Source organism: Corynebacterium sp. HMSC074C05 (genome assembly GCF_001838325.1).
Taxonomy (GTDB): domain Bacteria; phylum Actinomycetota; class Actinomycetes; order Mycobacteriales; family Mycobacteriaceae; genus Corynebacterium; species Corynebacterium amycolatum.
Genome location: NZ_KV836283.1, coordinates 35,145 through 90,883, shown reverse-complemented (window position 1 = coordinate 90,883; position 55,739 = coordinate 35,145). Strand labels below are relative to the sequence as shown.

The window sequence follows — 55,739 nt, the reverse complement described above, 5'->3', positions numbered from 1 at the left end:
AATCGAGAATTCGTCTGCGAAGCTATAAGTGATTTTTGATAGCATGTACCCGATGAAACAGCGCATCTCGAATCGATTCTCCGTAAAGAGTAATGCGGATTTGTTCGCTCGGCGCAGTGGTGCGTGGATGCTGGATTCGTTCCTTGTAGGAATCTTTGTTGCCATCATTGTGGCACTTGGCAAACTTGCGTGGGAAGCAGCCACGGCGAGCTGGGCTCTGCCGAGCCCGCCAGAGTTCAGAATTTTGTATGGTGCCATTTTCCCAGTTGTCTTTTTCATTGTGCGCGTGGTTGCAGAGGCACGCGGTGAACAGACGTTTGGGAAAAGCTCATTTTTGCTACACGTTGCGCCAGAGTGGAAAGTAGACTCTGGGGCGACTCCGTTCGAAGCCGCTCAGTCAGAGGGAACATCGGAGCTCGAGTCAGGAGACGATTCTTGGCGCGGAGGTTGGCAGGCGGCGATACGTAATTGCTACCTATTGTTGATGATTTTCTTGCTTACGGATTTGGAGCCAATCGTTAGACTGTTTTTTGGTGTCCTGATGATTTGGGTTGCTGTTTGCCGCTGGCACCCATTCGACTGGTTGGCAGGAAAACGCGTCGTTGTTGAAAAAGGACGTAGCGAGCGCTAGCGTTCGAGCAAGCGTTAGGCCCTGGCTTTTTCCTCTTCGGCCTCAACCTCAGCGTTGAATTCTCGTTTAGAGGACTGCCACTGGTCTTCAGTCATGCCGATACGCCAATAGCCAGAGATTGAAACGTCCTTCTTCGGGACCTCAGATTCAACGAAGAGGAAGCGACGCAGTTCCTTAATCATCTCGGCGACACCGTGGATGAACCAGCTAGTTTTCTTACCCTCTGGAATACCCGCCTCGCGCACCGTGCGGGATAGCTCTGTGCCGTGGGTTGCGCCGTTGCGGAGAACCCAATGGATTTTCACGCCTTTTCGGCGCGAATTTGCGCAATATCGAACGGCCAGGAGTAATCAGCTTCCTTTGGCACAAACAGTAACTTGATGTAATGGTCGGTAAACTCCAGCTCCTTGCCCACAAATGCAGGCGAGTTCATGCTCAAACGAACAAGGTCTGGAGAGATCTGGCGACGTCCAATAACTGTTGCCTCGTGTGCCTTACGGGGCTTACGCTTCGGTGCTGCTTTAGCTAGGTCAGCCATAGTTGTCACTGTCCTTCAACAAGTTTTTGGGCTGTTATGTACTGCCGGAAGTCTACACGCCATACGATTAGGTAAGCCTAACACAAGTGTTGCTGGAAATTGTTGGGTGATGCGTTCTCAGGAGAGGGGGGGGCGTAGTGGCCGGGCGTCAGAAAAACAAAGAACCCTCGCGCCCTATAAGTAAAAGGTCACGAGGGTATTTGTGCCCCAGAGAGGAATCGAACCTCCGACACCGGCTTTAGGAGAGCCGTGCTCTATCCACTGAGCTACTAGGGCAGTCATCTTCCGGGAAAGCAGCCGTGAAGACACATTCTCGGCGGCCGGAAAAATTACCTCATAACCTTAACGCATCTGCGAGCTCTAGTGGCAATTGGGTCCTCGGCCAGACGCGCAAACATGCAGGAAGTTTGCCATTACCCCCAAGTGTTTTTGCGCCCGGCGGTGCCGTCGAAAATCCGGCTAACATGGTTTATAACGAGCGACTTTCTTGCGCTTGCGGTCGCAACAGCGCTACTTATTTTCCGGTCGCTGTTTTGGAGGAGGATGACAAAATGATTAAGCCAACTTTCACGGATGTCAACGGTGTCAAGATTAAGTGCTCCATGACCACGGACTCGGACAAGCCGCACCTTCTGGTTTCGCGCATGGAAGATGATGGCTCTTTGACTCCGATTCTGGAGATGAACGTGTACGACTCCAAGTACATGGCCAACGCTTGCGAGATCTACCTGAAGCAGGCCGCTTCGGCTAACCTCCAGGGTTCGATGGCTGGCCTGTCTCCGGATGAGATGGCTGAACAGTTCGGTTACGAGGGAGATCCGACCAATCACTAGTCGAAACGACGCCGCCCGCACTCAGACTGAGAGCCCTGTATACAGCGGGTATGTCGATGTAGACGTCATCGGAATCGGCGCCGGTAGTCCGAGCCACATTACGCTCGAGGCTATCGGCGCTCTTGCTGATGTCGACGTAGTTTTTGCTCTCGACAAGGGCGATGCCAAAGCGGACTTGTTGGCTGCGCGACAGGCGATCGTCGATAAGCATGCGCCGCATGTCGAACTCGTTGCCGTTCCCGACCCGCCACGTGACCGCACGCCCGATAACTACGGCGCAGTCGTCCGTGACTGGCATCAGCGCCGTGCAGAGCTGCTTGCCGACGCCTTCGTCGCTCACCTCGGACGAGAGGGCAAGCGCCGCGGTGCGTTCTTGGTCTGGGGTGACCCCTCCTTGTATGACTCAACGTTGCGGATTCTGCAGCGCGTCCGCGACCTTGGGGTGGACGTGCGCTCGCGAGTTATCCCCAGTGTGACAGCGATTTCCGCGCTGACCGCAGCGCATGGAGAGTGCCTGAACCAGATTGGTAAGCTGGTGTTGATTACCACTGGTCGGCGCCTGGGGGAGCGCGCGCCTGGTACGGATGCGGTGGTAATGCTCGATGGTGGGGCAGCCTGGCTCGAGCACGCGGACCCGGAGGAAGAGATTCTCTGGGGTGCATTCCTGGGAACGGAGCTGGAGACGCTCCGCCGTGGTCGTGTTGGCGATGTCGGCGAAGAGATTGCGGAGCTGAAAAAGGAGCTACGTGCGGAGCACGGTTGGATTATGGATATCTACCTGCTGCGCTCCGGCGCCTAGGACTGAGCAGTCGCAGCCGCGCTAGTTCGGCTAGCTGACTTTCTTACCCAAGAAGCCCTCTGCCCATCGGTGGAGGGCTTTTTCGGCGGCTTCGACGCCGTCGGCGACGGTTACCTTGGTGAGGACCTGATCGTCGTTAGGCAACACGCGTGTGGGGTCGCCTGCAGGGCGAACGGTGATGCTGACATGGTCGGCGTCGATGACCTCGACCGTCGCTAATGCGAGCATCTCGACGTTCGTCTGCTCGGCAACTGCAAAGCGGTAGGCGGTGTCGTTTTCCCACTCGGTGGTGGAGTTGCGAAGGAACTCGGCGACGGAGTCAGGGGCTAATTCTGTAAGTAATTGGGTTGCGACCGGGGCGTCATCGACGCGGGAATCGTGGCGCAGGGGGCGGCAGTAGAAGCGGCCGGCATTTACTTCCATGGGTTCCATACCGTCCACTCTAGACGTCCTGAACAGTGTTTAAGGGCGTCGGGGGAGGGGCTGAAAAGAATCGAGCGGGGCTCGCTGCGAATCCCATCGCAACCAGCCCCGCTTAGAGCTTTAGAACTACTTCAGTTCCATCAGGACATCGCCCTTGCCGACACCCGAGCCAGCCTCGGTAGCCAGACCAGTGACAACGCCGTCCTTGTGAGCCTTGACTGGGTTTTCCATCTTCATGGCCTCAAGGACAACCACGGTGTCACCCTCGGAGACTTCCTGGCCCTCTTCGACGTTGACCTTAATGACGGTGCCCTGCATCGGAGCAACCACAGCGTCACCGGAAGCAGCCTTCTTGGAACCGCCAGCGCGCTTCTTCTTGCTCTTCTTCTTGGCACCAGCGTTGCCGCCACCCAGGGCCAGGTCGCCTGGCAGGGCTACCTCGACGCGGCGGCCGTCAATCTCGACAACAACCTTCTGAGCCGGGACGGTGTCGGTGTCAGCGTCAGAGTCACCGTCGTACGGAGCGATTGGGTTGTCCCATTCCTCTTCAATCCACTTGGTGTAGACGTCGAACTTCTCGCCGTCGCCGACGAAGGCTGGGTTTTCAACAATGTGGCGGTGGAACGGAATGACCGTTGCCAGACCCTCAACCTGGTACTCGGACAGGGCGCGAGCGGAGCGGCGCAGAGCCTCTTCACGGTTCTCGCCCCAGACGATCAGCTTGGCCAGCATGGAGTCGAACTGGCCGCCGATGACATCGCCCTGCTTGATGCCGGTGTCCATGCGGACACCCGGGCCGGACGGTTCGATGTACTTGGTGATGGTGCCCGGAGCCGGCATGAAGTTGCTGCCGGCGTCCTCGCCATTGATGCGGAACTCGAAAGCGTGACCGTGCATCTCCGGGTCTTCCTTGATGGACAGTTCCTTGCCTTCGGCAATGCGGAACTGCTCACGGACCAGATCGAGGCCGGTAATTTCCTCGGTGACCGGGTGCTCCACCTGCAGGCGGGTGTTGACCTCGAGGAAGTTGATCAGGCCGTCAGCGCCGACCAGGTACTCAACGGTGCCAGCACCGTAGTAGCCAGCCTCGCGGCAGATGTCCTTAGCGGACTGGCGCAGGCGCTCATCCTGCTCCGGGGTCAGGAACGGAGCAGGTGCTTCCTCGACGAGCTTCTGGAAACGACGCTGTAGAGAGCAGTCACGGGTGGAGGCGACAACGACGTTGCCGTGCTTATCAGCGAGAACCTGGCACTCGACGTGGCGTGCCTTGTCCAGGTAGCGCTCTACGAAGCACTCACCGCGACCGAAGGCGGCAACGGCCTCGCGAGTAGCGGACTCGTAGAGGTCAGCGACCTCTTCCATCTCGTGTGCGACCTTCATGCCGCGGCCACCGCCACCGAAAGCAGCCTTAATGGCGATTGGCAGACCGTGCTCCTTAGCGAACGCGACGACCTCGTCTGCATCCTTAACCGGTTCCTTGGTGCCTGGAGCCATCGGAGCGTCAGCCTTCAGCGCAATGTGGCGAGCGGTGACCTTGTCGCCCAGGGCGCGGATGGACTCTGGCGACGGGCCGATCCAAATCAGGCCAGCGTTCTCAACAGCCTCAGCAAAGTCGCCGTTCTCCGACAGGAAGCCGTAGCCCGGGTGGATGGCATTAGCGCCGGACTTCTTTGCGGCATCCAGAATCTTATCGAAGACTAGGTAAGACTCAGCGGAATTGGTGCCACCGAGAGCAAAAGCCTCATCCGCCATAGTCACGAATGGAGCGTCCGCATCCGGCTCAGCGTAAACGGCGACGGAAGGAATGCCTGCGTCCTTCGCAGCGCGAATAACGCGAACGGCAATCTCGCCACGGTTGGCGACGAGAACCTTCGTGATTTTTTCAGTGGTCTGCTCGGACACGAAATCCTCCATTTTTCGTGGGCACCCCGAGAATTGGCCCTCGGGGCAAGGTTGCGACAGTCATTTGTAGGAATCACAAGCAGCACTGCAGTTAACTGAGCGGTGAACCGCAATGCGGTTAACCACGCGGTAGCTAACAGCGTGTGACCCAATGCCTCCATTGTGTCACAGGTGCGGTAAGCAACCTCTTTTTGCTCGCTACATAAGGGGGTAGGGATTGTGACCTTGAGCAGCGTTCAAGTGGGTGTGGGGGCAGCTGAAGTGGCTATTTTTCGCCCAAAAATCTAAGTTTGCGGCCAAAATTACCACCTAAGAGTGCAACTGCCGCCCCCTTGATTGGGGGCGGCAGGGGGAATTAATTCTCCGCTGTAGTGCCAGTCGCTGATGCCGGGAAAACGGTGGGGAGAAGTGCCCACCGGTTGCGTCAATCGTCTACAGGCTTCCCGGCTCCGAACCGTGGGCGATGGGCATGCCAATCATGTTTCCCCACTCAACCCACGAGCCGTCGTAGTTGCGAACATTCTCGTGGCCGAGCAGGTGGTGCAGTACAAACCAGGTGTGCGCGGAGCGCTCACCGATGCGGCAGTAGACAATCGCCTCATCTTCGAATTGGACGTGCGAGTAAATCTGCTCAAGCTCTTCGCGGTCGCGGAAACGCGAGTTCGGGTGAACGGACTGATTCCATGGAATGTTTACCGCGGTTGGAATGTGGCCACCTCGCAGGACGCCTTCCTGTGGGTAATCGACCATATGGGTTCGCGCACCGGCATATTCCTCCGGAGTGCGTACGTCGATAATCGGAGCCTTTTCAATGAGCTCACGTGTATCGCTGAAGTAGGCGCGCAGTGTCCTGTCGTCGCGCTCGACGACAGGGTAGTCAGTGCGTGGGTAGTTAGGGACCTCGAAGCTGGTGTCTCGTTCTTCAGTCATCCAGGCGTCGCGGCCACCGTTGAGAAGGCGCACGTCGGGATGTCCAAAAAGCTCGAAGACCCAGAGTGTGTAGGCGGCCCACCAGTTGGACTTGTCGCCGTAGATTACGACGGTGTCGTCGCGCGAGATACCCTTCTCGCGCATGAGCTCGGCAAAGCCTTCAGCGTCGATATAGTCGCGGCGCACGGGGTCGTTGAGGTCGTGATGCCAGTCAATGCGAACCGCGCCCGGAATGTGTCCAATGTCGTAGAGCAGTGAGTCCTCATCGGATTCAACAACGCGCAGACCGGGAGAGCCCAGTCGGGCAGCAAGCCAGGAGCTAGAGACGAGGCGCTCAGGGTGGGCGTACTGCTGGAACTGGGGGTGCGGGTCGTGCGGAACAGCCATCGGATACTCCCTTGGCGCAAGTTGGGTGGGTGGGACTTTCTGACGTTTATCGTCAATTGCATATCTAGTTTACGGGTCGCGTGGCGAACGGCGGAATAGTCCCCGGTGTGAGCGCTTTCCAACGGCAACAATTGCGTCCGCGGCCACCCCCTGGGATACGCCTCACAGTTGGGGGTAAAAGGAGTGTTTTCAGCGCGCTCGGAGTCAAGGTAGTGTCCTAAAATTTAGCTGAGAGTTAGCGCAAAAACTGTGTTGATTCGTATCACTGGAAAATGGGCTGAAATGGGCTATCTGCCTGGGTATTCGCTGCGTTACGGAGACAATTGAGTGCCGGAAGTCCATGTATTTTCTTAAAAGGAGTGCCTGTGCACAAGAACATTGTTGTATTCGAGATCGAGGGCGGCTCGGACAAGTACTTCGACGGACACCGCAAGGACACCATGCCAATCGTCAACGCTATCCGCGAAGCCGGTTGGTCCGCTGAGGTCGTCTACTACCGACCAGAGTGGAAGGACGACCTGTACGACTACGTCTCTCAGAACTTCGACGGCTACATCTCCCGCGTTAACCCGGGCAACATCCCGGGTGGTGAGAGGGGCTACTTCGAGCTTCTGACCAGCCTCTCGGTCGCTGGTTTGGTCGGTATGTCCACCCCGGGCGAGATGATGGCTTACGGCGCAAAGGACGCACTGGTCAAGCTCAAGGATACTGACCTGGTTCCGTCTGACACCGCTGCTTACTACGACGTCGAGGCATTCCACAGCACTTTCCCGACCTCCCTGTCCTACGGCGAGCGCGTCCTCAAGCAGAACCGTGGCTCCACCGGGTCCGGCATCTGGCGTGTGCGCATCGCTGACGAAGAGGTTGCTAAGAACGTTGAGCCGGGCACCCCGCTGCCGCTGGACACCAAGCTGAAGTGCACCGAGGCCGTGGACAACCACACCGAGACTCGCGAGCTTGGCGAGTTCATGGATTTCTGTGACCAGTACATCATCGGCGATAACGGCATGCTCGTGGACATGCGCTTCATGCCGCGCATCACCGAAGGCGAAATTCGCATTCTGCTGGTCGGTCCGCACCCGGTCTTCGTGGTTCACAAGAAGCCGGCCGAGGGCGGCGACGCTTTCTCCGCAACCTTGTTCTCTGGCGCGAAGTACACCTACAACAAGCCGGAAGAATGGCAGGACCTCATCGATATGTTTGCTGAGGCTCGCCCGGTCATTGCCGAGAACCTCGGTGGCGACAATATCCCGCTGATCTGGACAGCTGATTTCATGCTGGCAGACGGCGAGGACGGCGAGGACACTTACGTTCTCGGCGAGATCAACTGTTCCTGTGTTGGCTTCACCTCCGAGCTGGATATGGGTATCCAGGAGCTCGTTGCTCAGGAGGCCATCAAGCGCGTCGAGGCTGCTAACAAGTAGTCTCCACAGCTAAGAAAGCCGCACCAATTTGGTGCGGTTTTTGCTTTACGACGTCCTTGCGATGCTTACCTATTCCAGAACTGGGAGACCGAATAGCCGTAGCGATACAGAGCTCGGCGCACGACAGGCAGCGACAGTCCGATCACACTGGATGAGTCGCCATTGATGCCATCGACAAACCAGCCGCCTAGAGCTTCCAAGGTAAACGCGCCAGCGCACTTCAGTGGCTCGCCCGTCGCAGCGTAGGCACGGATGTCCTCTTCTGGGACTTCAGCGAAGTCGAGGGAAGTAATCGCCACCTCAAGGTGCTCGCCCTTTGGCGTCACGACACAGTGACCAGTAATCAGCTCAGCCGTCCGGCCGCTCTGTTGGTGCCAGCGCTCAATGGTCTTTTCTTCCGTGTGGGGCTTGCCCTGCAACTTTCCGTCGAGAAGCAGCATTGAATCCCCGCCAATGACAATGTCATTGGAGTAGGCCGGAGAGACAGCGTGTGCCTTGGCCTGTGCGAGTTCCTCGACGATGCGTACCGGCGATGCGTCCGGAAGGGCTGTAATCACGGCATCCTCGTCGACGTTGGGCGCTACTGTGATGGGCTCGATGCCTGCAGAGCGCAGAATGTGCAGTCGCGAAGGGGAAGTGGAAGCCAAGACGATTCGGGGGCTGCTCATAGTTAGTGATTTTAGTGAGGGCGGAATCGTAAAGCCTAATTTTTGTGACAAACATGCGTGGCTGGTGGGGCACTATCGGAATCGTGGGGATTCATGGCTGGCGCGGTGGTAGGTGCTGCCATCGGTCTGGCGTTTGTGTATTTCCTGTTCAAGGTGGTGTGGCCGGTAGTTCGCAACCGTGATCAGCGCCGGCTGGACCGGGAGCTCGATGATGAGTTTGATAGTGAGTCGCTGGGGGAGCAGCGCCAGTAACAAGCAGTGGCCAAGACCAAGGCAGTAACAAAAACCAAAGCGCCACTACCGAGAAAACTCGATAATGGCGCTTCGTGCTAGCGAATCGGCGCAGCTAGCATGCGGTAACGACTACGCGGTAAACGGTAGCTGTACTAGTAGAAATGGACGTTGCGGAACGTACCCGGTACGTGCTGGTGCGGCTGGTGGAACCCCTCTTCCAGCCGGCCCCAGTCGTTACGCGGGCCGCGGTCCTCTGGGGCACCGCCAGCTGCTGCCATACCCGCGAACAAAAGCGCGAGCGTGGCAGTTTCAGCGTCAGACGGGTTGCCCTTGAGGATGGACATGAACGGTGCAGCCGGGACCGCAGCGGCGTCCTTGTCTTCGGTTGCTGGGGTGTTTTTGGAATCGGTCACAGCGGAATGTTCCCATGCTTCTTGGCGGGTACGTTAACAACCTTGCGATCCAGTAGACGCAGACCCTCAATGATCTGGCCGCGGGTCTCGCTCGGCGGGATAACGGCATCGATGAAGCCGCGCTCAGCAGCCATGTACGGGTTGACCAGGGTGGCCTCGTACTCTGCCTCGTACTCCTTCTGCAGTGCGACGACATCCTTGCCCTCGGCCGCAGCAGCCTTGAGCTCCTTGCGGTAGATGAAGCCGACAGCACCGGAAGCACCCATGACCGCAATCTGAGCGGTCGGCCATGCCAGGTTGATGTCAGCGCCCATGTCCTTGGAGCCCATCACACAGTAAGCTCCGCCGTAAGCCTTACGGGTGATGACGGTAATCTTCGGAACGGTGGCCTCAGCGTACGCGTACAGCAGCTTGGCGCCACGGCGGATGATGCCGTCGAACTCTTGGTTGGTGCCCGGCAGGAAGCCTGGAACGTCAACCAGCATGATGATCGGAATGTTGAAGGCGTCACAGGTGCGGACGAAGCGAGCCGCCTTCTCGGATGCCTTGATGTCGAGGCAGCCAGCGAACTGAATCGGCTGGTTGGCAACGAAACCTACCGAGCGCCCCTCCACGCGACCGAAGCCGATGACCACGTTCTGTGCGTAGTCCTCCTGAATCTCCAGGAAGTCCTCGTCGTCGACCAGGCGGGTGATGACGTCCTTGATGTCGTACGGCTGGTTCGGGGAGTCCGGAATCAGGGTGTCGAGCTCGAGGTCAGTCTCAGTGATGTTGTCAGCGATGGAGCCCTCGAACGGCTCAGCCTCCATGCGAGGAGCCTCAGCGCGGTTGTTGGACGGCAGGTAGCTGACCAATTCCTGAACGAATGTCAGAGCGTCTTCGTCATCAGCAGCGGTGTAGTGCGAAGTACCGGAGGTGCTCATGTGAGTGCCAGCGCCACCCAGCTCGTCCTGTGTGACCTCTTCGCCAGTGACGGTCTTAATAACGTCCGGGCCGGTGATGAACATCTTGGAAGTGCCATCGACCATGACAATGAAGTCGGTCAGAGCCGGGGAGTAGACGTGTCCACCAGCGCAGGCACCCATGATCAGGGAAATCTGTGGGATAACACCCGATGCCTGGGTGTTCCGGAAGAAGATCTGGGAGTAGAGGCCGAGGGAAACAACGCCCTCCTGGATGCGGGCACCAGCACCCTCGTTGATGCCGATAATTGGGACACCGGTCTTGATGGCCAGATCCATGATCTTGACAATCTTTTCACCGTAGACTTCACCGAGCGCGCCACCGAAGATGGCGCCGTCCTGCGAGAAGACACAGACCTGGCGGCCATCGATGGTGCCGTAACCGGTCACAACGCCATCAGTGACAGGGCGCTTGGCATCGAGGCCGAAGTTCTTGGAGCGGTGACGTGCGAGAGCGTCAACCTCCACGAACGAGCCTTCGTCCAAGAGGAACTCGATACGCTCACGAGCGGTCATCTTGCCCTTGTCGTGGACGCGGTCAATACCGGCCTGGCCCATTGGGGCCTGGGTCTCTGCGAGACGGGCTCGCAGATCGGCCAGTTTTCCAGCAGTAGTGGTCAAATCCGGGGTTTCACCGGTTGATGTATTTGCGGCAGTCGTCATGCCAACTAGTTTACGTTTCGAAAACGGGGGGAGGTAGTTGGGGGGCAATCGCTGTTAACAAAAGTAGGGGTAATGACTAGCTCGTTGTTCAGCAAAAAGCCTGCTCTTACAGTGGAATATTGCCGTGCTTGCGCGCAGGCCACGGTACTTTCTTTGAAGTTAGAAGGCGCAGATTTTTTATCACCCGAGTTCGTGTCTCGGAGGGGAGGATGACTTCATCAATTAACCCCCGTTCGGCGGCGCGATAAGGCGTGAGCATGTGTTGCTCGTATCCCTTTTCCAGTTCAGCAATGAGTTCTTTCACACTCTCGGGAGTGCCAAATCTATCGGCCGCTGGGTCTGTTGCGAGAGCTGCTTCGGTGGCGGTTCGAATCTCGGCACGATGGAGGAAGCGTACTGCGCCAGAGGCACCCATCACGGCGATCTGTGCCGTCGGCCAAGCCAGATTTACATCCGCGCCGAGCCCCTTTGATCCCATCACGCAATACGCGCCGCCGTAGGCTTTGCGCATGGTGACGGTGATTTTAGGAACGGTTGCTTCTGCATACGCATAGAGCAATTTAGCGCCACGGCGCAGAATTCCCTGGTGTTCTTGATTCGAGCCGGGGAGAAAGCCTGGTACATCCACGAGAAAGACGAGTGGAATGTTGAAACAATCGCAGGTTCGGACGAATCGCGCGGCCTTCTCCGCTGCATCGATATCTAGGCAGCCCGCAAATTCCATGGGCTGATTAGCGACAAACCCAACGGATTGACCGTTGAGACGGCCAAGGCCAATTACGACATTGGCTGCCCGGTTTTCCTGGATTTCCAGGAACTCCGCATCGTCGCAAAGCGCGTAGATGACTTCATGCACGTCGTACGGCGTGGAAGGGCTGTCGGGAATGAGACTGTCAAGGGTGCGGTCGGTGTCGGTGATTTCGTCACTGGCGTCGGAGTCCCACCTGGGCGCGGGGGAGGTTGTGTTGTTGGGGAGGTAGTCGAGCAAATCGCAGACCCAGTCGAGTCCATCTTGTTCGCTAGTGGCGGTGTAGTGGGAGTTTCCGGCGACTTCCATATGTGTGTCGGCGCCGCCAAGCTCGTGCTGGCTGATTTTTTCGCCGGTGACTGTTTCAATTACGTCAGGGCCGGTGACAAACATGCGGGAGTTTTCCTCCACCATGACAACGAAGTCCGTCAGCGCTGGGGAGTAGGCATTTCCACCTGCGCAGGCACCAAAAATGACTGAAATCTGCGGAATGACGCCGCTGGCACGAACGTTGTGGTGGAACGTCTGGGCAATAAAATCCAGTGAGACTGCGCCATCTTGGATGCGGGCGCCGGCACCTTCGTACATGCCAATAAGGGGACGGCCGGTAGTGATGGCAAGGTCCTGAATCTTGACCATCTTTTCGCCGTAGACCTCTCCGAGTGCACCACCGAAGATTGTGCCGTCCTGGGAAAAGATGCAGACCTCGCGGCCGTCTATGGTTCCCCAACCGGTGATAATTCCGTCCGTCACGGGACGTTTGGCTTCCATTCCAAATGCGGTAGTGCGGTGGCGTGCTAGCGCATCGAATTCGACAAAAGACCCTTCGTCCAGCAGGTAGTCAATGCGCTCGCGGGCATTCATGCGCTCAGTCAGTTTGAGCTTGTCGTAGCCTCGCGACCCCATCGGAGTCAGTGCAGCAGTGCGTCGGCGTAGAAGGTCTTCATTGAGAAAAGCGGTGGTGTGTTGCTCCGCCGCCAAACGTGAGGAAATAGTCATGTTATGGAATGTAGTGTTTGAGAAGGAAAATAGTAAAGCAGGTGAGCTGTGATGATTCTCACGCTGTCGTCCCCTTGAGAAAGGCCTCGACGCGCTGAATCCGGCCATAGCGCTAGACTGCTGTGCATGACCGACCCCCGAATTGTTGCTTCCCGCAAGCCTCTCGATGCCGCGCGTGTGCGCGCAGCCGCGCCGGGCTGGAGTTCCATTGAGGTTGTCGAAACCACTGGTTCGACCAATGCCGATCTTCGGAAACAGGCGGCACTGGGGCAGGTGGCAGATCTCAGTGCGCTCATCGCCTCGGAGCAGACCGCAGGTCGCGGTCGGCTGAGCCGTAGTTGGACAGCTCCGGAAGGTGCATCCATTGCGCTCAGCACACTGCTGCGCCCGCAAGGGCTCGCACCGGAGCAGCTGGGGCTCTTGCCCTTAGTCGCAGGTCTCGCAGTCGTCGATGCTGTCGTAGAGGTCGTGGGTCTGGTGCCTGAGCGCGTATCCCTGAAGTGGCCGAACGATGTCCTGGTTGACGGTCGTAAGCTCTGCGGAATTCTGGTGGAGGCTGCTTCGCTGACACCACCAGCGCTCATTCCGGGGATTGGCATCAACGTTTCCCTGCAGGAAGATGAGTTGCCTGTGCCACACGCCATTTCGCTATACCTGGCGGGAGCGGAAAACCTCGACCGCGATGACATCTCCGCTGGTGTGCTGCGTGCGCTGGGACGTCGTCAAGCACAGTGGCGAAAGGGCGATGCTGAGTTGCTGCGGGACTACGAGGCGGTGTGCGCGACCATCGGCTCGAACGTGCGCGTGGAGTTGCCAGGCGATCGCGTGCTCGTGGGCAAGGCGGTTGGTGTGCGTGCCGACGGCGAATTGATTGTCACCGACGAAGCTGGCACGAGCCACTTTGTTGCGGCCGGTGACGTGTTCCATGTTCGTGCCACTGATGGCGGCTATGCATCCCCGCAGACTGACTCGGACCGGAGGTAGTGCTGTATGGCCTTTCCCGATGATGAGTTGGACACGCGCGAGGCAATTCTGCTGGACACCAATCCAACTTTTGGTCGGCTGGTGTGGCCGCTCTTGGAGCTCATGGTTATCACTGGCGTCTGCTGGTTGCTGATTGGCTTTATCGACGGCCCTGCGATTGCTCCGGGAGATTTACAGGGTGTGCGTCAGCTGCTGCTGTTTGCGTGGCTGGGACTTATTCTCTGGCGCGTTGTTCGTCCGGTACTAAGTTGGCTGGGGGAGCGGTTTGTGCTGACTGATAGGCGGATTATTTTGCGCCGCGGCATTGTACGTCCGCAGGTGGTCTCGATTGATCTGCGTTCGGTGCGTGCGGTCAATCGCAAAGGCGGAGTGTTGTATCTGCACACGCGAAGCTTCGGCCCGCCGCTCGCTGTGGAAGATATTCCCAGCTCCCGCAAGGTGGCTAAGTTGGTCTCCCGGTTGACTTAGAATTTTGGGTCATAACCTACAATCAGGGGTGTGATTGCTTCGGATACCCCTGAAAACTCCACTAATTCCGCTTCTGATTCCGCTGCAGCGCTAACTGTTGCGCAGCACCCCGCGCATGCTGATGGCGTGCCGGTTGTGGCGGTGATTGGTGACGGTCAGCTGGCTCGCATGATGCAGACTGAGGCCATTGAACTGGGACAGTCCATCCGTTTGCTTGCCGGTTCGCCGGATTCTTCCGCAGCGCAGGTGTGTGCGGACGTTATCATCGGCGACTACCACGTCTGGGAGGACGTTGAACGCACTGTCGCTGGTGCGCAGGCCGTGACCTTCGACCATGAGCACGTTCCCACCGAATTCCTCAACAAGCTGACCGAGATGGGCTACTCGGTTCAGCCTCAGCCTTCAGCGTTGCTGTACGCGCAGGATAAGCTGCTGATGCGCCAGCGCCTGGAGGAACTGGGTGCTCCGGTACCTGCCTACGCTGCTATCGAGTCCGTCCAGGATGCCGAGGTCTTCTTCGACCGCGTTGACGGCGCCGTCTGCCTGAAGGCCCGCCGTGGCGGCTACGACGGTCACGGCGTGTGGTTCCCGAAGGACCGCGAGGATCTGCGCACGCTTGTCGACGAACTGTTGGGCAAGGACGTTCCTCTGATGGCCGAGCGGAAGGTCGCGCTGGTTCGCGAGCTGTCGGCCATGTGTGCGCGCACGCCGTCGGGTGAGGTCAAGGCCTGGCCAGTCCTCGAGTCTGTGCAGCGTGACGGCATCTGTGTTGAGGCAATCTGCCCGGCGCCGGGGCTTTCCGACGAGCTTGCGAGCGCGGCCGAAAGACTCAGTGTGACCATCGCTTCCGAGTTGGGAGTAACCGGTGCGCTGGCAGTTGAGCTGTTCGAGACCGTCGATGCCGATGGCAATCCGGAGATCTACGTCAACGAGTTGGCGATGCGCCCGCACAACACTGGCCACTGGTCGCAGGACGGCTGTGAGACCAGCCAGTTTGAGCAGCACCTGCGTGCAGTTGCTGACATGCCACTGGGTTCCACTCGCCCGACTGCGCCGGTGACGGTGATGGTCAATACGCTCGGTGGTGATGAGGCCTCGGATGTGCCGATTGCGCAGCGCTTTGCTGAGGTTTGGCGCCGCTTCCCATCGGTGAAGATTCACTGGTACGGCAAGGATTGGCGCCCAGGACGTAAGCTGGGTCACGTCAATCTGTGTGGTTATGACGCAAGCGCGGAGGGCATTGCCGAGACCCGTCGAATTGCCAACCTAGCTGCTGGTTACGTAGTCGATGGAGTATGGGCAGACGGCTACACGGCATGAAGCTAGCGCCGATTAAAGCTAGCGCTTTTAAAAATTAGATTGCTATCTCAAGGAGACAACATTGGCTGAAGCAAACCAGGTGGCAAGCCCGAAACTGGCCAACGCAACCGGTCCGCTGGTCGGTCTGATTATGGGGTCGGACTCAGATTGGCCGACCATGGAGCCGGCAGCTGAGGTGCTGGCCGAGTTCGGAATTCCGTTTGAGGTAGGCGTGGTCTCTGCGCACCGTACCCCGGAACGCATGATTGATTACGCAAAGTCTGCCGCTGACAAAGGCTTGCGCTGCATTATCGCTGGCGCCGGTGGTGCTGCGCACCTGCCGGGCATGGTTGCGTCTGCCACTCCGTTGCCGGTTATCGGCGTGCCACGCCCGCTGGAGAACCTGGAGGGCATCGACTCCCTGCTGTCGATTGTTCAGATGCCAGGCGGCGTTCCTGTGGCAACTGTCGGTGTGGGAGGCGCTAAGAACGCTGGCCTGCTGGCTGTGCGTATTCTCTCGGCTGGTTACCCGGAGCTCATTGTGGCAATGGAGAACTACCAGGCCAACATGCGTGATGAAGTCCTGGAAAAGGACGAGCGCCTGCGCAAGAAGCTGATGGGTGAGTAGGGCGTCCAGCCAGCCCCCCCCACGCTACCCGCGCATATGAACTGCGGGGTAGTGGAACGTGTCTGGGTCGGCGGTCTCCCAGGCTTCGGCCCAGTTGTGGAAGCGAGTTCCGCTCAGCAGCTCGCCTGGCTGCAGCCAGTTGTAGAGCTCCGCGTAGGTCTCACCGACCTGCTCATTGGTGCGGCGCAGCAGGTGGGATGGCCCCAGCTCAGAGAAGCTATTCAGGCCCATCGATGCCAATAGGCTAGCTGCTTCCGCGACCGTGGCATTGTGATAGTTGGCCACACGCTGACCCTTGTCGTCGACATCGAGGGCCTTCCACAAGCTCGAATCCTGGGTAGCCACACCCACCGGGCAGGTGTTTGTGTGACATAGCTGAGATTGAATACAGCCGGTGGCCATCATCATGCCGCGAGCCGAGTTCACAAAGTCAGCGCCGATGCACATGCGCTTCACAATGTCGAAGCCAGTAATGACCTTGCCGGACGCACCGAGCTTAATGCGATCTCTCAGACCGGCACCTACGAGCGCGTTATGGACGAGAATCAGGCCGTCCGTAAGCGGTAGGCCAACGCGGTCGGAGTATTCCAGTGGTGCAGCGCCGGTGCCGCCTTCAGCGCCGTCGACGATGATGAAGTCCGGGGTGATGTTCTCTTCCAGCATGGCCTTGCACACGGCGAGGAACTCAAGCTGGGAGCCAACACACAGCTTGAAACCGACCGGCTTGCCCCCGTTGAGCTCGCGCATGGTGCCCATAAACCGAACAAGTTCACGCGGGGTGGAGTAGACGCGGTGGTACGGCGGGCTCATCACACCCTTGCCAACTGGTACGTGGCGAGTAGCCGCGATCTCTTCATTGACCTTGTGCCCTGGCAGCATGCCGCCGAGTCCCGGCTTTGCACCCTGGCTAACTTTCAGATAGGTTGCCTTGACCTGCGGAGTCTTAGCCTTTTCGCGGAAGAGCTCCGGGTCGAAGTCGCCATCCTCAGTGCGTGCACCGAAGTAACCGGACCCCAGTTGCCAATAAAGGTCGGCACCATACTTCAAGTGGTAAGGGCTGATAGCGCCCTCGCCAGTGTCCTGTACGAAGTTGCCCAGCTTCGCGCCCTTATTCATTGCCATGACAGCGTTAGGAGACAGAGAGCCGAAACTCATGGCTGAGATGTTGAAGATAGACGCTGAGTACGGCTGGGTGCAGTCCGGGCCACCGATATCTACGCGCGGATCCTTGATGACGTGTTGGCTCGGCGCCATCGAGTGGCGGACGTACTCGTAACCGGGCGCGTTAATCTTTCGCTCAGTACCGAAGGACTTCTTTGAGGACAGCCCCTTCGCACGCTCGTAGACCACGGTACGAGTATCGCGGTCGAACGGAGCGCCATCGAAATTTCGCTCGATGAAGTACTGCTGCATTTCAGGGCGAATGGTCTCACCCATGTAGCGCAGATGGCCGATGACCGGGAAGTTCCGCAAGATGGAGTGCTTCCGCTGAAGCATGTCATAGATAGCCACAACATCCAGGAAGAGGATGAAGGCCATCAGAATCCACCACCACGGGCTCAAACCCCATACAGCCAGTGCGCCCAAGACGTTGATGAGGGCGAGAATCGCAAGAATATATGGTCGGGTAATCACGGTTTCCAGGTTATCGCGACTGCCGAAAGCGCCTCTCGTCGGAGGGGACGTGATTAAATCACACGGGCTTTTTCGGCCGTAGAAATAGCAGCGACACGCTCGTTATCGCCACCGCGCACGACGACGGCAGCACCTCCACGAACCCAAGCGGACAGCACATTACGTGCCCATTTATCCGCGCTGACCTGTGGAGAATCAGGTTCCAGCCAGCCGTCGGAAACAATGCGAGAACCGGGCGTGAGCTGCATTTCATCCGCGTAGTCTCCAGCCGACGAAAGCAGATTAGCAGCAGAATTCTCCCCAATAACGGGGGTTTGGCCGGAGTCCGGGCCTGCGCCTAGATACGCGTCTGGGTGGAAACGAACTTCCGGACCGAAGTCAATGACTCCCGGTGGAATATCATCACCGCATTCCACGACACCGCGGCCAAAGGAATCGTCAGTAAGCACGGCGATATAGGCGTCCGGGAACTTCTCTTCCCATGAACTGACGTTAGCGGTAGTGGTGAAAACAACCAGCGGCTCTTCATCGCTAACGGTGACACCAGCGCGCTCACAGCCGAGGATGATGCAGGCGGACTGCCAAATCAGCGGCAGGTCAATCCACGCCTGATCTCCAGCGACAAGGTCGAACTCATCGTGCAGCATGTTGGCGATCTTGCTGGCCCAGTTGTCCAGGGTTTGGGCCGACAAATCGGTACGACCGCCGGTAGTTTCGTCATAACAGGTCAAACGAGGCACGGACGGGTCGGCCTCGAGAAGTGTCTTCAGAATCTCCACGCCTCCAAGGGTAACGAGATTCTCTCCAAGCCGTCGGGAAGAGTCGCCTAACTCAACAGCAGGGTGAACAAAAGGACCGTCGGCAAGCAGGCGATTGTCGTAATCACGCCACAATCGCGCGCCTGTTCAAGGTTCCGGCCGAAACGGGAGGCGAAGGTGTAGACGTTCTGGGCTGTCGGCAGGCCGGCGATAATCACAGCTGCCAGCAGCGCATGCCCGCTGAGACCAAAGACAAAATGGCCGAACAGGAGAGCCAGCGCGGGGTGCAGGAAAAGCTTCAGCGTAGACGCCACCACGACGGCGCGACGAGGGGAGCGGCCGGCTTCCATAAACGGCATGCCATGCAAACTAATACCGAAGGCCAAAAGTGCCATTGGCACCGCGGCCTGCCCCAATAGCCCCACTGGATGCGCTACGAACTGAGGTACTTTGATAGCAAACGCATTAACCGCAAGTCCCACCATCGCCGCCAGAAAGATCGGGTTCTTCAGCGGTGCCATGATGACATTGCGCGGTCGGAAATGACCGCGGTTAGTGAGGATTTCCAGCACGGTCATGGAAGCGGGCGCATAGAAGGCAATCTGAAAGATAAGGGCTGGGACGACGGCGGTAGCGTCGTGAAGCACTGCGACAGCGATGGGCACGCCGAGATTAGCGACGTTGTTGTAACTCGACGACATCGCGCCGACCACAGCATCGGCGCCGCGCTGTTTGAACATGGGTGCCACAAAGATCCGGTAAAACGCCGCCGTGCCAAGCGCCGACAGTGCCGCGACGCCAAACGCCGAACCGAAGATGCTCGCCGAATCCGCCGTCGCGAGCGTGTGCGCGAGCATGCACGGCATCGCAATCCAGAACACGACCATATTCAGGGTAAAAGATGCCCGCTTATCGACGATCTCACTGCGCCCAAACAACCAGCCAACAATGATCAGTACTGCGACGGAACCAAAGCCGGTGAATATTTCGGTGAGAGCGGGCATAAGTGCAATAAAAAACGGACCCAATCCAATCCCCTTGGTGGGGAAGGACTGAGTCCGTTTTACGCTGTTATCGCATGTATCGTCATGCGGCCAGCGCGTAAATAAGGCCTTTCGGCGGGTATTCGAATGATCGGCTCCCGCCGACCAGCCATCTTTAGCGGCTGGTGAACGGCAGGAGTGCCATCTCGCGGGCGTTCTTCACAGCGGTAGCGACCTGGCGCTGCTGCTGCGGAGTCAGACCGGTGACGCGGCGGGAACGAATCTTGCCACGGTCAGAGATGAACTGGCGGAGCAGGTTAATGTCCTTGTAATCAACCTTCTCAACGCCTGCGGCCTTGAGCGGGTTCTTCTTCGGGCGGCGGGACTGCTCCATCCGCGCCTTCTTGTTAGAGTGATTGCGCTTCATTGGTGCTCCTCGACTTACCAGCTGGACTTACGGACGCCCGGGAGTTCGCCACGGTGGGCCATCTCACGAACGCGGACACGGGACAGACCGAACTTGCGGAGGTAGCCGCGCGGGCGACCATCTGCAGCATCACGGTTGCGGACGCGAATCGGGGACGCGTCACGCGGCTGACGGTTTAGCTCGTACTGTGCGTCCATGCGCTCTTCGTCAGTGGAGTGCGGGGACTTGATGATGCGCTTCAGTTCAGCGCGACGTTCTGCATAACGAGCGACGATTTCCTTGCGCTGCTCGTTCTTGGCAATCTTGGACTTCTTAGCCATGAATTAGCGCTCCTCGCGGAATTCGACGTGCTTGCGGACAACCGGATCGTACTTCTTAATGGTGATACGGTCCGGGGTATTGCGCTTGTTCTTACGGGTCACGTAGGTGTAACCGGTGCCCGCAGTGGACTTCAGCTTGATGATTGGACGAATGTCATTACGTGCCATTTTTTAGATCTTCTCCCCACGTGCACGAATCTGAGCAACAACAGCCTCGATACCGTACTTGTCGATGGTCTTCAGACCCTTCGGGGACACATTCAGAGTGATGTGACGCCCCTCAGAGGCGAGGTAGAACTTCTTACGCTGCACGTTGGGGTTCCAACGGCGCGACGTGCGCCGGTGGGAGTGGGACACGGTCTTGCCGAAAGACGGCTTGCGTCCCGTAACCTGGCAAATCGCCGACATAGGGATTCCTTTGCTTCCTTGCCGCCCAATGCCGAAATCACTGGTGCGCCACACCGGATTATTGAATAACCGAGGAATCCACCTGGCCTTTTCCGGGGCGCTGCCCACTGACACTCGACGCTGAGCGCGTAAACGAATAACTAGACAACAGCGAGAGAACAGTTTACACACGAGTTGCGGGATAACCTAATCGCTGTTCCACTGTGGTTTTCTCGGGGCGACTCTCGAGCGTCGTCATAGAGTTCGTGCTTGTCGACGGGCTTTAGTGTAGGGCCTTTTTTTAATTTTCGGGCTCGAGCCTGTAATATTCCATCGAGTGTCACGTGCCGGTTTGTAGAAATATTGACCTGGTGCGTGTCATTGTAAGTCGTGTTCGTACCCAACTCAGGCACGATTCTCTCACTCTTAGCTGGGGGAAAGCGACCTGAAGTTCAATCCTGAGGGAAACGAGAATTAATGAAGAAGGACATCCATCCTGATTACCACCCGGTGGTTTTCAAGGACGCAGGCACGGGTCACTCTTTCCTTACCCGTTCCACCGCCACCTCCGACCGCACTGTCGAGTGGGAAGACGGTAACGAGTACCCGCTGATCGTCGTTGACGTCACCAGCGAGTCGCACCCGTTCTGGACCGGTGCTCAGCGTGTCATGGACACCGCTGGTCGCGTCGAGAAGTTCCAGCGCCGTTACGGTAACCGCATTCGCCGCGCGAAGAAGAACTAAGAATAGGAGGGGAATAAGAAAATGGCAGTACCAAAGCGTCGCATGTCGCGTGCTAACACCCGCGCTCGCCGTTCCCAGTGGAAGAGCAACAACGTCGCTCTCCAGGAAGTCAAGGTAAACGGCCGCGTCTACAACGTTCCTCGTCGCATCGCCAAGGCTGTTCAGCTCGGCCTGGTTGACGTCGAGAAGTTCTAACGCGCATCTTTTAGGATGCTGACAACGTTCCTCGCTGAACCGCAGAGCGCTTCGCGCGCCCAGAGTGCGTTCAGTGCGTAAGGAACAGTTGATAGAGAGCTTTTAAACCTCACCCCATCGCCTGTACTTGGCGATGGGGTGAGGTTTTTTTGAGTTCTATGGCCAGGTTTTATGCGAGCTCTCTCACGAAGAATCTGTGTCACATTTACACTCGCCTTATATTTTCAAGGCACAATGGGCAGTATGAAGATTTTGGTAGTTGATGACGATCAAGCGGTACGCGAAGCGTTGCGGCGATCGTTGACTTTTAATGGCTACACGGTCGAGCTCGCCGAGGATGGCGCAGAGGCCTTGGAAAAGATTGCCAAGGATCGTCCGGATTTGGCCATTTTGGATGTCATGATGCCGAAGCTCGACGGCCTGGATGTTTGCCGTCGGCTGCGCAGCGAAGGCGATGATCTGCCGGTCATGATGTTGACTGCACGTGATTCGGTCTCCGAGCGCGTAGCTGGTCTTGATGCCGGCGCAGATGACTACCTGCCCAAGCCTTTCGCTTTGGAAGAGCTGCTCGCTCGTGTCCGTTCGCTACTTCGTCGGTCTGCTCTGGAAGTGCCTGCGATGGAAGATGCCGCAACTCTGCAGTTTGAGGATCTCTCGCTGGATCCGGAAACTCGTGAGGTCTTCCGGGGTGAACGCCGCATTAGTCTCACACGTACAGAATTTGCGCTGCTGGAACTGCTGATGAGCAATCCGCGGCGTGTACTCTCCCGTACCGCCATCTTGGAGGATGTCTGGGGTTATGACTTCCCGACGTCCGGCAATGCGCTGGAGGTCTACATTGGCTACCTGCGCCGCAAGACGGAGGCAGAGGGAGAGCCGCGTCTGATTCACACCGTTCGTGGTGTCGGTTATGTGATGCGGGAGACCGCACCGTGATGTTGCGCCGTCGTCGTTCGACCGGCGGTGGCGTGCAATCAAATCAGCGTTCTGCCACGGAGGCCACTCCGGGGCAAGGTACCGTCGGTAAGCAAGAGAAGTCCGCGAATGCTGAGACGATGGCAGGGGAATCGCTTCCCGGCCTGCCGCGGAGTTCGCGTATCCCTTCGCTGCGTTGGCGGCTGACTATTCTGACGGCGCTCATTGTGGCGATGTCGGTGGGGCTGATGACGTTGGCTGCGTTTTTTACTGTGCAGGCAGCGCTGTACCGTGAGGTGGACAGTAACCTCCGTAGCCAGGCGGAAAAGCTGCTTATGTCACCGTACGCTTCGGAGTTTGCCATTGGCCCCTCCTTTGAAGCGGACTCAAATAGGATTCTGAACCCCGATTTGGACGCGGTGTACTTTGCCCACGGCAGTGTGGCGGGTAAGGGCGGTGGCTCAATCTCTATTGGTGGCCCCGAACTGGCCGTGTTGCGGGGGAATCGACAGGAATCGATTCGCACTGATGAGTACAACGGCCGTCGCGTATATGCTGTCCGCGCCGAAGACGGTGCGACGCTGATCCTCTCGCAGGACTTGAGCTCGACGCAGTCGGTCTTGAAAGCGCTCAGTGCAGTGCTGCTGAGTATCTCTGCTATCGGCATCCTCTTCGCAATCGGCTCAGGTATTACGGTGGCAACAACGGGTCTGCGTCCGGTCACTCGGCTGCGCATTGCCGCGGAGCGAGTGACGGAGACTGACGAGCTGCGCCCAATCCCTGTGGAGGGCGACGATGAGCTTGCGCGCTTTACCCGCAGCTTCAATGAGATGTTGGCTGCACTTCAAGCGTCTCGCATTAAGCAGGCGGAGCTGGTTGCAGATGCTGGTCATGAGTTGAAGACTCCGCTGACGTCGTTACGCACAAATATTGAACTGCTGATGATGGCCTCCCGCTCGGGAGCGGTAATCTCGGATGAGGATCGCGCGGATTTGGAAGCTGACGTCATCGCACAGCTGGAAGAGTTGTCGACGTTGGTCGGTGACCTCGTTGATCTGGCACGCGAAGATGGCCCGCAACAGGTTATTGAGCATGTCGATGTCGACGAAATCATTTCCACGTCGCTGGCGCGTGTTGAGCGTCGTCGTCCGGATATTACTTTCGATGTACAGACTGCTCCGTGGTATGTCTACGGGGATTCGGCGGGGCTTGGTCGCGCAGTTTTGAACTTGATGGACAATGCTGCAAAGTGGTCGCCAGAAAATGGCACCGTGCGGGTTCGTCTGACGCCGCTCAGCGAGGTTGTTGCTGAATTCACGGTGGCGGACTCGGGGCCAGGTATCCCGAAGGAAGATCGAGACAAGGTCTTCGAGCGTTTCTACCGTTCCATTCAGTCGCGGTCGATGCCTGGATCCGGCCTGGGCTTGGCCATTGTGAAGTCGGTCATCGTCCGCCACGGGGGCACGATTATTGCCGATGAGTCCGATGATGGCGGTGCCTTGATGCGAGTGACGCTGCCGGGCAGTCCGGACAGCGGAAAAGATGAAGACTCCGATTCCGCTCAAGAGCCTAGCTAGAAACGCATAACCTCACGTCAAAGCTGATGTAATCCTCGCTGCGCGCAGCCTTTTAAGGAAGTGCGTGGCGGGGATTCGGTGTTTCATTCGGGGAATTTTCGGCGAGACTGCAGACTGCTCTCAGCCAATTGTTAGACAGACAGTGCAAGGTATTACGTATGAGCAACTCTTTCAACGATTCCTCGCGAGGAGATGAGCGGGGACACTACTCCTCGCAGTCTCACAACTTCAGCGAGAACCGTGCCATGGGGAATGCTGGTGAGACAAACCAGTTTTCTGCCGACGAGCGCGGCTGGGAGAATTCCCACTACAACACCATCCCGTCTCAGCCGAACGGCGCTTACGGAGGCGGTTCAGAGTGGGATGTTGCGGCCAATCAGCAGAAGACCAAGGGTGCCCAGGGGGCTAAGGGCATGGGGGCGCTGGCAGTCGCTGCCCTGATGCTGTGCTCGGCCGGTATTGGTGGCGGTGTCGGCGCATGGGTAGTTCACAACTCGCAGTCGTCGGCTCCCGCGGACAACGCGCTGGATAAGCCTGCGGAAACCCGTCAGGTAGCAGCAGCTGAGGGGTCCGTGGAGAAGGTCGCGCAGAAGGTCCTTCCCAGTGTCGTCTCCATCACCACTGTCTCGGAGCGGGGCACGGCGTCGGGCTCAGGTTCCATTCTGTCGTCCGACGGCCTGGTGCTGACGAATAATCACGTCGTCGCAGGCGCAGGTCCGGACGCACATATGGAAGTCCTGCTTTCCGACGGCACCACGCACCCGGCAACTCTGGTTGCAGGGGATGCGGCGACTGATATTGCCGTTATTCGAATTGAAGGTGTTAACGGGCTGCGCCCAATCTCTCTGGGTAACTCCTCGCAGGTCCAGGTTGGCCAGGAAGTGGTGGCCGTTGGTTCGCCACTGGGACTGACCTCCACTGTTACGCAGGGCATTGTCTCCGCTAAAAACCGTCCAGTGACCGCCGCTGGTGAAGACGGTCAGTCCTCGGTCATTGATGCAATCCAGACCGATGCGGCGATTAATCCGGGTAACTCCGGCGGAGCGCTAGTGGATATGGAAGGCAACCTCATCGGTGTGCCCAGCGTGATTGCCTCTAACAGTGAGGCATCGGAACAGGCGGGCAGCATTGGCCTTGGTTTCGCAATTCCGGTTAATCAGGCTCGTCGCATAGCGGAAGACCTGATTGATTCCGGTAAGGCGCGGATGCCTGTCATTGGTGCCCAGATTGATTCGCGTCCGATTGCACGTGGTGCACTGGTGCGAGAGGTAACGCCAGACGGCCCAGCTGATAAGGCGGGACTGAAAGATGGTGACCTGATTACCAAGGTTGATGACCGCACACTTGACAACGGCGTTGCACTAATTGCGGCTATTCGGTCGCATCGGATTGGGGATTCTGTCACACTTACAGTTACAGATGAGCGAGGCGGCAACGAGCGAACGGTCGATGTCACCTTGGTAGAAGCCCAGGATTGATAGGCAGCGTGGTGGAGTTAGTACCTCACCATCTGTAGAAGAGTTTTCGAGTGAAACTTCGAGTGAAAAGCTGTGGGAGAAAGCGAGATAGAGCAGATGAGTGAAACCGTGAGTACTGAGCCAAGTGACGTCAACCTCGCTGAGATGGAGCGTCTTATCAACGACGACGGCCAGGTTCGAAATGCGTTTGTTGTCCTCGTGGGCGACCATTTTGAGAACCCGGATGGTGCGGCTTCGCTCATGGTTGAGCTGTTGGAAGAAGACGGCTATTCGGTCGATGCTGTGGTCAGTACGGGTGCAGTGAAGCGTGAGATCCGGAAGGCCCTAGATACCGCTGTTGTCGGTGGCGCAGATTTGGTCGTTACGGTGGGCGGTGTTGGTGTTGGGCCTCGTGCGAAGACCCCGGATGCCACTCGCAAGGTTCTCGATGTGCGACTGCAGGGCATCGAGCAGGCTATTCGTAACTCCGGTATGGGAGCTGGCGCCTTGGATGCCGGTCTGTCCCGCGGTTTGGCCGGTGTGTCCGGTCAGACAGTGATTATCAATCTCGCGGAGTCTCGCGCTGCAGTGCGCGATGGCATGGCGACAATTCTCCCGCTGGTCTCTCATGTGCTTGATGATCTCTGCCGCTGGAGCGTTTAGGAATGGGCGACGCTAAGCAGCCCAATCAGCCCGAGCAAGCTGCGCCGCGCAGTGGAAGCCGTAGGCAGCGCCGCCGCGCAGGTGCACCGGCGAAAAACTTTGCCCAGTCACGCAGTGCGAAAACCGCGCGCACAGTGCACTATCACGATGAATCCCCGGAGGATGCTCGTGATTTTGATGTGGACTATTGGATAAAACAGCGCCCACCCCATTGGGGATGAGCGCTGTGTAAAAGCGTTAGTTCGCTTCTTATCGGAAGCCTGCAACTAGCAGCTAGAGGCTAGTTCAGCTCCGTCTTCGGCTTGCCGTTCTGCTCTGCCAGCAGGTCACGAATCTCAGTCAGCAGGTCAGCCTCGGTGACCTCCGGCTCGGCGGAGGTCTCCAGACGAGCCTCACGCATTTCGTTGAACTTGTTCATCGGAGCAACGATGACGAAGTAGACAACCGCTGCGACCAGCAGGAAGTTGATTACTGCGGTGATGACAGCCGCGAAGTCAAGGTAGGTCGACGGGTTGCCGCTGATGATTTCGAAGCCGAGGCCAGTGACCTCAGCACCACCGATGGTGTTCAACAGCGGCTCGAGCAGGCTGTCGGTGAAAGCGGTGACGATTGCGGTGAACGCAGCACCGATGACAACACCGACCGCCAGGTCGATGACGTTGCCGCGCATGATGAACTCTTTAAAGCCCTTAAGCATAGGAAATTTCCTTCTGTAGAAACGGAACAAACCAAACGAGACCTGTGAGTCATCGCGTTGCTCAGTGCAGGCCCCTACGATTTCAGAGACGGGGCAGTGCGATGTCTGGCAGTGCCACTCTTCTTAGCTCTCATCGTAGTTTTGAATTGCCTGTCCATTGTATCCCTTCGCTAAGTTGTGGGACAAGTCAACTTTCTACAAAAAGCACTGTTCAGGGCCATAAAATCTGGTAATCAATGAGATTTTGGTCACTATCCCGCGAGTAACAGTGTGAGCGGGGACGTTAGCGATGTCGCTGCCACCACCTCCGCGGCGCCGGTGGGCAGTGCAACCAAAACCACCTCATCGTCGACGATGTTGACCACTCTCGCTCCGTGTGCAAGCGGTGCCGCCATCCCGCGCTCATCCGCGGTCGACACAATATCCACGCTGTCACCAGTGCGAAGAGCGGACACGATGCCCACATCAGTCAACGTGATGGCAATAATTTTGCTTTCCGACGTCCCAGTCAACGACTTGGCTAGTGATGGGCCGACCATTCGCTGCTCTGTAAGTATTTCTCCTGGTGACATGCCGGTGGCCAGGGTGCGTCCCCGCACAGCAGCGATGTCCGTTACGGCCCCGCCAGGAACGAGATCCCGGGGAATGTCCTTGAAAGCCACATCTTCTTCTGCCACCGATGCGCCAGCGGCAATGGATTTGGCGCTAATCATGACCCGGATATGGCCGCTGCGAGGTGTCAATGACTCCACCGCCGCCAGTCCGACGGCACATAGGAAAACTGTGACTGCAACTATTCGCCGAAGAGTTGCGGGGCGGGGCTTTCGGAATGGACGCGGAAACCGGGACGAGTGTTTTGGGCTCATATTAAGTTAGGCGCGAAAAACCCGGAATCGGTTCCATTAAACCGGAATCGGTTCCATTAAACCTGTGAAATCCCCGCTGGCGTGATCACATAATCGGCGGGAACGTCGTGCTCATCGTAGACAAGCTCCGTGCGCAACTCGGTGTCGAAAACCGCAACCGCGATGACAGCAGTTCTCGCCCCATCCGTATCACCGTCGCGTCGAGCGAAAACCAAGCTGCGATCGTAATAACCAGCGCCACGCCCTAACCGCATCCCAGTTTGGGGGTCGGCTGCAACTGCCGGCAGAATAATGGCGTCGGCAACACCTAGCTCCTCCGGGCCGGCGGCGCTTTCCATCGAAACGGGTTCCAAGAGTCCAAATCGCCCTTTGCTGAAGCCGTCGGTGTAGTAACCCCAGTGCAGCGGCTGTGGCGGACCGGGCGGGCAGACGGGAAGCAGAATTCGTGCTCCGGGAACCGCGTTGGCCAAAGCCTCCACAAAGCCCTGGCCGGGCTCACCATCAGTCGAACTAGAAACGCTTGCACCGGGCTCGTCGCCAGCGGGGACATAAGCGGCGATGACGGGTTTTGTGAGGTCACCGACGGTATTGGATAACCATTCTTGCAACCGCTGTACCAGTGCTTCGTCGTCAAGCATGCGTTCACGCTGCCCCTTGGCGGCGCGTGCGGCGAGTACCTCGTGCCGTGTGCGGGTCTTGAAATCGGACGTGGTTTCGGGAAGCGGAGCCATACCTGCAAACCTACTCTGTCAGGGAGGGGAGCGACCTCGGTCGTCAGCGCAGGGGAAAATTTCTGATTAACGCGTTGAAAAAAGCGGGGTCAGCCTCCGAGCAAATGGAAGTTATATAGGTATCGTTGCCATTATGGTCTCATCGTCTAAAGAGTCTGGTTCGGACATGACTACTCCGGTTCGAACTGTCATCGTTCCTGCCGCGGGCATGGGTACGCGATTCTTGCCTGCTACCAAGACAGTGCCGAAAGAATTGCTGCCCGTGGTTGATACGCCGGGCATCGAAATGATTGCTGAAGAGGCCGCCGCCACTGGTGCGCAACGCCTGGCTATTGTCACGGCGCCGAGTAAGGATGGCGTACTGGGACACTTCGACCCGCGCCCGGACCTTGAGCAGACTCTCGCCGAGCGTGGCAAGGACAAAATTGCAGCGAAGGTACGCCGCGCCACCGAGGTCATTCGCGTGGAATCCGTTGTCCAAGATCGACCGCTGGGCCTGGGGCATGCGGTGTTGGTCGCAGAGCCGTTGCTCGAAGACGATGAGGACAGCGTTGCTGTCATGCTTCCCGACGATCTCGTGCTCCCAGTGGGCGTGATGGATCGCATGACGGAAGTGCGCGAGCGCTTTGGTGGCTCGGTGCTATGTGCGCTGGAAATTCCTCACGAAGAGGTCTACAACTACGGTGTCTTCGATATTGAGGACGCCACCCCGGCGGAGTCGGGTGAGCTCGGTGAGAACGCGGCTGATGCTGATGCTTGGGACGATGTGAAGCGAGTCAAGGGCATGGTGGAAAAGCCGGACCCTGCGGATGCTCCATCCAACTTCGTGGCAGTCGGACGTTACTTGCTCGATCGTGCCATCTTCGATGCGCTGCGCCGCATCCCGCGCGGTAAGGGCGGCGAATACCAGCTCACCGATGCAATTGAGCTGCTGATTCAAGAGGGACATCCGGTTCATGTGGTCGTCCACAAGGGGTTCCGCCATGACCTGGGAAATCCTGGTGGCTTCATTCGCGCTTGCGTAGACTTTGGACTCAGGCATCCGGACTACGGCGAGGGGCTGCGCGAGTACATGCAGCAGCGTCTGGCGCAGGATGAACAGGCTTAAAGCCTTTATATTGCGGCTTGTACTTATATAGAGGCCTGTACCGAAAAGCTGAATAGCATAAAGCGCACCGCGGGTTGGTGCCGAGGAAGGTAAAACATGCGTTCTGTGGAAGAACAGTTGGCGGCAATCACCGCGCACGCTGTGATGCCTGACCCTGTGCGCGTTGCTATTTCGGAATCCCTCGGCATGCTGTGCGCTGAAGATGTCATCGCAGAGCAGCCGTTGCCGGGATTCGTGCAGTCAGCGATTGATGGTTATGCGGTGCGCGCTGTCGATATCGTCGGCGAATCTGGTTCTTTACCTCCGGATGCGCGTCAGAGTGATGTTGATTTTCGCGAGGTCGAGCTGCCTGTTGTCGGTGAGGTGACAGCCGGCTCTCACCACCCGATGCGGCTCCAGCCGAAGCAGGCCGTGCGCGTACAAACTGGTGCGCCGCTGCCATCGCTTGCCGACGCTGTCGTGCCCCTAAACTGGACCGACCGCGGTGGCCGTCGAGTTAATGTTCTCCATCCGGTCTACTCCGGTGACTTTGTGCGGAAGGTCGGCGACGACGTGCAGCCGGGTGACGTGGCGGTGTCCTTGGACTCGGTAATTTCGCCGTCGCAGGTTGGATTGTTGGCAGCAGTGGGGCGTTCGAAGGTTTTGGTGCACCCCAAGCCGCGTATGTCCGTGATTTCCATTGGTAATGAGTTGGTCGATGTTGACCGCACGCCAGGCCTCGGTCAGGTCTACGACGTCAACTCCTACGCGTTGGCAGCAGCCGGCCGCGATGCTGGGGCCGAGGTGCACCGAGTGGGTATTGCCACCGGTGAGCCCCGTCGCATTCGGGAAATCATCGAGGGCCAGCTCATTCGCAGTGAGCTTTTGGTCATCACGGGGGCTGTCGGCGGTGCCGCGGGTGAGCAGATTCGCCGTGTGCTGGCTGAATTGGGCGAGGTTGATGTCTCCCGCATCGCTATGCATCCTGGCTCGGTCCAGGGCTTTGGTCTGCTGGGAGATGACAAGATTCCAACGTTCCTGCTGCCGTCGAACCCGGTCGGCGCATTGGTCGTTTTTGAGGTTATGGTTCGTCCCCTCATTCGACTGGCGCTGGGTAAGCGCAATCCCCGCCGCCGTGCTGTCACCGCTCGTGCTGTCGGTCCGATTGAGTCGGCGGGGAAGCGTCGTGGCTACATCCGTGGCCAGCTCATGCGTGACCGCGAGACTGGCGAATACATGGTGCAGCCGCTGGGAGGTTCCGGCGGTGCACAAGCCCACCTTTTGGCCGGTATGTCGGAAGCCAACAGCCTCATCGTGATTCCGGAAGACGTGCTGCACGTGCGTCCGGGCGATGTAGTTGACGTGCTGTTCATGGCGCGCCAGGCCTAACCGCACCCAACTACCGCGAGTATCGTTGCCGTGCGTACTTCTCGTCTAGTAACCAGTGGCGGCCGAGTCCGCCTGCGTGTGCCAGAGCGCTCTGATGCCCCTGCATGGCGGGCACTGCGGCTGCGTGACGAGCCCATTTTGCGCCCCGTGGAGCCAACCCTCGCCGACGACTGGGATAATGCCCACAGGGCTTCTGTTTTTCGCCGTAACCTGCGCAGTTGGCGTCGTTCAGAGGCTGCAGGAGACATGATTGTCTCCACCATTGAGGTAGATGGCCAGTTCGCCGGCATGCTCACACTCGGCGGTATTACGCCTTTCCCCGTCGCTCACGCCTGGATCGGTTATTGGGTAGGCAGCGGCTTTACATGTGGAGGAGTCGCCACTGCTGCAGTGGCGTTGGCATCGGATTATGCCAAGAGAGTTGGCGTCCACCGAATTGAAGCGACTGTGTTGGATAGCAATGTCCCGTCGATACGCGTACTGGAAAACTGTGGGTTCGAGTACGAAGGCGTGGCGCGGGAAGCCTTCCATATGGATGGTGCGTGGCGCGATCATCTGACCTATGCGCGGGTGGGGGAGGACAGTGCAGTGGATCTCATCGTGGCGAGTGGTCGTGCGCAATATGAAGAGGCGGAGAAATACCCACCGCAACGGCGCGCCTGAGTAGTCTGAGTAACGCACGCCGATAGGGTGATGACAACTCTACTATTGGGCGAATTCGCTCTAGATACGCTGACTGCCTTCGCAAATGCCTCTGTGGAAGGGCATGTGGGCGGCGTATGTGGGCCGGGGAGAGACGGCGAAACCCCGGGCGAAATCGCAAGGAGACGCAAAATATGTCAACTTCACTGTTGCTGATACTCATCGTTGTACTGTGGCTGTTTGTGTTGGCCCCGCTGGTGGTCAATACGCGCAAGCCGATTCGTCGTACCTCTGATGCGCTTGGTAAGACCCGCGTGCTGCATCGTGGTGGCGAGGAGTTGGCCACGACGCGCCGTCGTCCGTCTTTTAAGGAGTCGGACGTGCGCGTGACCGAGGAAGTTGACGATTCTCTCGAAACCGTTGACGCGCAGGTTGACGATGACTTTGATGTTAGCGACGTGCTTATCGACGACACCGTGGACGAGGCGGCCGACCCGGCCGTCGTCGACGGCGATATCGTCTACGAGCTGGAAGCGGCAGATGCAGAGGAGGAGACCCCGCAGGCGGATGATTCCGCTACCGAGGAAGCCACTGCTGAGTCTTCTGACCGCTCTGACATGGACGTGTCCGATAATGAGTCTGCAGACCAGTCGCTGCAGGCTGTCGTTGATGACGAGGAGACTGAATCTGATTCCGCCGTCGCCTCCGCCGAAGGTGATGTGGTTCGCGCAGATGAGTCCTCTTCTGATGTGAGCGTTGACGTTCGCCGTCAATTCGTCGACGCCGATGATTTGATGTTCGAAGATGCCGCTGAATCTGAGGCCGAGCCTGATTCCGGTGCGGCGGCCGAGACTGTGTCTGCTGACGTAGAAGCTGTGTCTGCTGACGCTTTGTCTGAGACTGAAGAGGCAGCAGACACCGTAGACGAGCAGGCAGAACTCGATGCGACCGTCGAGAACGACAGTGACCACGCTGTCGAGTCCAACGATGATGCAGTCGCTGTCGATGACACCTTGACCGAAGATGATTACGCGTTCGCTGAGAAGCGCCGTGGTCGCGGTGGGTTCGATCCGATTTCGGATGCCCAGTACGCTGAGACTCGCTTTGCTCGCCGCCGCCGTTCTGTTGCTGGGTTGGCAGCGTTCATCGCAGTCACGGTCATCATCGCTGCTTTCGCCGGTGGTTGGACCTGGTGGATTCCACTGGTCGGCGTCGGCTTGATGACCCTGTACCTGGTCAACCTGCGCCGCACCGTGCGTGCAGAGCAGGAACTGCGGGCTCGCCGAATTCGCCGTATGAAGATGGCCCGCCTCGGTGTACGTAACCGTGAGGATGATGAGCTGGGAATTCCACAGCGACTGCGCCGTCCCGGCGCGGTAGTAGTCGAGCTTGATGATGAGGACCCGGATTTCGCAGATCTGGCCTACGCTGACTACCGCTTTGATGACGACGATTACGACGAAATGCCGCAGGCTCGCGTGAGCTAGTCCTGTGAGCTGAGCCGTAGAACAACCTTAAAGTTGTCTGAGCACGTCAGCGCGATTTTTTGTTAGAAACTCGGCCTGTTACGATGTCACTACCTAAGACATGACACACCGGGTGTGTTTGGCGGAAGGCTTCTCCCGAGGGGTTGGGAGAAGCCTTTTTGCATGTTAAAGTCGCTGGCCTTTCGCTGCCGCAGTGCTACCGTGTTTTGACCGTGCCGTCGGGTAGCATGTCCCTCATGGATCGACCGGTAATGCGCGATATCGCGCTCGTGATTCTCCGCCTAATACTCGGAATTATCTTCATCTGCCATGGCTGGGACAAGATTTTTATCACCGGTATTGACAAGACGACCGGTTACTTTGTCGCTGCGAATATCCCGCAGGCGCACTTGACGGTCTGGGTTGTCGCTCTAGTCGAACTGGTCGGAGGCGCGTTGTTGATTCTGGGACTCTTGGCCCCGACAGTGGCGATGGTCTTCATCATTGAGATGATTGGTGCCTGGTGGTCGATGCACCTGGGCAATGGCCTGTTTATCCGCGACAACGGTGCAGAGCTTGTGATGTCACTCATCGGTGGTCTGGTGATGATTTTCGTTTTCGGAGCCGGCCGTTTCAGCTTGGACAGGCAATTCATCAGGTAAGACCTCAGTAGGTACAACCCCCTTAATAGTTAAAGGCGGTGGAGATTCCCCGTGGAGTGCGAGGAGATTCGCGCAGCATTGTCAGCTCGCCTCGATGGTGAGCAGGCAAACATTGCCGATGAAGTCATCGATGCCCATCTTGGGGCCTGCGAGGAGTGCCGAGCTTGGTACGAGCGAGCGGTGCGGCTGAACCGCGCCCTTACGGTTGGGCCTGCCGATGGCATGCCGGAGATTTCCACGGATGATCTCTCGGAACGCATTTTGGTCTCTATCGAACCGGAGCGCCGCCGGCGTGAGCGCGCATGGCTGCTCATAGCCGGCACCGCCCGCGGGGTGCTCATTGCGTTGGGACTTTGCTGGGCGGTCTGGGGGATTGCGACGCTGGTCGATGCCTCCGACATGATGACGCTTGGACTTTCCTCGACACAGCCGCAGGACGGTGCAGGAATCGCAACAAGCACGGGAGCGCCTATCGACGGTTCCACTGCCACCGTTGACCCAATGGAGCTCGGAGCACGCCTTGCCATTCAACTCGCGGCAATTCGGCTTGCATTGGCAGTGGGATTGTTCTGGGCTGCTTGGCGGCCACGCGCTGCCATGGGCATGGCGCCTGTCTACGGTGCCGTCGCCACGTTCAGCATCGGTTTTGGTATTCGTGACATTCTCATCGGTGCCCAGGGAGCATCAGAGATCGCTGGCCTGGCCTTGATATTTGTCTCCGCTTTGACGCTGGCCGTTGTGTGGCTGGGCGGCTATACGCCGACGGCAATCGCACAGGCATGGCGGGCCGCCTCGGGGTTGCCGGTCACAGGCGTGCCACCACAGCGGGACTAGCTCCAAGACGGCAACCAGAACCGCCATTCAAAGTGGTTGAGAGGCAGCGGGTAGCCGGTCAAAATCGGCAGCCAGAACACAAACGCGGTCACCACTAGTGCGGCGTGCGTGCCAACGATTACCAACCCCACCGGCTTACCGCGGGGCCGCCAGTGTGAGAGATCGTCGGCAAGCAGAGCAAAGGCGATGAGTACGAATGGAATCAGCGCGGTGGCGTAGAAAAAGTACATCTGCCGGTCGTAGCCGATGACCCACGGCAGCCACGAGGCGAGGAAACCGATGACTGGCAGCGCGTAGCGGCCGTCGCGGCGGCCGAGCCAACGCCATGTGGCCCACAGGACCACGGGGACCAGCAACCACCAGATGGGTGGGGTGCCAAAGAGCATCATCCAGCCCTTGCACTCCTGGCCGTCACTGCAGGTGGTTTCGGTGGAGTAGTAGAGCATTGGCCGCCAACTCACCAGCCACTCCCAAGGCTTGGACTCCCAAGGGTGTTTGTGGCCATTAGAGGTGGTCAGCTCGGCGTGGAACTTCAGCACACTGTTTTGGTAGTGCAGGTAGTTCTGCAGGGCCTCGGGAAGCCAGTCGGTGCCGGGGAGTCCCGTATCGCGGTCTTCGGGCGAGACATGGCGATAGACCGACGTTTCTTCGGCGAACCAGGAACGCCAACTTAAGAAGTAAACGCCCAGCGGGACTACCACCAGATCACGCAACGCCGGGGCGGTATCACGGGCGAGTGCGCCGAGCACGGGTTTGTGCGCACCGGCATCCTTGCGGGAGACCAGATCCGTGAAGACGGACCACAGACCGAATGCGGCCATGTAATACAGGCCAGACCACTTCACCCCGGTGGCAAGCCCCAGCATGATGCCGGCGAGCAGTCGCCACCAGCGATAACTGAGATAGGGGCCGAAACTACCTAGCTCCGTGGCGGATTCCAGGCGCTTGCGGGCATCGGCCTGGTCAATGAGAAGTGCCCACGCGGCCGCAACGATGAAGAAGGTCTGAATCATGTCCAGCATGCCGACCCGGGAGGAGACAAACAGCACTCCGTCGGCAAGCGCATAGAGACCAGCGATACCCACTGCCAACCGCGAGCCGCGAGAGATGCGTCGGACGATGTCCATGAGCAGCAGTATGACCAGCGTGCCACACACCGCCGACATAAACCGCCAGCCCATTGGTGAGTAACCGAAGATCCACTCGCCCAAGGCGATGACCTGCTTGGCCACTGGCGGATGCACAATCAGACCGTAGCCGGGATTGTCCTCAATACCAGACGAGATGGGATCGCGTGTGGACGCCAGAATCTGCCATGCTTGCGGCACATAGTGCTTTTCATCGAAGAGCGGGGTGCCATTGTCGGTCTTGGCAGCAAGCCCGATGAAACGGGTTAGCGCTGCGACGATTCCGAGAACCACAAAAGTGGCGGTATCCCATTTGTCCCACCGTCGCAGTGGCGGCAGCGAGGGCACCGGGGGAATCGGGCGCAGGAAACGCTTTTTCGCGCGGCGCTCGGTTTCCGGTGGTGGGGTTAAAGCGGCATCGGTCACGAATGTCAGTTTAAGCTATGGAATCATGACGCATTCGGTATCGAACTTCCAACCGCACGAGAACGCGCCTCTTAGCGAGGCAATGACGCTGGCTCCTGGCATCACTTTGGTGGCAACGCCGCTGGGCAATATCGCCGATGTCTCCGACCGCGTGCGCGGTGCGCTTATCGACGCCGATATCATCGCCGCGGAAGACACCAGGCGGGCACGCAACCTGGCCACAGCGCTGGGCATTTCCCCCAAGGGGAAGTTTGTTTCGAACTTCGATCACAACGAAGAGAGCCGCACTGAGTCGCTGATTCAGGCGGCGAAGGCGGGACAGAAAGTCATTGTGGTGACCGATGCGGGGATGCCGGTGGTGTCGGATCCTGGTCTGGCTGTGGTGGCGGCTGCTCACGACGCGGGCGTGCCCGTGTCCTGCGTACCGGGGCCGAGCGCGGTGACTACCGCATTGGCTCTCAGTGGTTTGGGTGTCGGCCATTTTTGTTTCGATGGCTTTGCGCCCCGTAAGCAGGGGGCGCGCCGGGCCTGGTTGGAATCGCTGAAGACAGAGAAGCGGGCCTGTTGTTTCTTTGAGTCGCCGCATCGATTGGCTGTCACGTTGGCGGATGCCGCGGAGATTTTGGGTGAGGAGCGGCGCGCGTCGGTAAGCCGTGAGTTGACCAAGCGCTTTGAAGAGACTCGCCGTGCGACGCTGGGAGAGCTGGCTGCGTGGGCGGAGGAAGGTGTCCGCGGCGAGATTACGGTGGTAATCGAAGGTGCCGCCCAGCAGGCAACGGAGGTATCCACGGAGGACTTGGTTGACCGCGTGGAGGAGCTTGTGGCCGATGGCATGCGACTGAAGGATGCCGCGAAGCAGGTTGCAGCAGAGGCGGGAATGACAAAGCACCGTGATCTCTACCAGGCCGTTTTAGCAGCTCGGGACGAAAATCGTTAACTGATTGTTACTTTGTGCCAGAAAATGTTTCAGCGCACGCCAGTGAACAGGGTAAACGCCGTTATTGGAAGTTTTTTGCAACCCAGAAAAAATGAAGAAAACCTGAGAAAACCCGCATTCTAAGTTGAAATCCCAGGTCAATGCTGGACATGGTGGAGGAATGACGAATCCACCAGAGCATGAAATACAACAAGAAGTAGGGGAGTCAGTCGTCGGCGAAGTCAGGGCCGACGATTCTCACGCTCCCGTGAACCTCGGGGTTACCATCCCCGCCGTTGTCGCAATTCTGGCAATCATCGTCTGGGGCCTGGCGTGGCCGGATAGTTTCTCGACGTTTGCATCTAGCTCTCTGAACTGGGTCGTGGAGAACATCGGCTGGCTGTTTATCTTGGCCAGTACCGTCTTTGTCTTCTTCATTGTGTCCATCGCGATTTCCAAGTTCGGTCACATCCGCTTGGGCAAGGACAACGAGAAACCAGAGTTTTCCACGCCTAGCTGGATTGCGATGATGTTCGCCGCCGGTATGGGCATCGGTCTGATGTTCTACGGTGTCGCTGAGCCGCTGACCTTCTATCGCGATGGCGTGCCGGGCCACCAGCCGAAGGAAGTCGGTACCGCCATGGCTTCGACGATGTTCCACTGGACTCTGCACCCGTGGTCGCTCTACGCCATCGTCGGTCTCGCAATTGCTTACTCGACCTACCGCCTCGGCCGAAAGCAGCTGATTTCGGCGGCGTTCATCCCGCTCATCGGCGCGCGTCGCGCTGAGGGGCGGTTGGGCAAGCTTATCGACGCGCTTGCGATTTTTGCCACCGTCTTCGGTACGGCAGCCTCTCTCGGTGTTGGCGTACTTCAGATTTCCGCCGGTTTGGAAATCAACGGGTTCAACGCCATCAAGGGCGCACCTTTGTGGATTGGTCTTATTCTCGTTCTGGGCTGTGCCTTCTTGGTCTCTGCACTGTCGGGCGTGGGCAAGGGAATTCAGTACATCTCGAACTTCAACATGGTTGCCGCAGGTCTGCTGGCTCTGCTGGTGTTGGTCCTCGGCCCTACCGTGGTGATTCTGAACCTGATTCCGACCTCTATTGGCAGCTACCTGGATTCCTTCTTTGAGATGGCCTCCCGCTCCAGTGCTTCCGCTGACGGCACCGCCGGTGAATGGCTCTCTTCCTGGACAATTTTCTACTGGGCCTGGTGGATCTCATGGTCGCCGTTTGTCGGTATGTTCATCGCACGTATTTCTCGCGGCCGTACTATCCGTGAGTTCGTCTTTACCGTCGTCGCAGTTCCGTCGATTGTCTCTGCAGTGTGGTTCTCCATCTTTGGTGGCACCGCCATTACCCACGAGCAGCAGGGTGCGTCCATCTACGGTGACGGTTCGGCCGAGAGCCAGCTGTTCAATCTGCTGGAATCCCTGCCGGGTGGCGCAATCACTTCCACTATCGCAATGATTCTGCTGGCTACCTTCTTCATTACCTCAGCGGACTCCGCCTCCACGGTGATGGGTACCATGAGCCAGTTCGGTCGACTCACAGCGTCGCGCACGGTCACTGCTATGTGGGGTATTTTCACCGCTCTGATTGCCATCGTCCTATTGGTCACCGGTGGCAGCGATGCCCTGTCGAACCTGCAGAACATCACCATTTTGGCGGCAAGCCCGTTCGTCATTGTTATCTTGGCGCTGATGGTGTCGCTGGTTAAGGGGCTTTCCGACGATCCGATGTACCTCGATGACAAGGAACAGCGTCAGTTTGCCCTGCGAATGGCTCGTGAGCGCCGCTTGGCGGAAGCGGCCGAGCAGCGCGAGCGCCGCCGTGCTCGTAAATTGCGCAACTAGCTTTCCAACAGCAGCGGTGCGGCCTTGGCCTCAATCTCGGCCCATTCGCCCTCGGGTGTAGACCCGATGGTGATGCCACCGCCGATGCCAGCTTCGACCCGAACTCTCCCCGAGTTCGGGTCTTTTGTGTACTCAGCGGTACGAATACCGACATTGAGCTCAAGTGCATCCCCGTGGGCCGCACCAATTGCGCCGCAGTGAGCGCCACGGGGCTCGGGCTCCCATTCGCGCAGAAGCTCAATTGCTCGCAGCTTTGGTGTACCGGTGACCGAGGCCGGTGGGAAGCAGGCTTCAATCAGCTCAGCGTGGCTGAGCTGATCGGGAAGCTCCGCGGAGACTGTGGAAAAGAGGTGCCACACGCCCGGTGCCGGACGCACACTGAGCAGGTCTGTGACCTTCACGGTGCCGGTCTTGGCAACTTGACCGAGGTCATGGCGCACCAGGTCGACAATCATGATGTTCTCGGCGATGTCCTTGTCGCTGCGCAATAACTCGTTCGGGGGCCGGTCAGCGGGAATCGTGCCTTTGATGGGAGTTTCAGTCACGCTTGTGCCTGCGCGGATGAGGAACTCCTCAGGACTCAGCGAGGCCAGGATTGGAATTCCAACATCGAGGTTGCCGGGCAAGAATGCTGCTCGAGCCGGTTGATGCCGCGCCACGCGGGAGGAAAACCACGCGCCGGCGTGGGCTAGTGCAGCGTTGTCCACTTCGACGTCCGGGGCCAACTCCGCATTCAGCTCCGCGTGAAAGCGTGTGGAAATGCAGGTTTGGTACACCTCGCCTGCGGCAATTGCCTCCTTACAGTTCTCCACCGCAAGCTGGTGGTGTTCTCGGTCACCCTGATCCCACTCCAGTGGTGTGGCCGCGGGGAGCGCGTCGGCACGCGTGTCTTCGTGCGAGTAGTTGATGGCCTCCTGAAGGGCTTGGAAATCCGGATTGAAGGGGTCACCGGTGCCAGGGCCGTCGAAATGCCACGTGCCGTCGTCGGCAAGCAACGCGACGCAGGTAGCGACCCCGTGCGCGCTGGTGCCGGAGTAGGGGCGGAACCCAAAGATCCACGCATCGGGGTCGGGGCTGGAGAAAAGCTCTGCCGGATCGCAGGCAGCGAGCTCGACGTTGGCGGCGAGAACCGCGCGATAACCGAACCAGGAGCCGATGAGTGCGGCGGGACGATGACCGGCAGCGATAAGACGCGCCAGCGCAGTGGTCGCACGCGAAGTGAAGTCAGCAGCCGAGCCGGAGGAGGTAGACCGAGTGGACATAGGACATAAGCGTAGTGACTGCGCATGCGTGCGATGATGGTAGGGGACAGTTCATGTGGACTTCATGAGGACTCCGTAAGGGACACAGTTCATCGCGATGGCAGGTCATCTATTACCCTGTTAGATATGTCTCGCATTTTCACAGCAGTTGCGTGGCCGTACGCTAACGGTCCGCGACATATCGGCCATGTTGCAGGTTTCGGAGTCCCCTCGGACGTTTTCGCTCGCTACCAGCGAATGATTGGCAATGACGTGCTGATGGTCTCCGGTACTGATGAGCATGGCACGCCGCTGCTTGTGCAAGCGGAGAAGGAAGGCGTTTCTGTCCAGGAATTGGCCGACCGTTACAACCGCCAGATTGTGCAGGACCTCGCGGGTCTGGGGCTTTCCTACGACCTGTTTACGCGCACTACCACGCGCAACCACTACGCGATTGTCCAGGAGCTCTTCCGCGGGCTCTACGAAAACGGCTACATGGTCAAGCAGACCACGATGGGTGCGATTTCCCCGTCGACAGGTCGGACGCTGCCGGATCGTTACATCGAAGGTACCTGCCCAATCTGTGGTGCGTCCGGTGCCCGCGGTGATCAGTGTGACAATTGCGGTAACCAGCTTGACCCGGCCGATTTGATTGATCCGGTGTCGAAAATCAACGGCGAGACCCCGAAGTTCGTTGAAACTGAGCACTTCCTGCTAGACCTGCCAGCGCTGGCAGAGGCCTTGACCGAGTGGCTTCAAGGGCGCAAGGACTGGCGCCCAAATGTGCTGAAATTCTCCCTGAACATCCTGAAGGACATCCGTCCGCGCGCAATGAGCCGTGACATTGACTGGGGTGTTCCGATTCCGCTGGAGGGCTGGTCGGAAAACGGAACCAAGAAACTATACGTTTGGTTCGACGCTGTCGTCGGTTACCTATCTGCTTCCATTGAGTGGGCCTGGCGCATCGGTGACCCGGAAGCGTGGCGCAAGTGGTGGAATGACCCGGAGGCGCTGTCCTACTACTTCATGGGCAAGGACAACATCACCTTCCACTCCCAGATTTGGCCGGCTGAGCTGCTGGGCTACCGTGGCGAAGGCTCCCGCGGAGGTAAAGTCGGGGAGCTCGGTGAGTTGAACCTGCCGACGGAGGTCGTCTCCTCGGAGTACCTGACCATGTCGGGCTCGAAGTTCTCCTCTTCCAAGGGCGTTGTCATCTATGTGAAGGACTTCCTGGCGGAGTTCGGTCCGGATCCGCTGCGCTACTTCATCGCCATGGCTGGTCCGGAAAACCAGGACACCGACTTCACCTGGGATGAGTTTGTCCGCCGCGTGAATAACGAGCTGGCCAACTCCTGGGGCAACCTGGTCAACCGCACCGTGTCCATGGCTTTCAAGAACTTCGGTGAGGTGCCAACTCCGGGCGAGCTCACCGACGCTGACCGTGAACTGCTCGACTTGGCTGAGCGCTCTTTCGCCGAGGTCGGCGACGCACTCGCACTGTCCCGTTTCCGCGCCGGTATCACCGCCGCCATGCACCTGGTCGGAGAGGCGAACGCCTACATTGCGGCGCAGGAGCCGTGGAAGCTGGCGAAGGACGAGTCCCAGCGTGAGCGTCTCGCCACTGTGTTGTGGACAGCGCTGCAGGTAGTCAGCGACGCCAATGTCCTGCTGACCCCGTACCTGCCGGAAAGCGCGCAGAAGGTCTTCGAGACCCTGGGCGGCGAGGGCATCTGGGCCGCAATGCCGGAAGTCCAGGAAGTCGAGGACGACATGCCGGTCGAACCGGTCGGCGCAGACCTGCCGGCAGAGGGCAGGAGCTACCCAATCATCACTGGTGACTACGTCAATCAGAAGGCCGCCTGGCATCGCTTCGACATTGAGCCGGGTACGCAGCTTGCAAAGCCGAAGCCGATTTTCTCCAAGCTCGACTCGGAGTTGGCTGAGCACGGCCCTGAGTGGGCACAGGTGAAGTAGGGGCGCAGTAGAGGAATGGGAAAGCGCAAACGCAAAATTGCAGAACCCGCGGAGTATCTCACTCCGCTGTTTGACGCCCACACGCATCTCGCGTCCTGCGGGGCGCAAACTCCGGAGGAGATTGCGGCTCTCATGGACCGTGCCGCCGCAGCGGGCGTCGTCGGAGTTTGCACGGTCGGCGATGGCATGCCGGAAACCGAACTGGCCTTTACCGCCGCACACGCGCACCCCAACGTCTGGGCCGCCGCTGCCATCCATCCGACGCGCGCACACGAGCTTGACGATGACGCCAAGGCCCGTCTGACCGACATGGCTGCCGACCCCAGGGTTGTGGCCGTGGGGGAGACAGGATTGGATTGGTACTGGTTGGATTCTCTCGACGGCTGCGCGTCGAAGAGCGAACAGCTGGCTGCGTTGCAGTGGCATATGGAGCTCGCAGCAACCGTCGGCAAGCCGTTGATGATTCATAACCGCGACGCCGATGAAGATCTGATGGCGACGTTGGACGGCTATGACAATACGGTCATTTTGCACTGCTTCTCCTCGCCCATTGAGGTTGCCCGCGAGGCCATTGCGCGCGGTTACCTGCTGAGCTTTACCGGAAACGTGACCTTCAAACGCAATGATTACCTGCGGCAGGCTGTGGCTGAGGCGCCGGCGGAGCAGCTGCTGGTGGAAACCGATGCCCCCTACATGACCGCGGAGCCGTTCCGAGGTGCGCGCAATGAGTCAACTTTTATCGGGCATCAGGCGCGTGCGATGGCTGCGGCCCGAGAAATCGGGGCGGAGGAGATGGCGCAGATTTTGACGGATAACGCACGTCGGGTGTACGGCATTTAAGCACGTGCCGGCGTATTGCCGCCCTGAGCTGTGGAAATGCAGCCGGGGCGGTTTGTTGTATTTCCCGTCACTTTTATCGATATATTTTAGACAACACTGAATCTTTACCGTACTGTTACAAACTGTATTTCTTTCATCTGAAAGCTGCCCATCCTCCGAAAGGCTGTGACGAACCCCGTGAGTGCTGCGAAGAAGCGTCATCTCAATCGTGCTAACGACGGAGTCTCCACTTCGTCCAAGATCGCTGCTGGCGGTCTGGTCGCTGCTGTTGCTCTGGGTGGCACTGTCGCAGCATCCAACTACGACACCATCACCGTCGAAATTGACGGCAAGGTCGAGCAAATTGCAACCTGGTCCAAGGATGACAAGGCCATTCTAGAGAAGGCTGGTGTCGAAACCACCGGCGGAGACCTGGTTCAGCGTCAGGGCGACCTCACGGACGGCGGCAAGCTGGTCTACCGCTCTGCCAAGCCGGTCACGATGATTGTCGATGGCAAGCCGCAGGAGCACAAGACCAATGCCATCACTACCGATGAGCTGATTGAAGGTCTGAAGAAGCAGGGGCTCATCTCCGATAAGGACAAGGTCGAGGTCGAAAAGGGCGAGATTTCCGCTAAGGGGGTCGAACTCGACGTCGTTCGTGCCAAGAATATTGTGCTTCACGACGATGCCAAGGACATCGACCTGACCGTCCCGGCTATGACCGTCGGTGATGTACTGGCACAGCGTGGCATTGAGCTGCGTGAAGACGACACCGTTGAGCCGGGTCTGGATGCGCCGGTCACTGAAGGCATGCGCATCGCGCTGTCTCGTCTGATTGATAAGACCATCACCGAGACTGAGGAAATTCCAGCTCACGAGAACATCATTGAAGATGATTCGATGTTCGAAGACGAGCGCATCGTTGAGCAGGAGGGTGAGCCGGGCCAGGTAGAACGTCAGGTCAAGGTCACCTCTCGCGACGGCGAAGAGCTCGGACGCGAGGTCCTGGAAGAAAAGGAGCTAAAGGCTCCGGGTATCTCCACTATCCGCCAGGGCACTAAGTCTCGCATCGCAGCTCCGGCCGCTGGCTACGGTGTGTGGGATCAGCTGGCCCAGTGTGAGTCCGGCGGTGACTGGGCTATCGATACCGGTAACGGTTTCTCCGGTGGTCTACAGTTCACCGATTCCACCTGGGCAGCTTACGGCGGTACTGAGTATGCACCGCGCGCATCGCAGGCTTCCCGCGAGCAGCAGATCGCTGTCGCTGAGCGCGTCCAGGCTGGTCAGGGTTGGGGTGCATGGCCCGCTTGTACCGCTTCCATGGGGCTTCGTTAAAGCTAGTTCAGACTAGCCAAAACGAGCTAAACCTATTTTTTCTTTTGACCCCGTAGTATCTAACTGTGACTAAAGCAGAAGTTTCTTTCCTGGGGCCGGTCGAAGTACGCGACCTGGCGGCGCAGTTGGATATTGTCCCGACGAAGAAATTGGGGCAGAACTTCGTCCACGACGCCAACACCGTGCGTCGAATTGTCGCTGCGGCGGACTTGCCGGAGGATTCCTACCCTGTTGAGGTCGGCCCCGGCCTAGGCTCTCTGACCCTCGGACTGCTCGAACACTGCGGCCGTGCCGCGGCTGTCGAAATCGATCCGCGGTTGGCGGAGCGTGTGCCCCAGACAGTCGCTGAGCGCGCTGAGGGCTGCGCGCTAGAGCTCATTGAGAAAGATGCGCTGAAGGTCAGCCGCGAGGACTTTCAGACCGCCCCAGATGCGCTGGTGGCCAATCTGCCATACAACGTTTCGGTACCGGTGCTGCTGCACATGCTTGCCGAGCTCCCCACCATCCGCCGTGTGCTCGTGATGGTGCAGTCCGAGGTCGCTGACCGGCTGGCGGCTCAGCCGGGCTCCAAGATCTACGGCGTCCCCAGCGTCAAGGCCGCCTACTACGGCACAGTGCGTCGCGCCGGTGCCATTGGTCCGCACGTCTTTTGGCCGGTCCCGAAGGTTGATTCCGGGCTTGTGCGCATTGACTGCTACGCCCGCTCCGACGCTCCTGAGAACTCCAATGCCGCCGATGCCCCCGAGGCTCCGTGGGAGATTTCGCCGCAATTCCGCGCGCGCCTTTTCCCGCTTATCGACGCTGCTTTTGCGCAACGCCGCAAGACCCTCCGTGCGGCCCTATCGGGGATTTACGGATCTGGTGCCGCAGCCGAAGAAGCGCTTATGGCAGCGGGGATTGACCCCAAGCAGCGAGGAGAGAAGCTCGAAATTGCCGATTTCGTTCGCCTCGCTGAGGTCTCACGAGACCAGCGCTTTTAATAAAGGACAGGCAATCTTTCCCCATGCACCGTGATGACACCCCCAGTAGGGCCGAGATCGGCCGGCGCGAACCGCGCAGCCTGGCTTGGACTAAGTTCTGGCCTGACGACGACGGCTGGGTGTGCAACTGCATAGTTTTCCGCGGTGACCGCTTGCTGCTTCTGCTGCGTGAATACGAGGGCTTCCTCGGGGGCCAGTGGGATTTGCCCGGTGGCAAGCTAGACGCGGGGGAGGAGCCCGTGGAGGCCGCTGTGCGCGAACTGCGTGAAGAGGCCGGCTTGCGCGCAGCGGAGGTCAGCGAATTTGCCCATTATTCCAATCCGGACTTGGGCGGGGAGAATTTCCGCTTCCACACGGTGACCTTTCTAGTACGCGAGGCCGACGACACGCAGAATGTCCAGCTCAGCGGCGAGCATCCGGAATTTAAATGGGTAACCCGAGAGCAGTTCGAGGAGCTGCCGGTGGCTTGGTATGTTCGGCGTGTGCTTGGCAACGTCGAATGGGGCACAATAAATACTCATCATGGCGAATCTGATTAATTGCGAGAATATTTCTAAGTCCTTCGGGCTCAAGACTCTGCTCGACGGCGTCAGCCTCGGCGTTCAAGAGGGCGACCGCATCGGCGTTGTCGGTTTGAACGGTGGTGGCAAGTCCACACTGCTGAAGATTCTGGCAGGCGTGGAGCCGGCGGACTCCGGACGTATCTCGCGAGCCAACGACATGGCCATGGCTCATGTCACCCAGGGCGCCGAGCTCGACCCGAATTCCACCGTGTTTGAGTGCGTCATTGCACCGCTGGGACTCGCTGAACACGAGTGGGCAGGAAATGCTTCCATCCGCGAGGTCCTCGATGGCATCGGTATCAATGACCTCGGTATGGATACCAAGGTCGCCAATCTCTCCGGTGGTGAGCGCCGTCGCGTTAACCTGGCGGCCGCACTGGTCCGAGATCTGGATCTGCTCATTCTCGATGAGCCAACGAACCACCTCGATATTGAGGGTGTGCAGTGGTTGGCCGATCATGTCCTTTCGCGCCGGGCAGCCCTGGTCGTCGTCACGCACGATCGTTGGTTCCTGGATACCGTTGCCACGAAGACGTGGGAAGTCCACGACGGCACCGTCGATTTTTACGATGGCGGTTACAACGACTGGACGTTCGCGCGTGCCGAGCGTGCGCGCCAAGCCGATGCCGCCGAGCAGCGTCGCCAGAACCTTGCGCGTAAGGAACTCGCGTGGTTGCGCCGTGGTGCGCCGGCCCGCACCTCGAAGCCTCGCTACCGCATCGAAGCAGCTGAGGCTCTCATCGCCGATGTCCCGGCGCCGCGTGATTCCGTGGAGTTGATGGCGTTTTCGCAGCGTCGACAGGGCAAGGTGGTCGTGGAGCTAGAGCATGCGTCCCTGGAAACGCCCGACGGTAGGGAATTGCTTAACGACGTCACGTGGCGTCTGGCCCCCGGCGAGCGCATTGGCCTGGTCGGTGTCAACGGTTCGGGTAAGACCACTTTGTTGCGTGCTTTGGCGGGAGACTACCCCTTAAGCGATGGCAAGCGGATTGAGGGCAAGACGGTGCGCCTGGGCTGGCTGCGACAGGAGCTCGATGATCTGCCGCTGGATATGCGCGTGCTCGATGCCGTGGAGGATGTAGCGACCTACATTGACCTGGGCAAAAAGCAGATTAGCGCCTCGCAGTTGGCCGAGCGATTGGGTTTTTCCCCGAAGCGGCAGCGCACCCCAATCGCAGACCTTTCCGGTGGTGAGCGCCGTCGCCTACAACTGACACGTGTGTTGATGAGCGAGCCGAACTTCCTACTGCTCGACGAGCCGACGAATGACCTGGACATTGACACGTTGCAGGAGCTGGAAGACCTGCTGGACAATTGGCCGGGCACGTTGGTGGTCATCTCGCACGACCGCTATTTAATTGAGCGTATCGCCGATTCGACTTGGGCCCTCTTCGGCGACGGCGAGCTGACGAACCTGCCTGGCGGGATTGGTCAGTACCTGGAGCGCCGCGCGCAGCTGGCTGACTCGGCCGCTAGCGGCGGTACCTCTCAATCAAGTGCCGGTCGCACACAGGCTCGTGGTGAGGATTCAGCGGCGGAGGAACCTAAGCTCTCGGCCGCACAGGCTCATGCTCTGCAAAAGAAGATGAGTGCCCTGGAGCGGAAGATGGCGAAGCTGAGTCAGCAGGAAAGTGAACTGCACGCGCAGATGGCGGAGGCAAGCGCTGACGTAGCCAATCTGGATACCCAGAAACTTGCGGATCTGGATCGCCAGGCAGGTGAGGTGGCTGAGCAGAAGGCAGAGCTGGAGATGGAGTGGCTGGAGCTAGGGGAGCAGCTCGAGGGCTAGCACCTTACTTCAGCTACTAGCCGAGCACCCTAGGTATGAGCCGGGTACTCGTGGTCAGCGTGCCCGGTTCTTTCAATTTGCACCGTGGCGTGTTCAATCCCGTGGACGTCGTGAAGCAGTGCCTGCGCACGGTCGAGCAATGCGTGCTCGTCGCCGTTGGGGAGCGTGTCACAGCGCACGAGGTGAACAGATGCCAGCAGGTCGCTGCCGTTGAGGGACCAGACGTGGAGATCGTGGACATCGACCACTCCCTCTAGGCCGGACAGGTCAGCAGTGATTTTCTCAGTGTCGACGCCCTTCGGGGTGTACTCCAGCAACACGTGGAGACAGTCGCGCACCAGAACGGCGGCTCGGGGGACGATGAAGAGCGCAATCACGATGGAGACCACAGAGTCGATGGCAGTCCAGCCGGTGTATGCGATAGCGATAGCGGAGATAATGACGGCAACCGAACCAGCGGCGTCGACAAGCACATGCAGATACGCACCGCGGACGTTGACGCTTTCCTTGGCAGCCCCCGCGAGCAGAAAGGCCGCAATAACATTGGTGAGCAGGCCGATGACCGCGATGATGAGCATCGACGTGGTCTGAATTTCCGATTGTTCTGGGGAGCCAAAACGCCGGATTGCGCCCCAGAGAATCACAGCGGCAATGATGAAAACTGTCAGACCGTTGATAAGAGCAGTCAGAACCTCAACACGACGGTACCCGTACGTCGCGCGGTGATTCGCACCGCGCTGGGCGATAGCCAAACCGGCAACTGCCATAAGCAGGCCCGCGGAGTCCGTCACCATATGGCCGGCATCTGCCAGCAACGCCAGCGAACCCGAAACCAAGCCACCGATGAGCTCGGCGAGAAATACGACAAGAGTCAGACCCGCAGCCACGAGCAGGCGACGGGCAGGAGTATTCGCGGGGTCAAAATGAGCGTGGTCATGACCGTGACCGTGTGAATGACCGTGTGAGTGACCGTGGCCGTGCGAGTGGCCAGAGTGTTCAGTCGTGTCCATAACCCCTAATGGTAACAGGGTTATTCAGCCTCCGGAAGATAGCTATCCGCCCACGCATAAATCAGGTCAGCAGCGCGCGCGGCGGACTTAGCGCGAGTGAGCAAGTGGTCCGCGCGATCCAAGCTCATCAGAGATTTTGGATAGCGAGATACCTGGAAAATCTTCTGGGCGCTATCGATACCAACAGTCTGGTCGGTCGGGGAATGCAGAATAAGCAGCGGCTTGCGCAGCTGGCTGAGATAAACCTCCGGGTTGTAGTCCGCCAACACTTCCAAGAACTCACGGGAGATGGGAATGCCACGACCTTCAATCTGCAGAACCTGCGTGCCGTGCTCATCGACCGTCGAAATGTCACCGGCGATGCGCACAATCGAGTGTGCCGGATCGAAGGGTGCACCGATTGTCGCAACCGCCTTGACCTTCGGCATATCGTGGCCGGCGTTCAGCGCCGCTGCACCACCGAGCGAGTGCCCAATCAGTAGCGCGGGGGCCTCAAATTCTGCCTCCATGAACTCGTAGGCGGCCTTAAGATCATCGATGTTGGTCTGGAACGTCGTCTCACCGAAATCACCAGTGGACTGCCCGAGGCCAGTGAAGTCGAACCGGAATGCCGCAATGCCCTTCTTCGCCAGCGCCTTACAGGTGCGTGACGCGCCGGGCACCATCCGATTACACGTGAAGCAATGACCAAATAGCGCCCACGCGCGTGGCTGACCGTCCGGCAAATCAATTGATGCAGCCAGAGTCTCGCCGGTCGATCCCGTAAATTTTAGGTGCTTTGTTGGCATAGGTTATATCCGCGTCTCAGTGTGTGCTCAATGTGTGTACGTTTTCGCTTTACGACGCCCATTGTGGTGGCGACCGTACGCAATATTAAGCCCGGGTGCCACAAATAAGTGAGGGATTGGGCGAAAAATTCGACCAATCCCTCAATCTCCTAGTGGCTGTGAGTTAACGCACCGGAACCCCTGGCCCCAGCGGAATGCCCGCGAGGTACCACACGACAAAGAATAGGAACCAGCCCACCATCATGCACAGCGAGTACGGGATGGCCAGCGACATCAGCGTGCCGACACCCGCAGGCTTGTAGTACTTCTGCAGGAAAGTCAGCGCCAGCGCGAAGTACGGAGACATCGGTGTAATGATGTTGGTCGGGGAGTCACCAATACGGAATAGCTGCTGGGAGACCTCTGGGGAGACGTTGACGTACATCAGCATCGGCACAACGACCGGCGCCATCAGAGCCCACTGTGCGGAGCCCGAGGTAATCAGCAGGTTGAGAACAGCCACCATCAGGACGAAGGCAGCAAAGAGCAACAGCGGCGGCAGATCCGCCTTGGTCAGGAATTCGGAGCCCTTGATAGCGGTCCACTGACCGATATTGGACCACTTGAAGTAGGCCGTGAACTGCGAGACGGCGAAGAAGAGCACCATCATTGTGGTCAGTGTACCCAGGCCACGTTCCATGAAGGCGGGCACGTCTGCAGAGGAGGTGATGGTTTTGGCACCGATGCCGTACGCAATGCCGACCACTGCGAAGAAGACGGCAATGGACACCACGACGTCGGTAAGCAGCACGGAATTCAAGATGCCGTCGCCTTCGCCGCGCAGAGGCGAACCCGGGATGAACAGGGCAGCGAACCAAAGCGCCAGGAAGATGACAGCGGCGATGTTGCCGTAGCGGAGGCCACGTCGTTCGGCATCGTTGAGGATTAGCTTGTCGCGGCCATTGCTGGAGCTGCTAGATGCGGTGTTCCGCTCCTCCTTCTTGGCGTTTTCCTCGGCAGCTTCCTCCGAAGCGCCCGGTTTGGTGAATTCCGCGGCATCGTGGTCAATGTGGTCGTCGTGGACGGTCTTCTCCACGTGCTTGGTAATAAACAGTTCAGTAACGGCGGTAATAATCAGAGCCAGCACAATGGACGAAGCCATGGTGAAGAAGTAGTTGGCCAGAGGTGAAACCACGTATTCCGGATCCACGAAGTGCGCCGCATGCGTGGAGATACCCGCCAGCAGTACATCGGTGATGTTGAGCACCAGCGACGAATTGAACCCGGCTGACGAGGCGGCAAAGGCGACCATCGCACCGACAATGGGGTTACGACCAACTGCGGCGAATGAGGCGGCACCCAGCGGAATGAGAATCACGTAGACGGCATCAGAAGCGATCGAACCAGTCACGCCGGCCAGTGCAACAATGAATGTCAGCAGGACAGGGGAGTGCACCTTGGAAATTGCCGCGCGGATTGCCGAGCCGATGTAACCGGAGTACTCCGCAATTGCGACACCGAGCATGCACACCAGAATCAGGCCAACTGGTGCGAAGTCCGTGAAGTTCGTTACCGCCTCAGAAACCATCTTTTGCAGGTACTCTGCGGTAGCAAGGCTTTCCACCTCGATGATGTCACCCGACGCGGGATCCTTGGCCTGCATACCCGCAGCCTCACCGAGCCACGAAGAAACGATGACCACACCGGCAAGAATCACGAATAGCCAAAATGGATTTGGCAGTGCGTTGCCGATACGTTCCAGTGTTGCTAGGAACCCCTTTGGCTTCGGTGGCGCTTTGTCCGGTTCCAACGTTTTTGACTGTCCCATATATATAAATCCCTCTGTGTTAGACGTTGGTAAAAGGTTAGGGGAAAGTAAGTTGCGTCACAACGTAAAAGGCCAGAGGCATATGTATGTCGGGTGCGAGCAGGCGCATAAGGGAAAGTTAAGGGAATAGCTGTCGTGCACCTTCTTCGACTAGAGTTAATCAGGTTATGGGCAAGAAGAAGTCGAAGAAAGAAAAGGTCAGCGCCAACAACGCGGTGGTGGCCACCAATCGTCGTGCCCGCCATGACTACAACATTCTGGACACCTACGAATGCGGTGTCGTTCTCGTGGGCACTGAGGTCAAGGCGCTGCGCGAGGGCAAAGCATCACTTAACGACGCCTTCGCGACCATCGACGACGGCGAAGTGTGGCTCCGCGGGCTGCATATCCCGGAGTACTCCTACGGTTCGTGGACTAATCACTCACCGCGTCGCTCGCGCAAGCTGTTGTTGCATCGCAAGGAGATTGACACCCTGTGGGGCAAGGTCCGCGATGGCAACAACACGCTTGTACCCCTGAAGCTGTATTTCACCGACGGCCGCTTGAAGGTCGAGCTCGCACTCGCCCGCGGTAAGCAGGACTATGACAAGCGCCAGGACATCAAGCGCCGCACGGAGGAGCGCGAAGCTACTCGTGCGCTGGGGCGTCGTGTGAAGGGGATTCAGGGGTAGAAGAGGTCTTCATTAGAAGAGGCCTCTATTAGAAGGGGAACTCAGTCGCATCGACTGGGAGGATGAGCAGGCCAATGACATTTTCGTGCCGGTCAAAGGCAACTCGAGCCATCCACTCGCCGACCTCATGCTTGAGGGTGGTTATGACGAGGCTAGTGCCGAGAATCTTCGACAGTAGTTTCTGCGAGGTCGGTTCCTTAGTCCTGGTTCCCCCGAGGCTGGTGACTTGGGTGTCGTCGAAAGATTCGAACGCCCCAGTCTCGGTGAGAACATCTTCCCAGACAGAGTAGATAGTGGACCAGGGGAGATCCTTCCGGAGCTTTGGGGAAATCATGCTTACGGTTTCTGCTTCTTCGCCGTTGATGATGTGGCGAAGGAATTTTTCGCCGAGCTCGGCGATATGTGTAGTTTTTGTGGCAGTCATCAATTCTCCTGAAACGGGGTTTTGGACACTTCCGAACCGCTTGAATGCCGCTTGCCGGGAGATATTGAGTACATTTCCAATCTCTGCCCATGAATGGCCCGCTGCGCGAGCCTGCGCCACGGCATCTTCAAGTTCTTGTTCGGCAATGTTCGTTGCTTGCAGTCGGTGACGGATTGTCGTCAATGGATCCATGACTGCAGTCAACCATTGGTTGACGTCAGTGTCAACCCGGAGTTGACATTCGGGGGGGGAGCTGTGGGCCTTGCGGCGAAGCTTGTTGACTTTTCCCGTCGTAAAGCGTTATTCTTGAACATCCTTTGAGCGCAACGCACTTTCCCGTGCTCGAAGGCATTGTACGGGGCTGACATGGTTTCGACACCGTACAGTGAGCCAGGGGAAGCGTGCCGGTGCAGGCTAGAGACCACCGTTTAAGCGTCGTAGCAACTGATTAAGCGCCGAGAACACTCAGCGCGACTACGCTCTCGCTGCCTAATTAAGCGACTAGCGTGTCTGTCAGGCCGGGCTTGCCCTTTGGTCCGGACCCTGGCATCGACTTAAAAGGGCTCGCCCGATGGGTGTGCCGTAAGGCTCATCGGGGATCTTCTTGCTTGCGGCTGGGCCCGTCATTCGGACATGTTTGCCTGAGCCGAAGGGTCGAGTAGAGGCGATTGTGCGAACTGCGCACGGAGAAGCCCTGGCGAGTTGGCGGTGGACCCGAGTTCAATTCTCGGCAGCTCCACGGATGGGAAATCCCCGGTCATTACGGCCGGGGATTTTGCTTTTTATATTTTTTATGTCGTGTAGTCGCTTTTCCCATCATGTTGCGACTGTTTTTGTTGGATTTGTCATTATTTTGACAGCATTCGACATGGCAAAGCAGATAATACGCCGGGAATTCGGGTTAGATATTCTCGCTGTTATTGCAATGGTTGCGACCCTTGCGGTGGGGGAATATATCGCGGCATCGATTATTGCTCTAATGCTCACCGGCGGTGAGGCATTGGAAAACTACGCGGCCTACCGCGCAAAGCGGGATTTGCGCAGTCTTCTCGACCGCGCACCGCATATGGCGCGTCGTCTGCCGTCGCTGGATGCGACGCCGGATGATGCGGAGGAAATCCTCATTGAGGATGTCGCAAAAGGCGACTACCTGCTGGTACGCCCGTCGGAGGTCGTTCCGGTTGACGGAGTGACTTTTGATAAAACGTCGGTCGACGAGTCTTCGCTGACAGGTGAGGCAGGGGCTGTACATAAGAATGTCGGGGACACGATTCTGTCAGGTTCCGTCAACGGAACACAGGCAGTTCGCATTCAAGCATCCAAGTCGGCAGCCGATTCTCAGTACCAGAAGATTATTGCGCTGGTGCGTCAGGCGGAGGATCAGCAGGCACCAATTGTGCGTGTGGCGGATCGCTACGCGGTGCCGTTTACAGTAGTTTCACTGCTCATCGCAGCTGTGGCATGGAGTGTCAGCGGCGACCCCGTGCGCTTCGCTGAGGTACTCGTTTTGGCGACCCCGTGCCCGTTGCTAATCGGTGCTCCGGTGGCGTTTCTCGGCGGTATGAGCCGTGCATCCAACGCCGGTGTGATTGTTAAGGGAGGTGCTGTCTTAGAGAGCCTGGCAGCTGCTAAGTCGATTGCCTTCGATAAGACCGGCACGCTGACCTATGGCCGACCAACAGTCGCCGAGGTCCACGCGGAAGGCATCGATCGTGACCAGGTGCTCGCTTACGCTGCGGCAGCCGAGCAGTTCTCCACGCACGTCCTGGCCGACAGTATTATTCAGGCCGCCGAAGGGCTGGAACTCCCAGTGGCCGAAGATGGTATGGAAGTAGATGCTGAAGGTGTGGAGGCCACGGTAGCTGGGGTGAAGGTGCGCGTCGGCACGCTGGACTTTATTCGTCGGGTAGCGCCGGAAGTCAGGGAAATTGCCTTCCGTCATGGGCAGACGGCGGCGTACGTCACCATCGACAATAAGTACGCCGGCGCGCTAATCCTGGATGACCAGCCACGCACAAATGCAGCGGAGCTAGTGAGTGCGCTCCAGCACCACGGCTTTGAACGGTCTGTGGTGCTTACCGGTGACAATGCCAATACCGCGCATGCAATTGCAGGTCAGGTGGGTATTTCCGAATACCATCCTTCGCTGCTGCCGCAGGATAAGGTACGCCTGTTGAAGGAGATGGAGCCGCACCCGGTCATCATGGTGGGCGACGGAATCAATGATGCCCCGGTGCTCGCAGCTGCTGGCGTCGGTATTGCCATGGGCGCGCGCGGTGACACGGAAGCCTCCGAGGCCGCAGATGTGGTCATCACTCGCGACGATATCTCGCGAGTGGCACGAGCTATCGATATTGGACGCTGGACACTGACCGTAGCCAAGACAGCCATTTGGATTGGTATCGTGCTTTCCGTTGCGCTGATGCTTGTTGCGGCATTCGGCTACATCCCAGCAGTGGTCGGTGCACTACTGCAGGAGGTTATCGACCTAGCAACAATTCTCTACGCCCTCCGCGCGCTGAAAGGAAGAGAACGCGTTAAGGTCACTGCAGAAGCGGACGTGGCGGAAGCGAAAGTGTAAAAACTGGAGCCCGCAGCGCAAGGGATAGCAAAACCCTCGACCACACTTTTCAAAGCGGGGTCGAGGGTTTTACGCTCTATAACGCCTGAGCGACGTTGAGAAGTCTTAGAAAGTGCTCTTGTAGACGTTGGCGATGGTGGTGCCAGTAACTGCCGAGCCGTGGAAAGTCGGGTGGTTGGTCATGTTGTAGGAAGCAACATCGGTATCCAGGATTGCGGAGACCTGACGCTCACCGTCCGGACCACACATTGCGACGTCGATGTGGGTAACTTCCTTCATGTTGACGAAACCAATGCCGGATTCAGCGGCAGCGCGCTGCTGACGGTTCTGCAGAGCCATCTCAAAGTGGTGCATGCCGGCAGCCGGAATGTGCGGTGCAAAACCTGCGGCGTTAACCGGGCAAGCGTAGTGAGTCGGGTCATTAGAGGTGAAGGCCGGGTAGCCAATCAGCATGACGCGAGTAGTTGGGTTAGCGGCCCTGATCTTCTCCACAGCGGCCACAACGTTGGTGGTGTACAGGTCATCCTGAACCGGCATTGGCAGCACAGCGCCCTGCATCGCGTCATTGGCACCAACGTAAATGGTCACCAGCTGGGTAGCCGGACCGAGGGAGCCCTGAGCGATGGCGTTGTCAACCTGGCCCATCAGGGACTTCTGCGGCTGAGTCGGCATGAAAGCGGTAGTGCCGTTGCAGGAGTAGTCGTGCAGTTCAAGGCCAGTTTCACGAGCAACGTGAGAGCCGATGTTCGAAACCGAAATCGGGCAGCCACCACGGCCCGGTACGGCCGGATCGGACTGACCCGGGTTAGCAGCGAAGGAATCGCCGAAGGCAACGTAGTTACCAGTAGGAAGAGCGTTGGCAACACCGCCAGTCAGGAGGGAGGCTGCCAGCGCAGAAGCTGCAGCTGCCGAGGCTGCTGCACGGCGAACAACGTTGTTCTTCATAATTAAAAACCTCTTAGTTGAAAACCTATAGAAGGAAAAACTCGCGCTACACTCGCGATTTCTTCGCCACAGACCGTCCCTGGAAGAACCAAGTCCGACAGAACCAAGTCCGAC

Annotated in this window: 55 protein-coding genes, 1 tRNA gene, 1 other RNA gene and 1 pseudogene; 32 read left to right on the top strand and 26 right to left on the bottom strand. The window is 58.5% G+C overall.

Annotated features, from left to right (window positions below):
- Positions 1-52 precede the first annotated feature (52 nt).
- On the top strand, positions 53-631 hold the full coding sequence (locus HMPREF3042_RS02520; RefSeq protein ID WP_168168120.1) for an RDD family protein: 579 nt from the start codon (positions 53-55) through the stop codon (positions 629-631).
- A 14-nt stretch (positions 632-645) separates the two neighbouring features.
- On the opposite strand, the pseudogene HMPREF3042_RS02515 reads toward HMPREF3042_RS02520, so the two are convergent.
- A pseudogene (locus tag HMPREF3042_RS02515) lies at positions 646-1,169 on the bottom strand (SIP domain-containing protein).
- A 203-nt stretch (positions 1,170-1,372) separates the two neighbouring features.
- A tRNA-Arg gene (locus HMPREF3042_RS02510) sits at positions 1,373-1,445 on the bottom strand.
- Positions 1,446-1,720: 275 nt separating this feature from the next.
- Between HMPREF3042_RS02510 and HMPREF3042_RS02505 the strand changes: the two genes are divergently transcribed.
- Both HMPREF3042_RS02505 and cobF read left to right on the top strand, forming a co-directional pair.
- On the top strand, positions 1,721-2,002 hold the full coding sequence (locus HMPREF3042_RS02505) for a cg0963 family protein (RefSeq protein WP_016423292.1): 282 nt from the start codon (positions 1,721-1,723) through the stop codon (positions 2,000-2,002).
- Positions 1,953-2,801, top strand: coding sequence for a precorrin-6A synthase (deacetylating) (gene cobF / locus HMPREF3042_RS02500; RefSeq protein ID WP_070855972.1), 849 nt, complete (start codon positions 1,953-1,955; stop codon positions 2,799-2,801). The genes HMPREF3042_RS02505 and cobF overlap by 50 nt, the downstream gene beginning before the upstream one ends.
- Before the next feature lie 30 nt (positions 2,802-2,831).
- On the opposite strand, the gene HMPREF3042_RS02495 is transcribed toward cobF, so the two are convergent.
- From HMPREF3042_RS02495 to HMPREF3042_RS02485, 3 genes are all read right to left on the bottom strand, one after another.
- Positions 2,832-3,233 carry a hypothetical protein gene (locus HMPREF3042_RS02495; protein ID WP_038626372.1) on the bottom strand — a complete coding sequence of 134 codons (402 nt, stop codon included), beginning with the start codon at positions 3,231-3,233 and terminating at the stop codon, positions 2,832-2,834.
- Between the two features lie 117 nt (positions 3,234-3,350).
- Positions 3,351-5,138: an acetyl/propionyl/methylcrotonyl-CoA carboxylase subunit alpha gene (locus HMPREF3042_RS02490; RefSeq protein ID WP_070855971.1), complete on the bottom strand. Its 1,788-nt coding sequence runs from the start codon at positions 5,136-5,138 to the stop codon at positions 3,351-3,353.
- Positions 5,139-5,558: 420 nt separating this feature from the next.
- A complete protein-coding gene (locus tag HMPREF3042_RS02485; protein ID WP_070855970.1) occupies positions 5,559-6,443 on the bottom strand; it encodes a sulfurtransferase in 885 nt (294 codons plus the stop codon).
- Between the two features lie 365 nt (positions 6,444-6,808).
- On the opposite strand from HMPREF3042_RS02485, the gene HMPREF3042_RS02480 reads away from it, so the two are divergent.
- Positions 6,809-7,867, top strand: coding sequence for a Cj0069 family protein (locus HMPREF3042_RS02480; RefSeq protein WP_049171326.1), 1,059 nt, complete (start codon positions 6,809-6,811; stop codon positions 7,865-7,867).
- A gap of 65 nt (positions 7,868-7,932) precedes the next feature.
- Here HMPREF3042_RS02480 and HMPREF3042_RS02475 read toward each other — a convergent pair whose 3' ends face one another.
- Entirely contained in the window at positions 7,933-8,535 is a 603-nt protein-coding gene (locus tag HMPREF3042_RS02475) for a Maf family protein (RefSeq protein WP_049171323.1), read from the bottom strand.
- 93 nt (positions 8,536-8,628) lie between these two features.
- Between HMPREF3042_RS02475 and HMPREF3042_RS10900 the strand changes: the two genes are divergently transcribed.
- Complete coding sequence (locus tag HMPREF3042_RS10900) at positions 8,629-8,787, top strand: hypothetical protein (RefSeq protein WP_210403424.1); 159 nt, start codon at positions 8,629-8,631, stop codon at positions 8,785-8,787.
- Positions 8,788-8,921: 134 nt separating this feature from the next.
- Here the strand turns inward: HMPREF3042_RS10900 and HMPREF3042_RS02470 are convergent, their stop codons facing one another.
- The 3 genes from HMPREF3042_RS02470 to HMPREF3042_RS02460 all read right to left on the bottom strand — a co-directional run bounded on the left by HMPREF3042_RS02470 (position 8,922) and on the right by HMPREF3042_RS02460 (position 12,554).
- Positions 8,922-9,182: an acyl-CoA carboxylase epsilon subunit gene (locus tag HMPREF3042_RS02470; RefSeq protein ID WP_070855969.1), complete on the bottom strand. Its 261-nt coding sequence runs from the start codon at positions 9,180-9,182 to the stop codon at positions 8,922-8,924.
- Entirely contained in the window at positions 9,179-10,807 is a 1,629-nt protein-coding gene (locus HMPREF3042_RS02465) for an acyl-CoA carboxylase subunit beta (protein ID WP_049180914.1), read from the bottom strand. The genes HMPREF3042_RS02470 and HMPREF3042_RS02465 overlap by 4 nt, the downstream gene beginning before the upstream one ends.
- Positions 10,808-10,913: 106 nt before the next feature.
- Positions 10,914-12,554 carry an acyl-CoA carboxylase subunit beta gene (locus HMPREF3042_RS02460; protein ID WP_070855968.1) on the bottom strand — a complete coding sequence of 547 codons (1,641 nt, stop codon included), beginning with the start codon at positions 12,552-12,554 and terminating at the stop codon, positions 10,914-10,916.
- A gap of 126 nt (positions 12,555-12,680) precedes the next feature.
- Between HMPREF3042_RS02460 and HMPREF3042_RS02455 the strand changes: the two genes are divergently transcribed.
- The 4 genes from HMPREF3042_RS02455 to purE all read left to right on the top strand — a co-directional run bounded on the left by HMPREF3042_RS02455 (position 12,681) and on the right by purE (position 15,933).
- Entirely contained in the window at positions 12,681-13,538 is an 858-nt protein-coding gene (locus HMPREF3042_RS02455; RefSeq protein WP_083327406.1) for a biotin--[acetyl-CoA-carboxylase] ligase, read from the top strand.
- Between the two features lie 6 nt (positions 13,539-13,544).
- On the top strand, positions 13,545-14,006 hold the full coding sequence (locus HMPREF3042_RS02450) for a YdbT family protein (protein ID WP_070851280.1): 462 nt from the start codon (positions 13,545-13,547) through the stop codon (positions 14,004-14,006).
- Positions 14,007-14,036: 30 nt separating this feature from the next.
- Positions 14,037-15,326 (top strand): 5-(carboxyamino)imidazole ribonucleotide synthase, encoded by a 1,290-nt coding sequence (locus tag HMPREF3042_RS02445; protein ID WP_083327405.1) that lies wholly within the window; start codon positions 14,037-14,039, stop codon positions 15,324-15,326.
- A gap of 130 nt (positions 15,327-15,456) precedes the next feature.
- Positions 15,457-15,933, top strand: coding sequence for a 5-(carboxyamino)imidazole ribonucleotide mutase (gene purE, locus HMPREF3042_RS02440; RefSeq protein WP_070855979.1), 477 nt, complete (start codon positions 15,457-15,459; stop codon positions 15,931-15,933).
- Between the two features lie 24 nt (positions 15,934-15,957).
- On the opposite strand, the gene HMPREF3042_RS02435 is transcribed toward purE, so the two are convergent.
- From HMPREF3042_RS02435 to rpmB, 7 genes are all read right to left on the bottom strand, one after another.
- A complete protein-coding gene (locus HMPREF3042_RS02435) occupies positions 15,958-17,568 on the bottom strand; it encodes an FMN-binding glutamate synthase family protein (RefSeq protein ID WP_070855967.1) in 1,611 nt (536 codons plus the stop codon).
- A gap of 53 nt (positions 17,569-17,621) precedes the next feature.
- A complete protein-coding gene (locus tag HMPREF3042_RS02430) occupies positions 17,622-18,347 on the bottom strand; it encodes a TIGR03089 family protein (protein ID WP_070855966.1) in 726 nt (241 codons plus the stop codon).
- A gap of 47 nt (positions 18,348-18,394) precedes the next feature.
- Positions 18,395-19,330 carry an AEC family transporter gene (locus HMPREF3042_RS02425; protein WP_070855965.1) on the bottom strand — a complete coding sequence of 312 codons (936 nt, stop codon included), beginning with the start codon at positions 19,328-19,330 and terminating at the stop codon, positions 18,395-18,397.
- Between the two features lie 154 nt (positions 19,331-19,484).
- The gene (gene rpsR, locus HMPREF3042_RS02420) at positions 19,485-19,736 is read right to left on the bottom strand and encodes a 30S ribosomal protein S18 (RefSeq protein WP_005511410.1); all 252 of its coding nucleotides are present in this window, start codon (positions 19,734-19,736) and stop codon (positions 19,485-19,487) included.
- 14 nt (positions 19,737-19,750) lie between these two features.
- Positions 19,751-20,056 (bottom strand): 30S ribosomal protein S14, encoded by a 306-nt coding sequence (gene rpsN / locus HMPREF3042_RS02415; protein WP_005511414.1) that lies wholly within the window; start codon positions 20,054-20,056, stop codon positions 19,751-19,753.
- Positions 20,057-20,059: 3 nt separating this feature from the next.
- Positions 20,060-20,224, bottom strand: coding sequence for a 50S ribosomal protein L33 (gene rpmG / locus HMPREF3042_RS02410; protein WP_005511413.1), 165 nt, complete (start codon positions 20,222-20,224; stop codon positions 20,060-20,062).
- 3 nt (positions 20,225-20,227) lie between these two features.
- Positions 20,228-20,464 carry a 50S ribosomal protein L28 gene (rpmB, locus tag HMPREF3042_RS02405; protein ID WP_016423274.1) on the bottom strand — a complete coding sequence of 79 codons (237 nt, stop codon included), beginning with the start codon at positions 20,462-20,464 and terminating at the stop codon, positions 20,228-20,230.
- A 456-nt stretch (positions 20,465-20,920) separates the two neighbouring features.
- Between rpmB and HMPREF3042_RS02400 the strand changes: the two genes are divergently transcribed.
- From HMPREF3042_RS02400 to HMPREF3042_RS02375, 6 genes are all read left to right on the top strand, one after another.
- Positions 20,921-21,187 (top strand): type B 50S ribosomal protein L31, encoded by a 267-nt coding sequence (locus tag HMPREF3042_RS02400; RefSeq protein ID WP_005511390.1) that lies wholly within the window; start codon positions 20,921-20,923, stop codon positions 21,185-21,187.
- Between the two features lie 21 nt (positions 21,188-21,208).
- A complete protein-coding gene (gene rpmF, locus HMPREF3042_RS02395) occupies positions 21,209-21,382 on the top strand; it encodes a 50S ribosomal protein L32 (RefSeq protein WP_005511439.1) in 174 nt (57 codons plus the stop codon).
- A gap of 243 nt (positions 21,383-21,625) precedes the next feature.
- Positions 21,626-22,318, top strand: coding sequence for a response regulator transcription factor (locus HMPREF3042_RS02390; RefSeq protein WP_005511429.1), 693 nt, complete (start codon positions 21,626-21,628; stop codon positions 22,316-22,318).
- Entirely contained in the window at positions 22,318-23,874 is a 1,557-nt protein-coding gene (locus tag HMPREF3042_RS02385) for a sensor histidine kinase (protein WP_070855964.1), read from the top strand. Before HMPREF3042_RS02390 ends, HMPREF3042_RS02385 begins: the two co-directional genes overlap by 1 nt.
- 158 nt (positions 23,875-24,032) lie before the next feature.
- Positions 24,033-25,352, top strand: a complete 1,320-nt coding sequence (locus HMPREF3042_RS02380; RefSeq protein WP_070549887.1) for a S1C family serine protease — start codon at positions 24,033-24,035, stop codon at positions 25,350-25,352.
- Between the two features lie 72 nt (positions 25,353-25,424).
- Positions 25,425-25,994, top strand: coding sequence for a MogA/MoaB family molybdenum cofactor biosynthesis protein (locus HMPREF3042_RS02375; RefSeq protein WP_005511427.1), 570 nt, complete (start codon positions 25,425-25,427; stop codon positions 25,992-25,994).
- Between the two features lie 280 nt (positions 25,995-26,274).
- Here HMPREF3042_RS02375 and mscL read toward each other — a convergent pair whose 3' ends face one another.
- The 3 genes from mscL to HMPREF3042_RS02360 all read right to left on the bottom strand — a co-directional run bounded on the left by mscL (position 26,275) and on the right by HMPREF3042_RS02360 (position 28,288).
- Positions 26,275-26,691: a large-conductance mechanosensitive channel protein MscL gene (gene mscL / locus HMPREF3042_RS02370; protein ID WP_048733605.1), complete on the bottom strand. Its 417-nt coding sequence runs from the start codon at positions 26,689-26,691 to the stop codon at positions 26,275-26,277.
- A 251-nt stretch (positions 26,692-26,942) separates the two neighbouring features.
- Positions 26,943-27,404 (bottom strand): SAF domain-containing protein, encoded by a 462-nt coding sequence (locus HMPREF3042_RS02365; protein ID WP_241486314.1) that lies wholly within the window; start codon positions 27,402-27,404, stop codon positions 26,943-26,945.
- A gap of 209 nt (positions 27,405-27,613) precedes the next feature.
- Positions 27,614-28,288, bottom strand: a complete 675-nt coding sequence (locus HMPREF3042_RS02360; protein WP_070855962.1) for a 5-formyltetrahydrofolate cyclo-ligase — start codon at positions 28,286-28,288, stop codon at positions 27,614-27,616.
- A 133-nt stretch (positions 28,289-28,421) separates the two neighbouring features.
- Between HMPREF3042_RS02360 and HMPREF3042_RS02355 the strand changes: the two genes are divergently transcribed.
- The 6 genes from HMPREF3042_RS02355 (at position 28,422) to HMPREF3042_RS02330 (ending at position 34,368) form a co-directional block, all read left to right on the top strand.
- Positions 28,422-29,396, top strand: coding sequence for a UTP--glucose-1-phosphate uridylyltransferase (locus HMPREF3042_RS02355; protein WP_038626329.1), 975 nt, complete (start codon positions 28,422-28,424; stop codon positions 29,394-29,396).
- A gap of 96 nt (positions 29,397-29,492) precedes the next feature.
- Complete coding sequence (gene glp, locus HMPREF3042_RS02350) at positions 29,493-30,764, top strand: molybdotransferase-like divisome protein Glp (RefSeq protein WP_070855961.1); 1,272 nt, start codon at positions 29,493-29,495, stop codon at positions 30,762-30,764.
- Positions 30,765-30,794: 30 nt separating this feature from the next.
- Positions 30,795-31,427 carry a GNAT family N-acetyltransferase gene (locus tag HMPREF3042_RS02345; RefSeq protein WP_049171292.1) on the top strand — a complete coding sequence of 211 codons (633 nt, stop codon included), beginning with the start codon at positions 30,795-30,797 and terminating at the stop codon, positions 31,425-31,427.
- A gap of 173 nt (positions 31,428-31,600) precedes the next feature.
- Positions 31,601-32,893 (top strand): divisome protein SepX/GlpR, encoded by a 1,293-nt coding sequence (gene glpR, locus HMPREF3042_RS02340; RefSeq protein ID WP_070855960.1) that lies wholly within the window; start codon positions 31,601-31,603, stop codon positions 32,891-32,893.
- Positions 32,894-33,129: 236 nt separating this feature from the next.
- Entirely contained in the window at positions 33,130-33,534 is a 405-nt protein-coding gene (locus tag HMPREF3042_RS02335) for a DoxX family protein (RefSeq protein ID WP_038629133.1), read from the top strand.
- A 51-nt stretch (positions 33,535-33,585) separates the two neighbouring features.
- On the top strand, positions 33,586-34,368 hold the full coding sequence (locus HMPREF3042_RS02330) for a zf-HC2 domain-containing protein (RefSeq protein WP_070855959.1): 783 nt from the start codon (positions 33,586-33,588) through the stop codon (positions 34,366-34,368).
- Here the strand turns inward: HMPREF3042_RS02330 and HMPREF3042_RS02325 are convergent.
- Complete coding sequence (locus tag HMPREF3042_RS02325) at positions 34,365-35,921, bottom strand: dolichyl-phosphate-mannose--protein mannosyltransferase (protein WP_070855958.1); 1,557 nt, start codon at positions 35,919-35,921, stop codon at positions 34,365-34,367. The genes HMPREF3042_RS02330 and HMPREF3042_RS02325 overlap by 4 nt on opposite strands.
- An 82-nt stretch (positions 35,922-36,003) precedes the next feature.
- Between HMPREF3042_RS02325 and rsmI the strand changes: the two genes are divergently transcribed.
- Both rsmI and HMPREF3042_RS02315 read left to right on the top strand, forming a co-directional pair.
- Positions 36,004-36,858 carry a 16S rRNA (cytidine(1402)-2'-O)-methyltransferase gene (rsmI, locus tag HMPREF3042_RS02320; RefSeq protein ID WP_181895447.1) on the top strand — a complete coding sequence of 285 codons (855 nt, stop codon included), beginning with the start codon at positions 36,004-36,006 and terminating at the stop codon, positions 36,856-36,858.
- Positions 36,859-37,018: 160 nt separating this feature from the next.
- Positions 37,019-38,695 (top strand): BCCT family transporter, encoded by a 1,677-nt coding sequence (locus HMPREF3042_RS02315; RefSeq protein ID WP_083327293.1) that lies wholly within the window; start codon positions 37,019-37,021, stop codon positions 38,693-38,695.
- On the opposite strand, the gene HMPREF3042_RS02310 is transcribed toward HMPREF3042_RS02315, so the two are convergent.
- Positions 38,692-39,957 carry an aminodeoxychorismate synthase component I gene (locus tag HMPREF3042_RS02310; protein WP_070855956.1) on the bottom strand — a complete coding sequence of 422 codons (1,266 nt, stop codon included), beginning with the start codon at positions 39,955-39,957 and terminating at the stop codon, positions 38,692-38,694. The genes HMPREF3042_RS02315 and HMPREF3042_RS02310 overlap by 4 nt on opposite strands.
- A 126-nt stretch (positions 39,958-40,083) precedes the next feature.
- On the opposite strand from HMPREF3042_RS02310, the gene metG reads away from it, so the two are divergent.
- The 6 genes from metG (at position 40,084) to HMPREF3042_RS02280 (ending at position 47,399) form a co-directional block, all read left to right on the top strand.
- Complete coding sequence (metG, locus tag HMPREF3042_RS02305) at positions 40,084-41,910, top strand: methionine--tRNA ligase (RefSeq protein WP_070602803.1); 1,827 nt, start codon at positions 40,084-40,086, stop codon at positions 41,908-41,910.
- 15 nt (positions 41,911-41,925) lie between these two features.
- Positions 41,926-42,750 (top strand): TatD family hydrolase, encoded by an 825-nt coding sequence (locus HMPREF3042_RS02300; protein ID WP_070855955.1) that lies wholly within the window; start codon positions 41,926-41,928, stop codon positions 42,748-42,750.
- 177 nt (positions 42,751-42,927) lie between these two features.
- On the top strand, positions 42,928-44,067 hold the full coding sequence (locus HMPREF3042_RS11075) for a resuscitation-promoting factor (protein ID WP_038626312.1): 1,140 nt from the start codon (positions 42,928-42,930) through the stop codon (positions 44,065-44,067).
- A 65-nt stretch (positions 44,068-44,132) separates the two neighbouring features.
- Positions 44,133-45,047 (top strand): 16S rRNA (adenine(1518)-N(6)/adenine(1519)-N(6))-dimethyltransferase RsmA, encoded by a 915-nt coding sequence (gene rsmA, locus HMPREF3042_RS02290; RefSeq protein WP_070855954.1) that lies wholly within the window; start codon positions 44,133-44,135, stop codon positions 45,045-45,047.
- A gap of 23 nt (positions 45,048-45,070) precedes the next feature.
- Positions 45,071-45,586 carry an NUDIX hydrolase gene (locus HMPREF3042_RS02285; protein ID WP_070429942.1) on the top strand — a complete coding sequence of 172 codons (516 nt, stop codon included), beginning with the start codon at positions 45,071-45,073 and terminating at the stop codon, positions 45,584-45,586.
- Positions 45,570-47,399, top strand: coding sequence for an ABC-F family ATP-binding cassette domain-containing protein (locus HMPREF3042_RS02280; RefSeq protein ID WP_070855953.1), 1,830 nt, complete (start codon positions 45,570-45,572; stop codon positions 47,397-47,399). The genes HMPREF3042_RS02285 and HMPREF3042_RS02280 overlap by 17 nt, the downstream gene beginning before the upstream one ends.
- A gap of 29 nt (positions 47,400-47,428) precedes the next feature.
- Here the strand turns inward: HMPREF3042_RS02280 and HMPREF3042_RS02275 are convergent, their stop codons facing one another.
- From HMPREF3042_RS02275 to HMPREF3042_RS02265, 3 genes are all read right to left on the bottom strand, one after another.
- Complete coding sequence (locus HMPREF3042_RS02275; protein ID WP_070429940.1) at positions 47,429-48,409, bottom strand: cation diffusion facilitator family transporter; 981 nt, start codon at positions 48,407-48,409, stop codon at positions 47,429-47,431.
- Positions 48,410-48,429: 20 nt separating this feature from the next.
- Positions 48,430-49,197 carry an alpha/beta hydrolase family protein gene (locus HMPREF3042_RS02270; protein ID WP_049193066.1) on the bottom strand — a complete coding sequence of 256 codons (768 nt, stop codon included), beginning with the start codon at positions 49,195-49,197 and terminating at the stop codon, positions 48,430-48,432.
- Between the two features lie 163 nt (positions 49,198-49,360).
- The gene (locus HMPREF3042_RS02265; protein ID WP_080985600.1) at positions 49,361-51,004 is read right to left on the bottom strand and encodes an AbgT family transporter; all 1,644 of its coding nucleotides are present in this window, start codon (positions 51,002-51,004) and stop codon (positions 49,361-49,363) included.
- 167 nt (positions 51,005-51,171) lie between these two features.
- Between HMPREF3042_RS02265 and smpB the strand changes: the two genes are divergently transcribed.
- Complete coding sequence (gene smpB, locus HMPREF3042_RS02260; RefSeq protein WP_070855952.1) at positions 51,172-51,675, top strand: SsrA-binding protein SmpB; 504 nt, start codon at positions 51,172-51,174, stop codon at positions 51,673-51,675.
- Between the two features lie 28 nt (positions 51,676-51,703).
- Here the strand turns inward: smpB and HMPREF3042_RS02255 are convergent, their stop codons facing one another.
- On the bottom strand, positions 51,704-52,099 hold the full coding sequence (locus HMPREF3042_RS02255) for a DUF3887 domain-containing protein (protein WP_070855951.1): 396 nt from the start codon (positions 52,097-52,099) through the stop codon (positions 51,704-51,706).
- 357 nt (positions 52,100-52,456) lie between these two features.
- Here HMPREF3042_RS02255 and ssrA point away from each other — a divergent pair.
- Positions 52,457-52,841, top strand: a transfer-messenger RNA (tmRNA) gene (gene ssrA / locus HMPREF3042_RS02245).
- 126 nt (positions 52,842-52,967) lie between these two features.
- Entirely contained in the window at positions 52,968-54,680 is a 1,713-nt protein-coding gene (locus HMPREF3042_RS02240) for a heavy metal translocating P-type ATPase (RefSeq protein ID WP_246822289.1), read from the top strand.
- A gap of 105 nt (positions 54,681-54,785) precedes the next feature.
- Here the strand turns inward: HMPREF3042_RS02240 and HMPREF3042_RS02235 are convergent, their stop codons facing one another.
- Positions 54,786-55,625 carry a GDSL-type esterase/lipase family protein gene (locus HMPREF3042_RS02235; protein ID WP_070851300.1) on the bottom strand — a complete coding sequence of 280 codons (840 nt, stop codon included), beginning with the start codon at positions 55,623-55,625 and terminating at the stop codon, positions 54,786-54,788.
- Positions 55,626-55,739: the final 114 nt, after the last annotated feature.

Bases quoted from the DNA above. Each gene is read 5' to 3' on its own strand.
- HMPREF3042_RS02385 (WP_070855964.1), top strand. From the start codon at position 22,318: ATGTTGCGCCGTCGTCGTTCGACCGGCGGTGGCGTGCAATCAAATCAG.
- glp (WP_070855961.1), top strand. From the start codon at position 29,493: ATGCGTTCTGTGGAAGAACAGTTGGCGGCAATCACCGCGCACGCTGTG.
- HMPREF3042_RS02300 (WP_070855955.1), top strand. From the start codon at position 41,926: ATGGGAAAGCGCAAACGCAAAATTGCAGAACCCGCGGAGTATCTCACT.
- HMPREF3042_RS10900 (WP_210403424.1), top strand. From the start codon at position 8,629: ATGGCTGGCGCGGTGGTAGGTGCTGCCATCGGTCTGGCGTTTGTGTAT.
- cobF (WP_070855972.1), top strand. From the start codon at position 1,953: ATGAGATGGCTGAACAGTTCGGTTACGAGGGAGATCCGACCAATCACT.
- rpsR (WP_005511410.1), bottom strand. From the start codon at position 19,736: ATGAAGCGCAATCACTCTAACAAGAAGGCGCGGATGGAGCAGTCCCGC.
- rsmI (WP_181895447.1), top strand. From the start codon at position 36,004: ATGACGCTGGCTCCTGGCATCACTTTGGTGGCAACGCCGCTGGGCAAT.
- rpmB (WP_016423274.1), bottom strand. From the start codon at position 20,464: ATGTCGGCGATTTGCCAGGTTACGGGACGCAAGCCGTCTTTCGGCAAG.
- rpsN (WP_005511414.1), bottom strand. From the start codon at position 20,056: ATGGCTAAGAAGTCCAAGATTGCCAAGAACGAGCAGCGCAAGGAAATC.
- HMPREF3042_RS02310 (WP_070855956.1), bottom strand. From the start codon at position 39,957: ATGTCCACTCGGTCTACCTCCTCCGGCTCGGCTGCTGACTTCACTTCG.
- HMPREF3042_RS02265 (WP_080985600.1), bottom strand. From the start codon at position 51,004: ATGGGACAGTCAAAAACGTTGGAACCGGACAAAGCGCCACCGAAGCCA.
- HMPREF3042_RS02285 (WP_070429942.1), top strand. From the start codon at position 45,071: ATGCACCGTGATGACACCCCCAGTAGGGCCGAGATCGGCCGGCGCGAA.
- glpR (WP_070855960.1), top strand. From the start codon at position 31,601: ATGTCAACTTCACTGTTGCTGATACTCATCGTTGTACTGTGGCTGTTT.
- HMPREF3042_RS02360 (WP_070855962.1), bottom strand. From the start codon at position 28,288: ATGGCTCCGCTTCCCGAAACCACGTCCGATTTCAAGACCCGCACACGG.
- HMPREF3042_RS02505 (WP_016423292.1), top strand. From the start codon at position 1,721: ATGATTAAGCCAACTTTCACGGATGTCAACGGTGTCAAGATTAAGTGC.
- HMPREF3042_RS02465 (WP_049180914.1), bottom strand. From the start codon at position 10,807: ATGACGACTGCCGCAAATACATCAACCGGTGAAACCCCGGATTTGACC.
- HMPREF3042_RS02400 (WP_005511390.1), top strand. From the start codon at position 20,921: ATGAAGAAGGACATCCATCCTGATTACCACCCGGTGGTTTTCAAGGAC.
- HMPREF3042_RS02365 (WP_241486314.1), bottom strand. From the start codon at position 27,404: ATGATTAGCGCCAAATCCATTGCCGCTGGCGCATCGGTGGCAGAAGAA.
- HMPREF3042_RS02235 (WP_070851300.1), bottom strand. From the start codon at position 55,625: ATGAAGAACAACGTTGTTCGCCGTGCAGCAGCCTCGGCAGCTGCAGCT.
- rpmG (WP_005511413.1), bottom strand. From the start codon at position 20,224: ATGGCACGTAATGACATTCGTCCAATCATCAAGCTGAAGTCCACTGCG.
- HMPREF3042_RS02485 (WP_070855970.1), bottom strand. From the start codon at position 6,443: ATGGCTGTTCCGCACGACCCGCACCCCCAGTTCCAGCAGTACGCCCAC.
- HMPREF3042_RS02255 (WP_070855951.1), bottom strand. From the start codon at position 52,099: ATGACTGCCACAAAAACTACACATATCGCCGAGCTCGGCGAAAAATTC.
- HMPREF3042_RS02280 (WP_070855953.1), top strand. From the start codon at position 45,570: ATGGCGAATCTGATTAATTGCGAGAATATTTCTAAGTCCTTCGGGCTC.
- HMPREF3042_RS02380 (WP_070549887.1), top strand. From the start codon at position 24,033: ATGAGCAACTCTTTCAACGATTCCTCGCGAGGAGATGAGCGGGGACAC.
- purE (WP_070855979.1), top strand. From the start codon at position 15,457: ATGGGGTCGGACTCAGATTGGCCGACCATGGAGCCGGCAGCTGAGGTG.
- HMPREF3042_RS02240 (WP_246822289.1), top strand. From the start codon at position 52,968: ATGGCAAAGCAGATAATACGCCGGGAATTCGGGTTAGATATTCTCGCT.
- HMPREF3042_RS02275 (WP_070429940.1), bottom strand. From the start codon at position 48,409: ATGGACACGACTGAACACTCTGGCCACTCGCACGGCCACGGTCACTCA.
- HMPREF3042_RS02315 (WP_083327293.1), top strand. From the start codon at position 37,019: ATGACGAATCCACCAGAGCATGAAATACAACAAGAAGTAGGGGAGTCA.
- HMPREF3042_RS02455 (WP_083327406.1), top strand. From the start codon at position 12,681: ATGACCGACCCCCGAATTGTTGCTTCCCGCAAGCCTCTCGATGCCGCG.
- metG (WP_070602803.1), top strand. From the start codon at position 40,084: ATGTCTCGCATTTTCACAGCAGTTGCGTGGCCGTACGCTAACGGTCCG.
- HMPREF3042_RS02460 (WP_070855968.1), bottom strand. From the start codon at position 12,554: ATGACTATTTCCTCACGTTTGGCGGCGGAGCAACACACCACCGCTTTT.
- HMPREF3042_RS02520 (WP_168168120.1), top strand. From the start codon at position 53: ATGAAACAGCGCATCTCGAATCGATTCTCCGTAAAGAGTAATGCGGAT.
- HMPREF3042_RS02425 (WP_070855965.1), bottom strand. From the start codon at position 19,330: ATGCCCGCTCTCACCGAAATATTCACCGGCTTTGGTTCCGTCGCAGTA.
- rpmF (WP_005511439.1), top strand. From the start codon at position 21,209: ATGGCAGTACCAAAGCGTCGCATGTCGCGTGCTAACACCCGCGCTCGC.
- HMPREF3042_RS02270 (WP_049193066.1), bottom strand. From the start codon at position 49,197: ATGCCAACAAAGCACCTAAAATTTACGGGATCGACCGGCGAGACTCTG.
- HMPREF3042_RS02450 (WP_070851280.1), top strand. From the start codon at position 13,545: ATGGCCTTTCCCGATGATGAGTTGGACACGCGCGAGGCAATTCTGCTG.
- HMPREF3042_RS02335 (WP_038629133.1), top strand. From the start codon at position 33,130: ATGGATCGACCGGTAATGCGCGATATCGCGCTCGTGATTCTCCGCCTA.
- HMPREF3042_RS02495 (WP_038626372.1), bottom strand. From the start codon at position 3,233: ATGGAACCCATGGAAGTAAATGCCGGCCGCTTCTACTGCCGCCCCCTG.
- HMPREF3042_RS02390 (WP_005511429.1), top strand. From the start codon at position 21,626: ATGAAGATTTTGGTAGTTGATGACGATCAAGCGGTACGCGAAGCGTTG.
- HMPREF3042_RS02355 (WP_038626329.1), top strand. From the start codon at position 28,422: ATGGTCTCATCGTCTAAAGAGTCTGGTTCGGACATGACTACTCCGGTT.
- smpB (WP_070855952.1), top strand. From the start codon at position 51,172: ATGGGCAAGAAGAAGTCGAAGAAAGAAAAGGTCAGCGCCAACAACGCG.
- HMPREF3042_RS02475 (WP_049171323.1), bottom strand. From the start codon at position 8,535: ATGAGCAGCCCCCGAATCGTCTTGGCTTCCACTTCCCCTTCGCGACTG.
- mscL (WP_048733605.1), bottom strand. From the start codon at position 26,691: ATGCTTAAGGGCTTTAAAGAGTTCATCATGCGCGGCAACGTCATCGAC.
- HMPREF3042_RS02490 (WP_070855971.1), bottom strand. From the start codon at position 5,138: ATGGAGGATTTCGTGTCCGAGCAGACCACTGAAAAAATCACGAAGGTT.